49 protein-coding genes are annotated in these 53123 nt (G+C 75.0%); 25 read left to right on the top strand and 24 right to left on the bottom strand.

Annotated features, from left to right (window positions below; translation table 11 throughout):
- Nucleotides 1-776: 2-oxo acid dehydrogenase subunit E2 (locus tag ECOMGDLI_RS16170; protein WP_198954913.1), on the top strand; the 776-nt coding region annotated here is incomplete at its 5' end.
- 100 nt (nucleotides 777-876) lie between these two features.
- Here ECOMGDLI_RS16170 and ECOMGDLI_RS16165 read toward each other — a convergent pair.
- Nucleotides 877-1197 (bottom strand): hypothetical protein, encoded by a 321-nt coding sequence (locus ECOMGDLI_RS16165; protein WP_198954912.1) that lies wholly within the window; start codon nucleotides 1195-1197, stop codon nucleotides 877-879.
- A gap of 79 nt (nucleotides 1198-1276) precedes the next feature.
- On the opposite strand from ECOMGDLI_RS16165, the gene ECOMGDLI_RS16160 reads away from it, so the two are divergent.
- Complete coding sequence (locus ECOMGDLI_RS16160) at nucleotides 1277-2179, top strand: TIGR01777 family oxidoreductase (RefSeq protein WP_088317879.1); 903 nt, start codon at nucleotides 1277-1279, stop codon at nucleotides 2177-2179.
- Nucleotides 2180-2190: 11 nt separating this feature from the next.
- Here ECOMGDLI_RS16160 and ECOMGDLI_RS16155 read toward each other — a convergent pair whose 3' ends face one another.
- Nucleotides 2191-3828, bottom strand: coding sequence for a serine/threonine-protein kinase (locus ECOMGDLI_RS16155; RefSeq protein WP_158221030.1), 1638 nt, complete (start codon nucleotides 3826-3828; stop codon nucleotides 2191-2193).
- A 178-nt stretch (nucleotides 3829-4006) separates the two neighbouring features.
- On the opposite strand from ECOMGDLI_RS16155, the gene ECOMGDLI_RS16150 reads away from it, so the two are divergent.
- The gene (locus tag ECOMGDLI_RS16150) at nucleotides 4007-5425 is read left to right on the top strand and encodes an NAD(P)/FAD-dependent oxidoreductase (protein WP_088317875.1); all 1419 of its coding nucleotides are present in this window, start codon (nucleotides 4007-4009) and stop codon (nucleotides 5423-5425) included.
- A gap of 39 nt (nucleotides 5426-5464) precedes the next feature.
- Here ECOMGDLI_RS16150 and ECOMGDLI_RS16145 read toward each other — a convergent pair whose 3' ends face one another.
- Nucleotides 5465-6490 (bottom strand): Gfo/Idh/MocA family oxidoreductase, encoded by a 1026-nt coding sequence (locus tag ECOMGDLI_RS16145; RefSeq protein ID WP_088317874.1) that lies wholly within the window; start codon nucleotides 6488-6490, stop codon nucleotides 5465-5467.
- 342 nt (nucleotides 6491-6832) lie between these two features.
- Between ECOMGDLI_RS16145 and ECOMGDLI_RS16140 the strand changes: the two genes are divergently transcribed.
- Nucleotides 6833-8377, top strand: a complete 1545-nt coding sequence (locus tag ECOMGDLI_RS16140) for a family 16 glycosylhydrolase (protein WP_158221029.1) — start codon at nucleotides 6833-6835, stop codon at nucleotides 8375-8377.
- Nucleotides 8378-8460: 83 nt separating this feature from the next.
- Here ECOMGDLI_RS16140 and ECOMGDLI_RS16135 read toward each other — a convergent pair whose 3' ends face one another.
- Nucleotides 8461-10719 carry an MMPL family transporter gene (locus tag ECOMGDLI_RS16135; RefSeq protein WP_198954911.1) on the bottom strand — a complete coding sequence of 753 codons (2259 nt, stop codon included), beginning with the start codon at nucleotides 10717-10719 and terminating at the stop codon, nucleotides 8461-8463.
- 156 nt (nucleotides 10720-10875) lie between these two features.
- Between ECOMGDLI_RS16135 and ECOMGDLI_RS16130 the strand changes: the two genes are divergently transcribed.
- Together ECOMGDLI_RS16130 and lipB are read left to right on the top strand one after the other, a co-directional pair.
- Complete coding sequence (locus tag ECOMGDLI_RS16130; RefSeq protein ID WP_198954910.1) at nucleotides 10876-11364, top strand: MarR family winged helix-turn-helix transcriptional regulator; 489 nt, start codon at nucleotides 10876-10878, stop codon at nucleotides 11362-11364.
- 5 nt (nucleotides 11365-11369) lie between these two features.
- On the top strand, nucleotides 11370-12116 hold the full coding sequence (gene lipB, locus ECOMGDLI_RS16125) for a lipoyl(octanoyl) transferase LipB (RefSeq protein ID WP_088317870.1): 747 nt from the start codon (nucleotides 11370-11372) through the stop codon (nucleotides 12114-12116).
- 24 nt (nucleotides 12117-12140) lie between these two features.
- Here lipB and ECOMGDLI_RS16120 read toward each other — a convergent pair whose 3' ends face one another.
- Complete coding sequence (locus ECOMGDLI_RS16120; RefSeq protein WP_088317869.1) at nucleotides 12141-13067, bottom strand: LLM class F420-dependent oxidoreductase; 927 nt, start codon at nucleotides 13065-13067, stop codon at nucleotides 12141-12143.
- Between the two features lie 97 nt (nucleotides 13068-13164).
- Between ECOMGDLI_RS16120 and lipA the strand changes: the two genes are divergently transcribed.
- From lipA to ECOMGDLI_RS16105, 3 genes are all read left to right on the top strand, one after another.
- The gene (gene lipA, locus ECOMGDLI_RS16115; protein WP_088317867.1) at nucleotides 13165-14166 is read left to right on the top strand and encodes a lipoyl synthase; all 1002 of its coding nucleotides are present in this window, start codon (nucleotides 13165-13167) and stop codon (nucleotides 14164-14166) included.
- Between the two features lie 86 nt (nucleotides 14167-14252).
- Nucleotides 14253-15020, top strand: coding sequence for a DUF4191 domain-containing protein (locus ECOMGDLI_RS16110; protein WP_088317896.1), 768 nt, complete (start codon nucleotides 14253-14255; stop codon nucleotides 15018-15020).
- A 310-nt stretch (nucleotides 15021-15330) separates the two neighbouring features.
- Nucleotides 15331-15558, top strand: coding sequence for a hypothetical protein (locus tag ECOMGDLI_RS16105; RefSeq protein WP_158221028.1), 228 nt, complete (start codon nucleotides 15331-15333; stop codon nucleotides 15556-15558).
- Nucleotides 15559-15579: 21 nt separating this feature from the next.
- Here ECOMGDLI_RS16105 and ECOMGDLI_RS16100 read toward each other — a convergent pair whose 3' ends face one another.
- Entirely contained in the window at nucleotides 15580-16044 is a 465-nt protein-coding gene (locus ECOMGDLI_RS16100) for an RDD family protein (protein WP_088317863.1), read from the bottom strand.
- Between the two features lie 234 nt (nucleotides 16045-16278).
- Between ECOMGDLI_RS16100 and glnA the strand changes: the two genes are divergently transcribed.
- Nucleotides 16279-17703 carry a type I glutamate--ammonia ligase gene (gene glnA / locus ECOMGDLI_RS16095; protein WP_088317862.1) on the top strand — a complete coding sequence of 475 codons (1425 nt, stop codon included), beginning with the start codon at nucleotides 16279-16281 and terminating at the stop codon, nucleotides 17701-17703.
- 96 nt (nucleotides 17704-17799) lie between these two features.
- On the opposite strand, the gene ECOMGDLI_RS16090 is transcribed toward glnA, so the two are convergent.
- From ECOMGDLI_RS16090 to ECOMGDLI_RS16075, 4 genes are all read right to left on the bottom strand, one after another.
- Entirely contained in the window at nucleotides 17800-18444 is a 645-nt protein-coding gene (locus ECOMGDLI_RS16090; protein WP_088317860.1) for a dihydrofolate reductase family protein, read from the bottom strand.
- Nucleotides 18445-18567: 123 nt separating this feature from the next.
- Nucleotides 18568-20742, bottom strand: coding sequence for a glutamine synthetase III (locus ECOMGDLI_RS16085; protein WP_088317859.1), 2175 nt, complete (start codon nucleotides 20740-20742; stop codon nucleotides 18568-18570).
- A 131-nt stretch (nucleotides 20743-20873) separates the two neighbouring features.
- The gene (locus tag ECOMGDLI_RS16080) at nucleotides 20874-21920 is read right to left on the bottom strand and encodes a hypothetical protein (protein WP_143447737.1); all 1047 of its coding nucleotides are present in this window, start codon (nucleotides 21918-21920) and stop codon (nucleotides 20874-20876) included.
- 111 nt (nucleotides 21921-22031) lie between these two features.
- Entirely contained in the window at nucleotides 22032-23081 is a 1050-nt protein-coding gene (locus ECOMGDLI_RS16075; protein WP_088317894.1) for a magnesium and cobalt transport protein CorA, read from the bottom strand.
- 471 nt (nucleotides 23082-23552) lie between these two features.
- Between ECOMGDLI_RS16075 and ECOMGDLI_RS16070 the strand changes: the two genes are divergently transcribed.
- Nucleotides 23553-25964: a fibronectin type III domain-containing protein gene (locus ECOMGDLI_RS16070; protein WP_088317855.1), complete on the top strand. Its 2412-nt coding sequence runs from the start codon at nucleotides 23553-23555 to the stop codon at nucleotides 25962-25964.
- Between the two features lie 144 nt (nucleotides 25965-26108).
- Here the strand turns inward: ECOMGDLI_RS16070 and ECOMGDLI_RS16065 are convergent, their stop codons facing one another.
- The 4 genes from ECOMGDLI_RS16065 to ECOMGDLI_RS16050 all read right to left on the bottom strand — a co-directional run bounded on the left by ECOMGDLI_RS16065 (nucleotide 26109) and on the right by ECOMGDLI_RS16050 (nucleotide 32107).
- Entirely contained in the window at nucleotides 26109-26687 is a 579-nt protein-coding gene (locus ECOMGDLI_RS16065) for a DUF1349 domain-containing protein (RefSeq protein ID WP_158221027.1), read from the bottom strand.
- Between the two features lie 52 nt (nucleotides 26688-26739).
- Nucleotides 26740-29883: a bifunctional [glutamine synthetase] adenylyltransferase/[glutamine synthetase]-adenylyl-L-tyrosine phosphorylase gene (locus tag ECOMGDLI_RS16060; RefSeq protein WP_088317892.1), complete on the bottom strand. Its 3144-nt coding sequence runs from the start codon at nucleotides 29881-29883 to the stop codon at nucleotides 26740-26742.
- A 67-nt stretch (nucleotides 29884-29950) separates the two neighbouring features.
- Nucleotides 29951-30739, bottom strand: coding sequence for a type 1 glutamine amidotransferase (locus tag ECOMGDLI_RS16055; protein ID WP_088317852.1), 789 nt, complete (start codon nucleotides 30737-30739; stop codon nucleotides 29951-29953).
- Between the two features lie 30 nt (nucleotides 30740-30769).
- Nucleotides 30770-32107, bottom strand: a complete 1338-nt coding sequence (locus tag ECOMGDLI_RS16050) for a glutamine synthetase family protein (protein ID WP_088317890.1) — start codon at nucleotides 32105-32107, stop codon at nucleotides 30770-30772.
- 178 nt (nucleotides 32108-32285) lie between these two features.
- On the opposite strand from ECOMGDLI_RS16050, the gene ECOMGDLI_RS16045 reads away from it, so the two are divergent.
- Genes ECOMGDLI_RS16045 through ECOMGDLI_RS16030 form a run of 4 tightly spaced genes read left to right on the top strand, consistent with a single transcriptional unit; the run spans nucleotide 32286 to nucleotide 37802 of the window.
- Nucleotides 32286-35423: an FtsX-like permease family protein gene (locus ECOMGDLI_RS16045; protein ID WP_088317851.1), complete on the top strand. Its 3138-nt coding sequence runs from the start codon at nucleotides 32286-32288 to the stop codon at nucleotides 35421-35423.
- Nucleotides 35420-36265: an ABC transporter ATP-binding protein gene (locus ECOMGDLI_RS16040; protein ID WP_088317849.1), complete on the top strand. Its 846-nt coding sequence runs from the start codon at nucleotides 35420-35422 to the stop codon at nucleotides 36263-36265. The genes ECOMGDLI_RS16045 and ECOMGDLI_RS16040 overlap by 4 nt, the downstream gene beginning before the upstream one ends.
- The gene (locus ECOMGDLI_RS16035; protein ID WP_158221026.1) at nucleotides 36262-36972 is read left to right on the top strand and encodes an ABC transporter ATP-binding protein; all 711 of its coding nucleotides are present in this window, start codon (nucleotides 36262-36264) and stop codon (nucleotides 36970-36972) included. The genes ECOMGDLI_RS16040 and ECOMGDLI_RS16035 overlap by 4 nt, the downstream gene beginning before the upstream one ends.
- Nucleotides 36969-37802 carry a thioesterase family protein gene (locus ECOMGDLI_RS16030; RefSeq protein WP_198954907.1) on the top strand — a complete coding sequence of 278 codons (834 nt, stop codon included), beginning with the start codon at nucleotides 36969-36971 and terminating at the stop codon, nucleotides 37800-37802. Before ECOMGDLI_RS16035 ends, ECOMGDLI_RS16030 begins: the two co-directional genes overlap by 4 nt.
- An 11-nt stretch (nucleotides 37803-37813) precedes the next feature.
- Here the strand turns inward: ECOMGDLI_RS16030 and ECOMGDLI_RS16025 are convergent, their stop codons facing one another.
- On the bottom strand, nucleotides 37814-38443 hold the full coding sequence (locus tag ECOMGDLI_RS16025; RefSeq protein WP_088317846.1) for a maleylpyruvate isomerase family mycothiol-dependent enzyme: 630 nt from the start codon (nucleotides 38441-38443) through the stop codon (nucleotides 37814-37816).
- 59 nt (nucleotides 38444-38502) lie between these two features.
- Between ECOMGDLI_RS16025 and ECOMGDLI_RS16020 the strand changes: the two genes are divergently transcribed.
- Nucleotides 38503-39450, top strand: coding sequence for an NADP-dependent oxidoreductase (locus tag ECOMGDLI_RS16020; protein ID WP_088317844.1), 948 nt, complete (start codon nucleotides 38503-38505; stop codon nucleotides 39448-39450).
- A 23-nt stretch (nucleotides 39451-39473) separates the two neighbouring features.
- Here the strand turns inward: ECOMGDLI_RS16020 and ECOMGDLI_RS16015 are convergent, their stop codons facing one another.
- Together ECOMGDLI_RS16015 and ECOMGDLI_RS16010 are read right to left on the bottom strand one after the other, a co-directional pair.
- Entirely contained in the window at nucleotides 39474-40046 is a 573-nt protein-coding gene (locus tag ECOMGDLI_RS16015) for an SRPBCC domain-containing protein (protein ID WP_088317843.1), read from the bottom strand.
- 4 nt (nucleotides 40047-40050) lie between these two features.
- Entirely contained in the window at nucleotides 40051-40356 is a 306-nt protein-coding gene (locus tag ECOMGDLI_RS16010; RefSeq protein WP_198954906.1) for a helix-turn-helix transcriptional regulator, read from the bottom strand.
- 152 nt (nucleotides 40357-40508) lie between these two features.
- Here ECOMGDLI_RS16010 and ECOMGDLI_RS16005 point away from each other — a divergent pair, with 152 nt between their 5' ends.
- Nucleotides 40509-42299 carry an NAD+ synthase gene (locus ECOMGDLI_RS16005; RefSeq protein ID WP_088317842.1) on the top strand — a complete coding sequence of 597 codons (1791 nt, stop codon included), beginning with the start codon at nucleotides 40509-40511 and terminating at the stop codon, nucleotides 42297-42299.
- Between the two features lie 13 nt (nucleotides 42300-42312).
- Nucleotides 42313-43233, top strand: a complete 921-nt coding sequence (gene panB / locus ECOMGDLI_RS16000) for a 3-methyl-2-oxobutanoate hydroxymethyltransferase (protein ID WP_088317840.1) — start codon at nucleotides 42313-42315, stop codon at nucleotides 43231-43233.
- Nucleotides 43234-43351: 118 nt separating this feature from the next.
- Here panB and ECOMGDLI_RS36840 read toward each other — a convergent pair whose 3' ends face one another.
- From ECOMGDLI_RS36840 to ECOMGDLI_RS15985, 3 genes are read right to left on the bottom strand one after another with little or no spacing between them, the layout of a single operon-like run.
- The gene (locus ECOMGDLI_RS36840) at nucleotides 43352-43957 is read right to left on the bottom strand and encodes a DUF402 domain-containing protein (RefSeq protein WP_158221025.1); all 606 of its coding nucleotides are present in this window, start codon (nucleotides 43955-43957) and stop codon (nucleotides 43352-43354) included.
- 47 nt (nucleotides 43958-44004) lie between these two features.
- The gene (locus ECOMGDLI_RS15990; protein ID WP_088317884.1) at nucleotides 44005-44799 is read right to left on the bottom strand and encodes a helical backbone metal receptor; all 795 of its coding nucleotides are present in this window, start codon (nucleotides 44797-44799) and stop codon (nucleotides 44005-44007) included.
- Nucleotides 44796-45797 carry a TIGR03621 family F420-dependent LLM class oxidoreductase gene (locus tag ECOMGDLI_RS15985; RefSeq protein WP_088317837.1) on the bottom strand — a complete coding sequence of 334 codons (1002 nt, stop codon included), beginning with the start codon at nucleotides 45795-45797 and terminating at the stop codon, nucleotides 44796-44798. The genes ECOMGDLI_RS15990 and ECOMGDLI_RS15985 overlap by 4 nt, the downstream gene beginning before the upstream one ends.
- Nucleotides 45798-45969: 172 nt before the next feature.
- Here ECOMGDLI_RS15985 and ECOMGDLI_RS15980 point away from each other — a divergent pair, with 172 nt between their 5' ends.
- The 5 genes from ECOMGDLI_RS15980 (at nucleotide 45970) to ECOMGDLI_RS15960 (ending at nucleotide 50059) form a co-directional block, all read left to right on the top strand.
- Nucleotides 45970-46626: a DUF2306 domain-containing protein gene (locus ECOMGDLI_RS15980; RefSeq protein ID WP_158221024.1), complete on the top strand. Its 657-nt coding sequence runs from the start codon at nucleotides 45970-45972 to the stop codon at nucleotides 46624-46626.
- Nucleotides 46614-47615 (top strand): TIGR03557 family F420-dependent LLM class oxidoreductase, encoded by a 1002-nt coding sequence (locus tag ECOMGDLI_RS15975; RefSeq protein ID WP_088317835.1) that lies wholly within the window; start codon nucleotides 46614-46616, stop codon nucleotides 47613-47615. The genes ECOMGDLI_RS15980 and ECOMGDLI_RS15975 overlap by 13 nt, the downstream gene beginning before the upstream one ends.
- 103 nt (nucleotides 47616-47718) lie before the next feature.
- Nucleotides 47719-49026 (top strand): MFS transporter, encoded by a 1308-nt coding sequence (locus tag ECOMGDLI_RS15970; protein ID WP_088317833.1) that lies wholly within the window; start codon nucleotides 47719-47721, stop codon nucleotides 49024-49026.
- Between the two features lie 44 nt (nucleotides 49027-49070).
- Entirely contained in the window at nucleotides 49071-49613 is a 543-nt protein-coding gene (locus tag ECOMGDLI_RS35950) for a hypothetical protein (RefSeq protein WP_088317831.1), read from the top strand.
- Nucleotides 49610-50059, top strand: coding sequence for a hypothetical protein (locus tag ECOMGDLI_RS15960; RefSeq protein WP_158221023.1), 450 nt, complete (start codon nucleotides 49610-49612; stop codon nucleotides 50057-50059). The genes ECOMGDLI_RS35950 and ECOMGDLI_RS15960 overlap by 4 nt, the downstream gene beginning before the upstream one ends.
- A 31-nt stretch (nucleotides 50060-50090) precedes the next feature.
- Here ECOMGDLI_RS15960 and ECOMGDLI_RS15955 read toward each other — a convergent pair whose 3' ends face one another.
- The 3 genes from ECOMGDLI_RS15955 to ECOMGDLI_RS15945 all read right to left on the bottom strand — a co-directional run bounded on the left by ECOMGDLI_RS15955 (nucleotide 50091) and on the right by ECOMGDLI_RS15945 (nucleotide 51214).
- A complete protein-coding gene (locus ECOMGDLI_RS15955) occupies nucleotides 50091-50291 on the bottom strand; it encodes a methionine aminopeptidase (RefSeq protein WP_088317828.1) in 201 nt (66 codons plus the stop codon).
- A gap of 90 nt (nucleotides 50292-50381) precedes the next feature.
- The gene (locus tag ECOMGDLI_RS15950; RefSeq protein ID WP_088317826.1) at nucleotides 50382-50852 is read right to left on the bottom strand and encodes an NUDIX domain-containing protein; all 471 of its coding nucleotides are present in this window, start codon (nucleotides 50850-50852) and stop codon (nucleotides 50382-50384) included.
- Between the two features lie 11 nt (nucleotides 50853-50863).
- Nucleotides 50864-51214, bottom strand: coding sequence for a glyoxalase superfamily protein (locus ECOMGDLI_RS15945; RefSeq protein WP_088317824.1), 351 nt, complete (start codon nucleotides 51212-51214; stop codon nucleotides 50864-50866).
- 82 nt (nucleotides 51215-51296) lie between these two features.
- On the opposite strand from ECOMGDLI_RS15945, the gene ECOMGDLI_RS15940 reads away from it, so the two are divergent.
- A complete protein-coding gene (locus tag ECOMGDLI_RS15940) occupies nucleotides 51297-51665 on the top strand; it encodes a VOC family protein (RefSeq protein ID WP_088317822.1) in 369 nt (122 codons plus the stop codon).
- A gap of 69 nt (nucleotides 51666-51734) precedes the next feature.
- Entirely contained in the window at nucleotides 51735-52865 is a 1131-nt protein-coding gene (locus ECOMGDLI_RS15935) for a calcium:proton antiporter (RefSeq protein ID WP_088317882.1), read from the top strand.
- A 20-nt stretch (nucleotides 52866-52885) separates the two neighbouring features.
- Here ECOMGDLI_RS15935 and ECOMGDLI_RS34680 read toward each other — a convergent pair.
- The coding region (locus ECOMGDLI_RS34680; protein WP_158221022.1) for a hypothetical protein at nucleotides 52886-53123 on the bottom strand (238 nt) is incomplete at its 5' end.

The raw sequence follows: 53123 nt of genomic DNA, 5'->3' as shown, positions 1-53123 counted from the left end.
TGCTCGCGGCCGCCCCGGCCGCGACCGCGGCGGCCAAGCCCGCTGCGAGCGTGTCCGCCAAGCGCGGGACGACGGAGAAGATGTCCCGCCTGCGCAAGGTCATCGCGCAGCGCATGGTCGAGTCGCTCCAGGTAGCGGCCCAGCTGACCACGGTCGTCGAGGTCGACGTCACCCGGATCGCCCGCCTGCGGGCCCGGGCCAAGAGCGACTTCGAGGCCCGCGAGGGCAGCAAGCTCTCCTTCCTGCCGTTCTTCGCGCTCGCGGCCGTGGAGGCCCTCAAGGCCTACCCGGTCGTCAACGCGAGCATCCAGGGCGACGAGGTCGTCTACCACGGCGAGGAGAACCTCGGCGTGGCCGTCGACACCGAGCGCGGCCTGCTCGTGCCGGTCATCCACGGTGCGGGCGACCTCAACATCGCCGGCCTGGCCCGCAAGATCGCCGACCTCGCGGACCGCACCCGCAACAACAAGGTGACCCCGGACGAGCTCGGCGGCGGCACGTTCACGCTGACGAACACCGGCAGCCGCGGCGCGCTCTTCGACACCCCGATCATCAACCAGCCGCAGGTCGCGATCCTCGGCACCGGCGCCGTCGTCAAGCGCCCGGTCGTCGTCCAGGACGGCGACGGCGGCGAGACGATCGCGGTCCGCTCGATGGTCTACCTCGCCCTGTCGTACGACCACCGGATCGTCGACGGCGCGGACGCCGCGCGCTTCCTCACCACGGTCAAGGCCCGCCTCGAGGAGGGCGCCTTCGAGGCCGACCTCGGCCTCTGACGGCACCCGCACCGCACGTCCGGACGGCGTCGCCCCCTCGGGGGGCGGCGCCGTCCGCGTCGTCGGGGCCGTTGCCCGTGCGGTCGCTGCGGCTGCCGGGTCAGCGCGGACCGCGGTGCGCTGCCCACATCGCCGCCGCCCGCTCGGCCCCGGCGGCGACGAGCCGGGCGAGCTCGGGGCGGTCGGGCACGGGGAACGAGACGTACGCACCGCGGCCGCCGGCGACCGGGCGCCCGTACGCCTTGGCGGCGAGGTGCCCGTCGGGGAGCAGCCGGACGTTGAGCGTCATGAGCAGGAACGTCTCCCCGCGCCGGGTGTCGGTCCAGCGCAGGTGCTCGGGGATCGTCACGTTGACCGCGAGCGCGGTCACCGCGACCCCGTCGTCCGCCCCGGACCCGCCGTCGCCGCTGTCGTCGCTCACACCCGCCATCGTGCCCGATCCCGACCGGGCGGCACGCGGCCCGTGTCTCGGCGGGCGGCGGCGCCGGGGACAGGCCACGATGGGAGGCGTGAAGATCGTGGTCACCGGCGCGTCCGGTCTCATCGGCACCGCCCTCGTCACCCGGCTGCACGCCTCGGGCCACGAGGTCGTCCGGCTGGTCCGTCGTCCGCCCCGGGCGGGTGACGAGGTCCGCTGGGACCCCGAGCGCGGCACCGTCGACCTCGACGGGCTCGCCGGCGTGGACGGCGCGGTGCACCTCGCGGGGGCCGGCGTCGGCGACCACCGGTGGACCGACGACTACAAGCGGCAGATCCGGGACTCCCGGGTGCTCGGCACCCGGACCCTCGTCGAGGCGCTGACGAAGCTCGACCCGCTCCCCCGGGTCCTCGTCTCCGGGTCGGCGGTCGGGTACTACGGCAGCCGCGGCGACGAGGTCCTCACCGAGACGTCCGGGGCCGGCGAGGGCTTCCTCGCCGAGGTCGTGCACGCCTGGGAGGCCGAGGCCGTGCCCGCCGCGCAGGCCGGGATCCGGGTCGCGTACGCCCGCACGGGGCTCGTCATGTCCCCGACCGGCGGCGCCTTCGGCCGGCTGCTCCCGCTGCTCAAGCTCGGCGTCGCCGGGCCGCTCGGCAACGGCAGGCAGTGGTGGCCGTGGATCACGCTCGAGGACGAGACCGCCGCGCTGGAGTTCCTCCTGGACAAGGACGTCGAGGGCCCGGTGAACCTCTCGGCGCCGAACCCGCAGCGCCAGGGCGAGCTGACCAAGACGCTCGGCCGGGCGTTCCGGCGTCCGGCCCTCCTGCCCGCGCCGGCGATCGCGCTGCGGGCCGTGCTCGGCGAGTTCGCCGCGGACGTCCTCGCGAGCCAGCGGATGCTGCCCAAGGCGCTGCTCGACGCCGGGTTCTCGTTCCGGCACCCGGACCTCGACTCCGCCGCGGAGTGGCTGCGCGCGCAGTCCTGACCCCGCCCGGTTCAGGCCGGGGCGACGCTGCGGACCCGCCAGCCGTCCGCGGTCTCGACGAGCACGAGCCGGACCGGGCGCGGCGCGCCCGCCGGGACCCGGGTGACGACGGCGCCGTCCGTGCCGACCTGCCGGTGCGCGGACGTCGCGACCCGGGCCGTCACCGTCAGCGTCGGGCCCTCGGCGCGGACCACCCGCACCCGGGACACCGTGAACCTCAGCCCGGCCAGCCGCAGCCCGCGCGCAGCGAGCCGGTCGACGAGCGCCCGGTCCGCCGCCAGCGCCGGCGAGCCCGTCTCGTCGACCGAGCGCAGCCCCTCGACCGACACCGACCCGAGCGCCTCGGCCCGCGCCGCGGCGAGCCGTTCGACGGCGCGCACGACGGCCGTCGGCGCGGGCCGCGCCGCACCGCCCGGGGACGCCGCACCGGCCCCGGACACCGGCGGCGCAGCCGACGGCCGCTCCCCGGACGGCCCGGTCCCCGAGGGCTGTGACGGCCCCGCCGGCCCGGGGCGGGCGCCGGGCGCGCCGGGCCGGTCGTCGACGAGCCACGCGGCGGCGAGCACCGCCACCAGGCCGCCGACGCCCACGGCTCCGGCGAGCACCGTCCCCGTCCGGACCGCACGCCGCAGCCGGCGCCGGCGACGCTCCCGGCCGGCCTCGGCGGCCGCAGCCTGGCGGTCCGCCGCTGACCGGGCGGCGTCCCGGACGCGGCGCGTGACCTCGACCGCTCCGGGACCGGCGTCGGACCGGCCGAGCAGCGCCGCGGTGACCCGGTCCCGCGCCTCCCGGGCACGGGCCGCACCGGCGTCGTCCGGGGCGGTGTCGCCCGCGCTCCGGACGAGCCGCACCGGCGCCGCCGGCCCGGCCGCCCACGCGAGCCGCGCGACCTCGGCCGCGTCCGGCCGCCGGTCCGGGCGGTCACCGGTGCACAGGTCGGCGAGGGCGAGCAGCGCGTCCACCGTGGCGTCCGACGTCGCCCCAGCCGTCCCGTCTGCTGCCGCGCCGGTCGGGTGACCGCCGGCCGGGCCCGCGTCGGCGTCCGGGGAGCCGGTGAGGCAGAACCGCACGACCGCCCCGAGGGCGTGCACGTCCCGGGCCGGGTCGTCGGCCGGCCCGTCGGCCGGGTCGGCGAAACCCGCCGTCCCCCAGCGTTCGCCGTCCGCCCGTCCGAGCACCCCGGCGACGCCGAGGTCCCCGACGAGCGGTCGCCCGTCGTCCGCGAGCAGCACGTTGCCGGGCGTCAGGTCGCCGTGGACGAGGCCGAGCGCGTGCAGGTCCGCGAGGGTCCGCGCGAGGCCGACCGCGACCGTCACCGTCTCGCCGGCCCCCAGCCGTCCCCGCGCGGCGACGAGCCCCGCGAGGCTGCCGCCGCCTGCGAGCTCGAGGACCAGCGCGCGGGTGCCGTCGGGGCACTCGACGAGGTTGCGCAGCCGCACGACGTGCGGGTGTTCGACCCGGGCGAGCAGGGCGGCCTCCCGGGTGGTCCGGGCGTCGTCGGGGCGCCGCCCGACCTTGACCGCGAGCCGGTCACCGGTGACCGGGTCGCGGGCCTCCCAGACGGTGCCGTGCGCGCCACGCCCGAGGAGGCGGCCCAGGACGAGACCGGGGACGACAGGCGGCACGGACGACGGCACGGACGACGGCACGGATGACGCACCGGACGCAGACGAGTCATGATCCACGCCGCACAGGGTGCCCCAGGTCCGCCGCGGCGTGCGTCCGTCGTCCACAGGCCCCGTCGCCGCCGGCCGGCCGGCGGTTCGTCGTCCACAGCCCAGGGTTTCGCCGCGGCAGGAGCACCCGGTCGGCGCTAGCGTCGACCGGGTGAGCCCGGACCCGTCGAACGCCGTCACCCCCGACCCTGCGGCGGCGCCCGCAGCCGTCCCCGCAGCCACCCCCGCCGGCGGCGCCGCGGGGCCCGAGCGCGCCGACGTCGTCGTCGTCGGCGCGGGGCTCGCCGGCCTCGCGTGCGCCCGCGTCCTGGCCCGGACGGGCCTCGACGTCGCGGTGCTCGAGGCCGCGGACGGCCCGGGCGGCCGGGTCCGGACGGACGTCGTCGACGGCTTCCGCTGCGACCGGGGCTTCCAGCTGCTCAACCCGGCCTACCCCGAGGCGCGGCGGGTGCTCGACCTCCCGGCGCTGCGGCTGCAGTCCTTCCCGGCCGGGGTCGTCGTCGCCGACGCGGCCGGCCGTCGCCTCATGGCCGACCCGCGCCGCGTCCCGCCGTCGAGCCTCCTGCGGGCGGTCTCCGGCGGCCTGCGCGGCCCGGGCTCGGTCGGCGAGAAGGCCGCGTTCGCGCGCTGGGCGCTGCGCTGCGCCCTGCGCGACCCGCAGGACCTGCTGAGCGCCCCCGACGAGCCGTGGGGCGTCTTCCTCGACCGCATCGGCGTCCGCGGTGCGCTGCGCCGCGAGGTGGTCGACACCTTCCTCGCCGGCACCCTCGCGGAGAGCGACGGCAGCACGTCCCGCCGCTTCGTCGAGCTGCTCGTCCGCAGCTTCGTCAAGGGCAGCCCCGCGGTGCCCTGGGCCGGGATGCAGGCCATGCCGGACCAGCTCGCGGCCGGGCTGCCCGCGGGGTCGGTGCGGTACGGCGTCCGGGTCGGGGCCGTCGCGGCGGACGGCGTCGAGACGTCGCACGGCCGGACGACGGCCCGCGCGGTCGTCGTGGCGGCCGACCCTGCGACCGCGGGTGCGCTGCTCGACCTGCCCGTGCCGCGGGTCCGGGCGCTGACCACGTTCTGGCACGTCGCCCCGGAGCGGCCGACGGCGTCGGCGGCCCTGCACGTCGACGGCGACCGGCGCGGGCCGCTGGTCAACACCGTCGTCATGACCAACGCGGCCCCGTCGTACTCGCCGGACCCGTTGTCCCGCAACGGGTCGGGCCGGGCGCTCGTGGCGTCGACGGTTCTCGGCGACGCCGGTGACCCGGCGACCGAGAAGACCCTGCGGGTGCAGCTCGGGGACGTCTACGGCTTCGACACGAGCCGGTGGGAGCTCCTCGTGACGCACGCGATCCCGCAGGCGCTCACGGCGATGGACCCGCCGCTCGACGTCCGCCGTCCGGTCGCCCTCGGCGGCGGCCGGTTCGTCGCCGGCGACCACCGGGACTCCGCCTCGATCCAGGGTGCGCTCGTGTCCGGCCGGCGGGCCGCGAACGCCGTCCTCGAGCACCTCGGGCTCGCCGTCCCGCCGCGGGAGCCGCTGGACGCCGCCGCGAACGCCACGCTCGTCGGGATGGGCTGACCGGCCCGGAAGGCAGCGCTGCCCGGCAGGCAGCGGTCCTCAGCCGAGCTCGACGACCCGCCGCTGCTCGGCGGACACCCGCGCGGCGTCGAGCACCCGGGCAGTCGCGACGGCGTCCCGCGGGTCGACCGGCATCGCCGCCTGCCGTGCCGCGGCGTCCGGGCCGGCGAGCGCCGCGAGGACGGCGGGGTAGAAGTCGCCGTGCCCGCCCGGCGCGGTCGGCACCGGGGTGCGCTCCTCCCCCGCGACGAGCCACCCGGTGCACCCGGGCTCGTCCTCGAAGCCGCCGAAGGCGTGCGCCTCGGCCTCGAACCGGGTGACGACGTAGGCACCCGCGGAGCCGAGCACCCGGGTCCGCGGACCGGGCGCACCGGCCACGGACGACGCCGTGAGATGGCTGCGGACACCGCCCGCGTGCTCGACGGCGAGGAAGGCCTCGTCCTCGGCGCGCGTGGTCCAGGCGGCCGTCTCGGCGTACACGGCGACGGCGGGGCCGAACAGCAGCAGGGCGATGTCGACGAGGTGCGGCCCGAGGTCGAGGAGCATGCCGCCGCCCTCGGCCGCGGGGGCGTTCTCCCGCCAGCGGTCCTTGGGCACCGGTCGCCAGCGCTCCCAGCGCCGCTCGAACCGGTGCACCTCGCCGAGCGCCCCGTCCGCGAGCAGCCGCGCGAGCGTGAGGTTCTCCGGGTCCAGGCGCCGGTTCTGGAACACCGTCATCGGCACCCCGAGCGCGGCGGCCCGGTCGACGACGTCCGCGGCCTGCCGGCCGTCGACGGCGAGCGGCTTGTCGACGACGACGGGCACCCCCGCCTCGATGCACGCGAGCGCGTTGAGGCCGTGGACGCCGCTCGGCGAGGCGACGACGACGAGGTCCGGACGGGTCGCCAGGGCCGCACCGAGGTCGGGGACGACGAGGGCGGCCGGCAGGTCCGCGGCGACCTGGGCCGCGCGCCCGGCGTCCGCGGTGACGACGACCGCCGGCGGGGCTCCCGCGGCCGCCAGCAGCGGGGCGTGGATGCCCCGCCCGGCCGAGCCGTACCCGACGAGGGCGACACGTGGGCTCATGGGTCCACCCTGCCAGGACGACCCGTCCCCGCATCCGGCGCTACCGGATCAAGGGCACGTTATGGAGACCGTTTCGGGATGTTCGTCGTAGTGATCTGAGTCACTACTTCAGTCCCACCAGCCCCATCCGCACCACCGGGCGTTGGCGGCGTTTTCGCAGGTCGCACGGAGGAACCCCGCGACGGGCTTCCTGCTGGGCCCACCAGGACGTCACGTCACCACTACCGTCCGCACATGGGCCGAACGAGGGATCCGCCGCTACATTCCGCAACCGTGATCGTCGACCAGGCCAGGCCAGGGCCCCGGCATCGCGCGGATCAGTCACACCAGGTGACCCCGGCGATGCTCGTGCGCCACAGCAACGACCGCTCCCGGTCCGTCCGCCCCGGACGACGCGCGGTCGCCGTGGTCCTCGCCTCGACCGTCGTCGTCGGCGGCTCCGTGGCCGCGGGCGTCGCCCAGGCGACGACGACCAACCTCGTCGCCAACCGCGACTTCGAGGACGGCCTCGCCGGCTGGTACACCAGCGCCCCCTTCACCCTCGAGCGGGTCAGCCCCGGGCACGACGGCGACTGGGCGGCCCTCGTGACGAACAGCGGCTCGACGACCCGTACGGGCGCGCTCAACGACACCGTGAACACCGTCGCGAAGACGGTCGCCGGGCACCGCTACCGGGCCCGGGCCTACGTCAAGGCCGACGTCGCCGGACGCCGGCTCGCCGTCCGGCTCATGGAGTACCGGGGCGGGACGCTGCTCGGCGAGCGGACGCGGACCGTCGTCGCCGGCGACACCGGCTGGCACCGCGTCGCCGTGGACTACACGGCCGCCTCGGACGGCGCGACGCTCGACCTCAACGTCCTCGGGAGGGCCCTCCCGGCCGGCGCCTCGTTCTTCGTCGACGACGTCAAGCTCGTCGACCGCGGTCCCGCGCCCGACGCCGCCGCGGCACCGGTGCCCGTCCCGGCGTCGCCGTCGGCCTCCGCCACCGCGGAGCCGGACCCGACCGCCTCGCAGTCCCCGACGGCCACCCCCTCGCCGTCGCCCACCGTCGGCGACGGCAGCGCGACCGCTCCGGCGCCGACGAAGACCACCGACCCCGCACCGACACCGACGAAGACCACCGCCGCCCCCGCCCCGGCCGGCTGGCGGCTCGTCTGGTCCGACGAGTTCGACGGCGCCGTCGACCCGGCCGACTGGGCCGTCGAGAACCGGTCGACGTACGGCGACGGCAACGCCGAGCTCGCCTGCCTCATGAACCGGCCGGAGAACATCGCCGCGTCCGCCGGGGTCCTCACCCTGCGCGCCCGCCGCGAGCCCACCCCCGTCACCTGCGGGAGCAGCGACGCACGCTTCCCCGGCGGCCGGTCCTACACGTCGGCGATGCTTAAGACGAAGAACGCCTGGACCTACGGCCGCTTCGAGATCCGCGCGAAGCTGCCGCTCGCGGCCGGCGAGTCGAAGGGCCTCTGGCCGGCGTTCTGGCTGCGGCCGGTCGGCGGCGGCACCGGCGAGCTTGACGTCCTCGAGGCCGTCGGCAGCGGCCCGGGGGCCGACACGTCGAACAAGATCCACCACACGATCTGGTACGACTACAACGGCACCCATCCCAAGCAGGTCAGCGTCGCGACGACCCCGTTCGACGTCTCCGCCGGGTGGCACACCTACGCCACCGAGTGGGAGCGCGGCGAGATCCGCTGGTACATCGACGGGAAGCTGACCTACAGCCGGACGTCGGCGACAACCTCGTGGCTGGACGACGCGTTCGCCAAGCCGTTCTACGTGCGGCTCAACCTCGCGGTCGGCGGCCGCTGGCCGGGCAGCCCGGACGCCTCGACGGCGTTCCCGGCCTCGTACTCGATCGACTACCTGCGGGTCTACCAGCGCTGACCGCAGGCCGGACCGCGGACGGCGGCGTCACCCGTGCGGGGTGGCGCCGCCGTCCGTCGTCCACGGGCCCCGGCCCGCGGGGCTCAGTCCGCGGGCTGCTCCGCCCGGGCCAGCCGGCTCGGCCACCAGACCCGGCGGCCGATGTCGTGCGACAGCGCCGGAACGAGCAGCGACCGGACGACGAGCGTGTCGAGCAGGACGCCGAAGGCGACGATGAACGCGATCTGGGCGAGGAACAGGATCGGCAGCACGCCGAGCGCCGCGAACGTCGCCGCGAGCACGATGCCCGCGCTCGTGATGACGCCGCCGGTGACCGACAGCCCGGTGAGGATGCCGGGCCGGGTGCCCTGCCGGATCGACTCCTCGCGCACCCGGGTCATGAGGAAGATCGAGTAGTCGATGCCGAGCGCCACGAGGAAGACGAACCCGTAGAGCACGACGCTCGGGTCCGACCCGGGGAAGTCGAAGACGTGGTTGAACACGAGCGCCGCCGTCCCGAGCGTCGCCGCGAACGACAGGACGTTCGCGACGATGAGCACCACCGGTGCGACGAGCGAGCGCAGCAGCAGCGCGAGGACGACGAAGATCACCAGCAGGATGAGCGGGATGATCCGGTTGCGGTCCGCCGCCGAGATGTCCCGGACGTCGAGGTTCTGGGCGGTGACCCCGCCGACGAGGGCGTCGGCGCTCACCCCGTCGAGCGTCGTCCGCAGTGCGCGGACGGTGTCGTCGGCCGCGGGCGAGTCGGCCGGGTCGCTGAGGGTCACCTCGAGCTGGACCAGCCCGTCGACGACCTTCGGCGGCGCCGTCGCGGCACCCGGGGCACCGGCGGGCGCGTCCGTCGTCGGGACGACGGAGGCGACCCCCGGGACCCCCTTGACGGCGGCGACGAGCCGGTCGGCGTCCGCGGCCGGACCGACGACGATCGTCGGGCTGCCGGAGCCGCCCGGGAAGTGCTGCGCGAGCTGCTCGTCGCCGGTCACCGACTCGACGGTCACGAGGAAGACGTCGGACTGCTTCGTGCCGTCCGCCTTGAGCGTCGGCAGCCAGGCGGCGAGCCCGACGAGGACGATCGCGGTGACGACCCAGACCCGGCGCGGGTGGGTGCCGACGAGCCGTGCGACCCGGGCCCAGATGCCGCTGGTCTCGGCGCCACGGCTGCCGACGTGCGGGACGCCCGGCCAGAAGATCCAGCGGCCGTGCTCCCCGGACGTCGTCCGGCCCGGGACGACGAGGACCGCCGGCAGGAACGTGAGCGCCGAGAGCATCGCCGCGGCGATCCCGATCGCGCCGACCGGCCCGAGGCCGCGGGTCGGCCCGAGGTCGGAGAGCAGCAGGCACAGCAGGCCGAGGATGACCGTGCCGCCGGAGGCGAGCACCGGCTCCAGGGTGCGCCGCCACGCGAACCGCATCGCCTCGAAGCGGTCGTCGTGCCGGCGCAGCTCCTCCTTGTAGCGCGCGACGAGCAGGAGCGCGTAGTCGGTCGCGGCGCCCACGACGAGGATCGACAGGATGCCCTGGGCCTGGCCGTCGAGCGTGATGACGTCGTTCTTCGCGAGGAAGTAGACGACGACGCTCGCGAGGCTCAGCGCGAAGACCGCCGTGAAGATCACGAGGAACGGCAGCACCGGGCTGCGGTAGACGACGAGGAGGATGACGAGCACCGCGGCGAGCGCGACGAGCAGCAGGACGCCGTCGATGCCGCCGAACGCCTCGACGAGGTCGGCGAGCTGGCCGCCGGGGCCGGCGACGTAGACCTGGGCACCCGCGGTCTCGACCGAGCCCTCGAGCGCCCGGATCTCCTGGACCGACCGCTGGATCGGGCTCTCGCCGTCCGCGAGCGTGATGCCGATGTCCTTGACGTCGAAGTTCACGAGGGCCAGGGCCGCCTTGCCGTCCTGCGACGGGACCACGGGGATCGGCCCGGGGACGAGGAAGTCACCGACCTTCGTCGCGGCGGCACCGGCGACCGGCACCTCGACCGACGGGATCCGCTCGGCGAACGCCTGGAAGGCCGTCAGCTGCTCAGGGGTCAGCGCGGTGTCGGACTCGAGCAGGACGAACGCCGGGAACGACTGCGTCTGGGCGAACTTCGCCTGCAGGTCCGACACCTTCGTCGACTCGGCGTCGGACGGCAGGAAGGACGACGCGTCGTTCTTCTGCACCTCGGCGAGCCGGCCCGAGTACGGCCCGGCGACACCACCGACGGCGAGCCAGGCGATGACGAACGCGAGACCGAGGAGGAACCAGCGGCGGGTGCGCAGCCAGTGCCGCAGCCGGGGCCACAGGCCCTGCGGCCCGGCGGGCGGGGAGTCGGAGGCGGTGTCGAGCTCGGCGGTCACGGGTCAGGCTCCGGGATCGGGGGCGATGGACGCCCGGCGGGCCGGGAGTTCGACCCGCCGAGAATGTTCAGCATGCTGAGCAGCGCCGACAATACTGCTGCCCGGCGCGACCGGCCGCACCTCGAAGGTCCGACGCGCGGGGCGTACCGTTACGCCGTGGACCCGATCGAGACGTGGCCGACAGGGCGGCTCCTGTCGTCCGCGGCACGCCTCGTCGAGCACGAGTGGAACACCCACCTCGCGCGCTGGGACCTCAACCACGCCAGCCTCGCCGTCCTCCACGTGCTCGGCACCCGGCCGATGACCCAGCGCGAGCTCGCGGCCGCCGTCCAGGTCGAGGACCAGACGATGAGCCGCACCGTCGAGCGGCTCGAGCGCTCCGGCTACGTCGAGCGGCACCGGGACGACGCCGACCGCAGGCGGGTCGTCGTGAGCCTCACCGAGTCCGGACGGCGCACGTACCTGCGCGCGAGCGACATCGAGGTCGCCGAGGGCTACTTCGCCGACGCCGTCGAGGACGTCGAGGCGCTGCGCCGCGCGCTCGTCGCCGTCGTCCGGCGCCGGTCGCGGCAGCGCTGGCCGGAGGCCGCGGCACCGGACGCCGTCACCGGCGAGGGCCCCGACCGGGACCGCGACGTAGGCTGACGGGCATGTCCGCCCCGACGTCCGCCGTGCCCACGACCGCCTCTGCCGTCCCCGCCGCAGCCGTCGACCTGCCCGGTCCGGTCCGCGTCGTCCGGGTCGGGTTCGGCGAGCACCGGGTCGACTACCTCGAGGCCTGGCAGCGGCAGCGCGACCTGCACGCCGCCGTCGTCGCCGGCACCGAGCCGGGCACCGTGCTGCTCCTCGAGCACCCGCCGGTCTACACGGCGGGCAGCCAGACCGAGCCGCACGAGCGGCCGTCCGACGGCACCCCGGTGCACGACGTCGACCGCGGCGGGAAGATCACCTGGCACGGTCCGGGCCAGCTCGTCGGTTACCCGGTCGTGCGGCTCGCGGCCCCGATCGACGTCGTCGCGTACGTGCGGCGCGTCGAGCAGGTGCTCATCGACGTCTGCGCCGACCTCGGTCTCGTGACCGGCAAGGTCGAGGGCCGCTCCGGGGTCTGGGTCGCCGCCGACGGCCCGTCGGGACGGGGCCGGCCCGAGCGCAAGGTCGCCGCGATCGGCATCCGGGTCAGCCGGCAGGTGACCATGCACGGCTTCGCGCTGAACTGCGACCCCGACCTCACGGCGTTCGGCGCGATCGTCCCGTGCGGGATCGCGGACGCCGGCGTCACGTCGCTGTCCGCCGAGCTGGGCCGCGACGTCACCGTCGCCGAGGTGCTGCCGGTCGTCGAGCGGCACCTCGCCGCCGCCGACCTCGGCGGGTACCTGGCCCGCCGCGCGAAGGGCTGACCCCGCGCGGCCGGCCCGGCCGCCTCAGGCGACCTGCGGCATGACCTCGCCCGCCACGAGGTCGACGTGGTCGAGGTCCGCGAGGTCGAGGAGCTGGACGTAGGCCCGGTCGACGCCGAGCGCCGCGAGCGCACCGAGCCGGTCGACGACCTCGGCGGGCGTGCCGCACAGCCCGTCCCGGCGCAGCTCCGCGGGGTCCGCGCCGATCGCCGCCACCCGCCGGGCGACCTCGGCGTCGTCCCGGCCGACGACGGTCGTCGCGGCGTACGAGACCGCCAGCGTCGCCGGGTCCCGTCCCGCGGCGGCGCAGGCCGCCCGCACCCTCCCGACCCGGGCGGCGACCTCGTCGAGGTCGCAGAAGCCGATGTTGAACTCGGTCGCGTACTCGGCCGCCAGCTGCGGCGTCCGGCGCTTCCCGCCGCCGCCGATGACGAGCGGCACCTGCGCCTGGACCGGCTTGGGCAGACCGGGGTTGTCGACGACCCGGTGGTGGGCGCCCTCGAAGGTGTACCGCTCCCCCACCGGCATCGACCACAGCGAGGTGATGATCTCGAGCTGCTCCTCGAACCGGTCGAAGCGCTCGGAGGTCTCGGGGAACCCCAGGCCGAACGCCTGGTGCTCCTGCGCGAACCAGCCCGCGCCCAGGCCGAGCTCGACCCGCCCGTCGGACATGTCGTCCACCTGGGCGACCTGGAGGGCGAGCACGGCCGGCTCCCGGAAGGTCGCCGGGCTGACGAGGGTGCCGAGCCGGATCCGGGTGGTCTCCCGGGCCAGGCCGGCGAGCGTCGTCCAGGCGTCGCTCGGGCCGGGCCGGCCGTTGCCGGAGAAGGGCAGGTAGTGGTCGGAGCGGAAGAACGCGTCGTACCCGGCGTCCTCGGCGCGGCGGACGACGGCGAGCAGGTCCGCGTGGCGGGCGCCCTGCTGGGGTTCGGTGAAGACGCGCAGCAGCATGCCCCGAGCCTATGCGTCGCGCGTCACCGTCACCGCGGGCATACCGTCGCCCGGGAGGGCGCTTAGGGTGGGCGTGGACGAGGAGAGGAGCCCGGCCGTGACGGTCGTCCCCGAGGGCCGAAAGCTGCTGCGCGTCGAGGCGCGCAACGCGGAGGTCCCGATCGAGCGCAAGCCCGAGTGGATCCGCACGACCGCGCACATGGGCCCGCAGTACTCCGAGCTCACGAGCCTGGTGAAGGCCGGCGGCCTGCACACGGTCTGCCAGGAGGCGGGCTGCCCCAACATCTTCGAGTGCTGGGAGGACCGCGAGGCGACCTTCCTCATCGGGGGCAGCGAGTGCACGCGCCGCTGCGACTTCTGCCAGATCCACACCGGGCGGCCCGAGCCGCTGGACCGTGACGAGCCGCGCCGGGTCGCCGAGAGCGTCCTGGCGATGGGCCTGCGGTACGCGACCGTCACCGGGGTCGCCCGCGACGACCTCCCCGACGAGGGCGCCTGGCTGTACGCCGAGACCATCCGCGCGATCCACGCCCTGAACCCGGGCACCGGCGTCGAGATCCTCGTCCCCGACTTCTCCGGGAACCCCGAGCTGCTGCAGCAGGTCTTCGATGCCGCCCCCGAGGTCTTCGCGCACAACGTCGAGACCGTGCCGCGGGTCTTCAAGCGGATCCGTCCGGCGTTCCGCTACGAGCGGTCCCTGGACGTCGTCGCGCAGGGCCGCGCCGCGGGCCTGGTGACGAAGTCCAACCTCATCCTCGGCCTCGGCGAGACCCGCGAGGAGGTCTCCCAGGCGCTGCGCGACCTCCACGGCGCCGGCTGCGACCTGCTGACGATCACCCAGTACCTGCGCCCGTCCCCGCTGCACCACCCGGTCGAGCGCTGGGTCAAGCCCGAGGAGTTCGTCGAGCTGCGCGACGAGGCCGAGGAGATCGGCTTCCTCGGGGTCATGTCGGGCCCGCTCGTCCGCTCGTCGTACCGCGCGGGCCGGCTGTGGGCGCAGGCGATGTCCCGGCGCGGGGAGACGATCCGCCCCGAGCTGGCGCACCTCGCCGAGCCCGGCACGGCCCGCCAGGAGGCGTCGGCGCTGCTCGCCCGCTGACCGGGGCCCCGGCGGCCCTGCGCCGTCCGGGGTGACCGCCCGTGGTCGTGCACACCGGCCGCGCGCGGGCCCGTATCCTCTGGGTCATGGCACGTGGATCCTCCGGCAGCTCCCCCACGCCCGACGCCGCACCGGCGCGGCGCGGGTTCCTCCGTCGTCGCGGTGGCGGTGACGGCGCCCCGAAGAAGCAGGGCCGGATCGCCCAGCTGCGGGCCGTCTTCACGATGACCCGCAAGGCCGACCCCGCGCTGCCGTGGTGGATGCTCCTCGGCTTCTTCGGGCCGGTCGCGCTCGGCGTCGCCATCGGGGCCGCGGTCGGCCACCCGTACTACGTGCTCGTGCTGTCGGTGCCGCTGGGCTTCCTGCTCGCGACGTTCATCCTCGCCCGCCGTGCCGAGCGCGCGGCGTACACGCAGATCGCCGGCCAGCCCGGCGCCGTCGGCGCGGCGCTGACGAGCCTGCGCCGCGGCTGGAACGTCGACCAGGAGCCGGTCGCCTTCGACCAGCGCACCCAGGACCTCGTCTTCCGCGCCGTCGGCCGCCCGGGCGTCGTCCTCGTCACCGAGGGGCCGCTCCCCCGGGTCAACCGGCTCGCCGACGCCGAGCGCAAGAAGATGGCCCGGCTGCTGCCGAACGTGCCCGTCACGGTCCTCCACGCGGGCGACGGCGCCGACCAGGTGCCGCTGCAGAAGCTCAACGGGAAGCTGACCCGGATGCGCCCGGCGATCAGCAAGCAGGAGGTCAGCGAGGTGTCCCGGCGGCTGCGGGCGCTCGGCGGCGTCCGGCCCCCGATCCCCAAGGGTGTCGACCCGACCCGGGTGCGCCCCGACCGCAAGGCGATGCGGGGCCGCTGACCTCGCGGTCACGGGGTGCGAACGATCCCCGTCCGGACGTCGTCCGGACGGGCTAAAGCGCGCGCCCCCGGCGCCGATACCTGCTGGGTCATCGCCACCCGACCCCCCGACCGGGCGTCACCCAGCGGCCGGCCAGTCACCGACCGTCGACCCACCGTTGCGCGCACGTCACCCGGGAGAAACACCGTCCCGCTTGACTGGTCGTCGTGACGATGGGCGACGAAACGGGGCGGACCGTGACAGAACGGGTGAGAAGCACTAGATTCTGTCCGGTCGGTCGGCTGTCCCCCGATGCACTCGGAGGTCCGACATGATCCCCACTCCCGCGAACGGCGTCGCCCGCGTCGTCGGCGCGCTCGTCCGCAGGGCCGACGCGACGCTCGCCGTCGGAGCCGCCCGGAACGCCGCGGTGGGCATGGCCGCCGGCCGCGCCCGCCACCTCGACGAGCTCCGGACGCTGCGCGACCTGCGCTCGATCGAGGAGTCCTTCACCTCCGCCGAGCGCCGCCCCGCACCCCGCCGCTCCGCCCGCGCCTGACCTCTCCCCGCCCCTGACCGGTCAGCCGGCGCGGACGACGAGCGTGCCCGCGGCCCGGTCGTGCAGGCCCCGGTTGTCGCGGTCGGTGAACAGCGGCGGGACGACGAGGACGAGCAGCAGCGCCCGCACGAGCGCGCGGGCCGGCCCCGGCGGGCGGCCGTCGAGCGTCTCGACCCTGATCCCGGCGACCCGGTGCCCGATCGTCATGCCGAGGGTCCCGACGAGCAGCACGTGCTCGGTCACGAGGACGACGAGCGCCATGAGGTCGGGGCGACCGACGGACGACAGCAGTCCCTGCGCGATGAGCACGCAGAGCAGCCAGTCGACGAGCAGCCCGACGACCCGCCGCCCGAACGAGGCGACCGACCCGGCACCCTGCGCCGGCCGGCCGAACCGGGCCCCGGGGTGCTCCGTGCCGGCGTCCACCGGCGTCCGCGACCCGCCCGGCCCGTCGAGCCACGAACCCATGTCGCGTCGTCCGGCCATGCCCCGAGGCTAGCCGGGGCGGCGCGGCGGGGCACCCGGGCCCCCGGCCGCGGAGTAACGTCACACCGCCGACACCTGCGGTCGGCTCCCGTTACCTCATGGAAACAGACGGGACACTGGAGGGAAATCCCTGGTCCATAGTGTCCAGGGCGATTCCACGGGACTCCCCGATGACGCGGGCCCCGCGGTGAACCCTGCCCGATGCCCGCTCCGCTCCCCAGCCCTGGAGGTTGGATGTTCAGCAATGGCGACGAGGTCCTCAAGTTCATCAAGGACGAGGACGTCAAGTTCGTGGACGTGCGGTTCTGCGACCTCCCCGGGGTCATGCAGCACTTCAACGTCCCGGCCGCGTCTGTCGACGCAACGTTCTTCGCCGAGGGCCAGATGTTCGACGGTTCGTCGATCCGTGGCTTCCAGGCGATCAACGAGTCGGACATGAAGCTCATCCCGGACGTCGGCACCGCGTACATCGACCCGTTCCGCACGGAGAAGACGCTCAACATCAACATGAGCATCGTCGACCCGTACACGGACGAGGCGTACAGCCGCGACCCGCGCCAGGTGGCCCGCAAGGCCGAGGCGTACCTCAGGTCGACGGGCATCGCGGACACCGCGTTCTTCGCCCCCGAGGCGGAGTTCTACGTCTTCGACGACGTCCGCTTCGAGACGAAGCAGAACGCCGGCTACTACCACATCGACTCCATCGAGGGCGCCTGGAACACCGGGCGCATCGAGGAGGGCGGCAACCGCGGCTACAAGACCCGGTACAAGGGCGGCTACTTCCCCGTCCCGCCGGTCGACCACTACGCGGACCTGCGCGACCAGATGTCGAAGACCCTGGACTCGCTCGGCCTCCAGGTCGAGCGCGCCCACCACGAGGTCGGCACCGCGGGCCAGGCGGAGATCAACTACCGCTTCGACACGCTGCTGCGCTCGGCCGACAAGGTCATGCTCTTCAAGTACGTCATCAAGAACGTGGCCTGGGAGGCCGGCAAGACGGCGACCTTCATGCCGAAGCCGCTCTTCGGTGACAACGGCTCGGGCATGCACTGCCACCAGTCGCTCTGGAAGGACGGCGAGCCGCTCTTCTACGACGAGCGAGGCTACGGCGGCCTCTCCGACATCGCGCGCTGGTACATCGGCGGCCTCCTGCACCACGCCCCGTCGCTGCTCGCCTTCACCAACCCGACGGTGAACAGCTACCGCCGCCTGGTGCCGGGCTACGAGGCGCCGGTCAACCTGGTCTACTCGGCCCGCAACCGCTCCGCCTGCGTGCGGATCCCGGTGACCGGTTCGAACCCGAAGGCCAAGCGCATCGAGTTCCGGGTGCCCGACCCGTCGAGCAACCCGTACCTCGCGTTCGCCGCCCAGCTCATGGCCGGCATCGACGGCATCAAGAACCGGATCGAGCCGCTCGCGCCGGTCGACAAGGACCTCTACGAGCTGCCGCCGGAGGAGCACGCCTCGATCCCGCAGGTCCCCGGCTCGCTCGGCGCCGTCCTCGACGCCCTCGAGGCCGACCACAGCTACCTCTCCGAGGGTGGCGTGTTCACCGAGGACCTCATCGACACGTGGATCGACTTCAAGCGTCAGCAGGAGATCCTCCCGATCTCCCTGCGGCCGCACCCCCACGAGTTCGAGCTGTACTACGACATCTGACAGGTGCGGGTCCCTGACCCGCTGACCGTCGCCGGACGGCGGCCGGCCTGCGCGAGCGTCCACGGACGTCGTGCGGTGCCGGCCGCCGTCCGGCATTCAGCGCCGCCAGAACAGGTGGTGCGTCACGCCGCTCGGGCTCGGCACGACGTCGAGGTGGAAGCGGTCGAGGAGGTCGGACGGCGAGTCCCACAACCGCAGGCCGTGCCCGAGGTCGACCGGTGACACCGTCACGTGGAGGGTGTCGACGAGGTCGGCGTCGAGGAACTGCCGGATCGTCGTGACCCCGCCGCCGAGCCGCACGTCCTTGCCGGCGGCGGCCTCCTTGGCCAGGTCGAGCACGGTGGCCGGGTCGCCGGCGACGAAGTGGAACGTCGTGTCGGCGAGGGTCAGCGACTCCCGCGGGTGGTGGGTCATGACGAAGACCGGGGTGCGGAACGGCGGCCGGTCGCCCCACCACCCGTTCCACTCGTGGTCCTCCCACGGCCCGCGGTAGGGGCCGAACTTGTTGCGGCCCATGATCTCTGCGCCGATGTTGCGGTCGTAGTCGCGCGTGAGGTAGTCGTCCAGGCCGCGGCTCCCGCCCGGCTCGGTGCGCATCGGCCAGCTGGCTGTCGCACCGGCCCACGCGAAGAGCCGCCCGGGGTCGACGTGGCCGAAGGGCCGCTCGAGGGTCTGGTCCTCACCGGCCCCGATGCCGTCCCGTGAGACGTTGAAGTTCTGCACTCTGACGAGCTGGGTCACGCTTCCTCCTGCGGCCGGGGTGTCGGGGACGAGACCGCCATGGTGGCGCAGACTCATCGGCCCGCATGCAGAAGGCGGGTCCCCGGTCGGGGACCCGCCTTCCGTCGACGCCGGACGGGCGGCTCAGAGGATGTAGAGCATCTCCTGGTAGGTCGGCAGCGGCCACAGGTCGTCGGCGACGATGCCCTCGAGCGCGTCGGCGGCGGTCCGGACGGCGGCCATCGCCGGCAGCAGGACGTCCCGGGCGTACGTGGCCTCCTCGAGCGGCTCGTCCCCCGCGTCCGCGGCCAGGGCCGCGCCGAGGGTCGCGAGCGCCGTCCGCAGGTCCCCGAGCGGACCGGTCACCGTCTCCAGCGAGGTGAGGTCGGCGTCCACCCCGGCCGCCTTGAGCGCACCGACGTTGACGGCGAGCTCGGTCTGGTAGCGGACGGCGGCCGGCAGCACGACGGTCGCACCGATCTCGTGCGTGAGGCGCGCCTCGACGCCGATCGTCAGCGTGTAGTGCTCCAGGCCGATCTCGTAGCGGCTGTGCATCTCGCGGTGGTTGAAGACCTTGTACTTCTCGAAGAGCTCCATCGCCTCCGGCGAGACGAGCTCGGGGAGCGCGTCGAGCGTCGTCCGCAGGTTCGGCAGCCCGCGCTCGGCGGCCTCGACCTGCCACTTCTCCGAGTAGCCGTCGCCGTTGAAGACGACCGCGCCGTGGGTGTTGATGATCTCGGTGAGCACGGCCTGGACCGCGGCGTTGAACTCCGTGCCGGCCGCGACCGCCGTCTCGAGCTCCGTCGCGATGTGGTCGAGGGCCTCGGCCATGATCGTGTTCAGGGTGACCATCGGGCCGGCGACCGTCTGCATCGAGCCGGGCGCGCGGAACTCGAACCTGTTGCCGGTGAAGGCGAACGGGCTCGTCCGGTTGCGGTCGCCCGGGTCGGTCGGCAGGACGGGCAGCGTGTCGACGCCGATCGTCAGGCGGCCCTTGCTCTTGGACGACGTCGCGGGCCCGAGGGCGATCTGCTCGAAGACGCCGGCGAGCTGGTCGCCGAGGAAGATCGAGATGATCGCCGGCGGGGCCTCGTTGGCGCCGAGCCGGTGGTCGTTGCTCGCCGACGCGACGGACGCGCGGAGCAGCCCGGCGTACTTGTGGACGGCCCGGATGACGGCCGCGCAGAACACGAGGAACTGCGCGTTGTCGTGCGGGTTGTCGCCCGGCAGGAGCAGGTTGCCCTCGGTGGCGTTGCCGATGGAGAAGTTCACGTGCTTGCCGGAGCCGTTGACGCCGGCGAACGGCTTCTCGTGGAAGAGGCACTCCATGCCGTGCTTGCGCGCGATCGACTTGAAGGTCGTCATGAGCAGCTGCTGGTGGTCGGACGCGACGTTCGCGCGCTCGAACATCGGCGCGATCTCGAACTGACCGGGCGCGACCTCGTTGTGCCGGGTCTTCGCCGGGATGCCGAGCTTGAACAGCGCCCGCTCGGTGTCGAGCATGAAGCCGAGCACCCGCTCCGGGATGGCCCCGAAGTAGTGGTCGTCGAACTCCTGGCCCTTCGGGGGCTTGGAACCGAAGAGGGTGCGGCCGGCGTTGAGCAGGTCCGGGCGGGCGAGCACGAAGTGCCGGTCCACGAGGAAGTACTCCTGCTCCGGGCCGCAGTACGACACGACGCGCGCCGGTGTGTGGCCGAACAGGCGCAGGATCCGCTCGGCGTGGTCGGCCATCGCCTGCTGCGAGCGCAGCAGCGGCGTCTTGTGGTCGAGCGCCTCGCCGGTCATCGAGACGAAGACCGTCGGGATGCACAGGGTGTTGCCGTTCGGGTTCTCGAGCACGTACGCCGGGCTGGTGACGTCCCAGCCGGTGTACCCGCGGGCCTCGAACGTGTTGCGCAGGCCGCCGTTCGGGAAGCTCGAGGCGTCCGGCTCGCCCTGGATGAGGGTCTTGCCGGCGAACTCGGCGATCGCGCCGCCGTCCCCGATGGGCTCGAAGAAGCTGTCGTGCTTCTCCGCGGTGAGGCCGGTCAGCGGGTAGAAGACGTGCGCGTAGTGGGTGGCGCCCTTCTCGAGCGCCCAGTCCTTCATCGCCGAGGCGACGGCGTCGGCGACGAGCGGGTCGAGCGGCGCGGCGTGCTCGATCGTCGCGAGGACGGACTTGAAGACCGACTTCGGAAGCCGCTGCTGCATCACGGCGCGGCTGAACACGTTCTCGCCGAAGATCTCGCCCGGCTTCTCCTCGGCCATGAAGCTCACCGCAGGAGGCACGTAGGCCTCGACGTCCTTGATCGCCTGGATCCGAGCGTCGTTCCCACCCATGTGCTGCCACTCCCTGTCGTCGTCCGTGCGGCAGAGGTCTGCCGAAGATCGACGCTAGGTAGCCCCGCTACCCCGAATGTTTCGGGGAGGTCATCGTTGTGGTTCGCGGCGCCCGGGACGTGTGCCGAGTGTCACGGGTGCTGCGGGGTCGCGATCGTGGGGACCGACACGATCCGCAGCGCGGCCTCGTCCCGGTCGAGCACCCGCACCAGCCGGACCGTCGGCACCATCTGCGCGAACTGCCGGCCCGCCTCCCACGTGCGGGCCTCGGCGAGCGGGTCGAGCAGGACGACGCGCGCGCCGTCGACGACGGGGATGTCCGCGGGGACGCCCTCGTTCCAGATCCAGTGCCCCTCGCCGTCCACGAGGTGGAAGCGCGCCTGCATCCCGCCGTCGGGGCGCAGCGGGCCGTCGGTCGCGGCGGCGACCTCGGCGGCGGGCGGGGGCATGCCGGGCAGCAGCCGGTCGTCGGTCATGCTCAGCAGGGTCGCGGCGAGCAGCGTGTGCAGCTGGAAGTTGTCGCCGATCCCTCCGACGGTGAGCGCCCAGCCGCGTCCGCTCGGCCGGTGCAGGACGAGGATCTCCTCGTCGTCGAGCACCCGGAGCAGGTCCACGAGCCAGTCGAGGTCGTAGCGGACGTCCTGGAGGGCCTCCACGGCGTCCTCGACCTCCTCCCGGCGCGGCAGGCCGGCCCGGACGGCGGCCCGCTGGAGGAAGGTCGTCAGCGCCATCGTCCACTGCCCGAGCATGAACCAGGCCGCGGCGAGGCGGCGCAGCCCTTCGTCAGCCGGCTCCCCGCCCGCGAGCCGGGTGACGACGGCCTCGAACGTCGCGGGGTCGTCCACCGGCTCCGGCGGTGCGAGCCGGACGGCGAGCCGCCAGCGCCGGGCGAACTCCGTCGCCGCCTCCGCCGCCTCCAGCCAGCCGTCGACGACGGCGGCCACCGCGGGCGCCGGGTCGGCGCCGCGCTCCACGAGCGCGCCCGCGAGCACGGCCAGCCGGCTCCCGCGGCCGGGCGGCAGACCGTCGAACAGCGAGCCGATGCGCTCCAGCGCCCGCGTCGCCGCGGCGGCGTCCGCCGCCCCGACCTGCTGCCACACGGCCTGCATCGCCCGGCCGGCTGCTGCCCCGTCGGCGTGCAACGCCGACTCGAGCTCCCCGAGGACCCTGTCGATCACGCGGACCACGCTAGTGCTCGGCGGCACCGGGGCGGGGGACGTCGGGCCGGACGTCATCCGGCCGGACGGACCGTCATCCCGGCCGCCCGCACGACGCGGACCCGCCGAGCGTCAGAGCCAGCCGTTGCGGCGGAACAGCCGGTACAGGGTGACGCAGGCGACGCCGATGACGGTGAGCACACCGAAGTACCCGTAGCGCCAGTGCAGCTCGGGCATGTTGTCGAAGTTCATGCCGTAGATGCCGGCGATCGCCGTCGGCACGAGCGCGATCGCCGCCCAGGCCGAGATCTTGCGCATGTCCTCGTTCTGCCGGACGGCGATCTCGTTCTGCCGCACCGCGATCCGGCTCTGCCGGGCCGCGACCCGGGCCAGCTCGGCCTGGAGCACGTCGGAGAGCAGCCGGTCGTGCACCTCGATCGCGTCGGCGGCGCGCAGCACGTGGTCGTGGACGTCGCGGAAGTACTGGAGCAGCTCGGCGTCGACGCCGGCGACGGCGCCGTCGGCGAGCCGCTGGAGCGGCAGCGCGAGCGGCGCGACCGCCCGCCGGAACTCGGCGATCTCGCGCTTGAGCTTGTAGATGCGCTCGGAGTTCTCGTCGTCGTCGACGTCGTGCTGCTCGGCGCCGAAGACCTGCAGCTCGATCTCGTCGACGTCGACGTCGATCGAACTGATCGCCTCCTCGTAGCCGTCGACGACGAGGTCCGCCGTCCGGTAGAGCACCCCGGTCGGGCCGTGCGCGGCGAGGTCCGACCCCTCGTCGTCGATCTCGGCGCGCACCCGGCGCAGGACGTCGCTGTGCCCGTGCCGGACGGTCACGACGAAGTTGCGCCCGAGGAAGACGGCGATCTCGGTGACGTCGACGACCTCCTCGTGGTCGACGTACCGCACCGGCTTGATGACGACGAACACGACGTCGCCGTAGACCTCGAGCTTGGGCCGCTGGTGCGCCTTGACGGCGTCCTCGACGGCGAGGGCGGGCAGCCCGAACGCCTCGGCGACGACGGCGATCTCCTCGGCGGTGGGCTGCTGGAGGCCGATCCAGACGAACCCCTTGCCGCCCTGCACCGTCCGCGCCGTCCGGCCGGCGTCGGCGAGGTCGATCCGGCCCGGCCGGCGGCGGCCGCCCTCGTAGAGCGCGCAGTCGCCGATGACCTCGTCGATGCCCCGGCCGGGCCGGGCCGGCCCGTCGGACGTCGCGTCGCCGTCCTCGTCCGGGCCGGCCCCGTGCGGCCCGGCCGTGGTCCACGGGGCCGCCCGCAGCGGGAGCGCACCCCGGGCCAGGCGCGCCGCGCGCCGCCACGTCGCGTCGTCCCGGCTCACGGCCACCTCCCGCCTCGGGCGGTGCCTGCCCGGCACCGCTGCCACGACTGTACGAGCCGCACGTGGCCCGCGCCGGGACGTGCCATGCTGGGCGCCGGGCCCGTCGTGGTGCGATCACGGAAAACGACCGCAGATCCACCGAACGACGGAGTGGCTCGTCCGTACGGCCCCCCTCATGCGGGGGGTGGGCACCCCCCAAACTAGGGGGAATTTTAAGACTCCCTTAGCCCTGAAGCCTTTTGACGTGCAGCCTCGGTAGTGACCGGCGGGGCAGCCGGTCCCTTGGGGACTGCGAAGGTATTGGGGCATCACATGAATCGCACCGCTGCGCTGCCGCGCGCCCTTGCGCGCCGGCTCCGATCTCTCGACAAGCCGACCCGGATGGGGCTGGCGGTGGCGCTGGCGGTGTCCGGCGGCGCGATCGGCTCCCTGACGCTGGCCTCCCCGGCATCCGCCGCGGTCCCCGCGTTCCCGAACAACATCGTCGTCTTCCCGGACCGCGACTTCGTCTCCATCGAGGGGTACGAGGAGGACGCGGGCAAGACGATGACGGTGACCGTCACCCGCAACAACGAGGTCATCGGCAAGGGCGAGGGCGAGATCGCCCCCGGTGGTGTCGCGCTCGAGGTGAACCACCCCGGTGGCGTGTGCTGGGGAACGGGCACGGACGCCCCCGACGTCACCCCGGACATCAAGGCCGGCGACGTCGTGAGCATCGCGATCGACGGCGACGCGGTCGCGGACACCCGCACCGGGTCGGGGACCGCCGCCCCCAGCACGTCCGTGCCCGGCGACCTGTTCACCGGCCCGGCCGTCCAGGTCGTCGGATCGACGCTGTACGTGCGCGGCACGGTCGGCGCCGACATCGTCCTCGCGCAGGGCGAGCAGCGGATCATCAACCCCGACATGGTCGACACGGCCATCCAGCGGCGTGACGTGCGTGCGGTCCCCGGACCGCTGACGCCGGCGCCGCGCGGCGGCTACTCGTCGATGCTCGAGTTCGACGCCGCGGGGCCGAACGGTCCGGCCCGGTTCCTCGCGACCTACCAGTTCGACACCCCGCAGCTCGCGGCGCTCGCGGCCGCCGGCGGGACTCGGTACATGTCCTGGGAGCTCGAGGACCTCGACGCCAACCGCCAGGGCCTGACGATCGCCGAGTTCGGCGAGCTCGGCGGCCCCGGCTTCGGCGGCTGCCCGGCCGGCCCGCAGCAGGCCGGCCCGCCGGCCCCCGGCAACGTCAAGGCGATCCGCACCGGCAACTCCGGCCAGGTCGACGTCAGCTGGACGCCCGCGGTGGCGGTTCCCGGCACGCCGGCCGTCACCGGGTACCGCGTCTCGGCGGTCAGCACGACGAGCACCGCCGGCACGCCGACCACCGTGACCGAGCAGGAGGTCCGTGGCGCGGTCGTCACCGGGCAGGCAGGCACGGGGACGACGGTCACCGATCTCGACTCGGGCCAGAACTACACGGTCAACGTGCGGTCCATCAACGCGCTCGGTATCGAGACGCTCCCCGGCGTCACCGTGAGCACCGAGGCGCCCGACACCGTCGCGCCGACCCTGACGCTCACACCGGACGGCGGCACGTTCAACGCGCCGACCCAGTTCTCCCTCGACGCAGACGAGGGCGAGATCTACTACATGCTCACGGACATCGGTGACCCCGAGCCGGCGATCTCGCTGCCGGGCGGGACCGTCGACCCAGCCGCGAGCCTCTACACCGCTCCGTTCACGCTGTCGCAGACCAAGCGGATCAGCGCCGTGGCGATCGACGAGGCCGACAACGCCACGGTCATCCACCGGGAGGCCACGTTCGCCACGGTGGCCGTTCCCGCGGTCCCGCCGACCCTGGTGGACGCGACCGGCGGTGCGTCGTCCATCGGGGTGACGTGGGCGGCAGTGACCACGACGCCCCCGGCCCCGGCGATCACCGGCTACCGGATCACCTACAACGCCGTGAGCTCCGAGGCGGTCAGCGGTTCGGTCGAGGTGCCGGCGACGCCGCTGAGCAAGACGGTCACCGGGGTCGCGCCCGGCACGTACTCGGTCACCGTGGCCGCGCGGAACCTCGGCGGGTACGGGCCCGAGTCGATGCCGGACACCGCGGTCGTCAACGAGCTGCTCGTGGTCAACGCGGGCACCGACTCCACGATCACCCGGGCCGGCGCCGGTGTCCCGCTCAACGCGAGCACGCCGAACACGGACGTGACGTACCTCTGGGAGCGGGTCACCTCGGACTCGGTCACGGCACCGCTGGCCACGGGCCCGAGTTTCCTGTCCGCGACGGACGTCGAGGACCCGACGGTGACGCTGCCGGCGATCGGGCTGCCGACCGGGACACTGGCCGCGGCCACCGCGGCGGACGTCCGGGCCACCAGCCTGTTCTTCCGGCTGACCGTCACCAAGGGTGACCTGCCCCTCGCCCGCGACGTGGTCCGGCTGTCGATCAGCGGCCAGCCCACGGTGACGATCGCCACCGGTCGCTACCGGGCCGGCAGCGAGCTGCGGCTCAACGGCGGAGTGTCGAACGGGAGCACGATCGTGCGGGTGTACAGCAAGACCGTCAACGCGACCAACTACACCTTCGTCGGCACCGCCACGGTGACCGCGGCGCCCGGCGGGGCGACGTGGGAGCTTCGGCTGCGCAACGGAGCCGTCCCGGCGAACGCGCCGTGGTACGCGTTCACCACGTTCGGCGGTGGCGTGGGGCCGTTCACGACCTGACGCACAGCACCGTGCGCGACGGCCCGCCCGCCCCAGGCGGGCCGTCGCTCCCCGGGTCAGCCCCCTGACCTGGTTCGGGCCCGGACGACGTTCCCCGCGTCGTCCGGGCCCGCTGCCGTTCCCGGCGGGCGCGCGCAGGCGGGGTCAGGGCTTGGTGATGACGATGTCGCGGAAGACGACCTCGAAGCCGTCGCCGGCGGGTGAGCCGGCCATCGGGCCGACGAACGCGGGCAGGTCCGGCGGCAGGTAGCAGAGCCGGTGCGCCACCCAGGTCACCCCGGCGTCCAGGGAGAACTCGACCGAGAGCCCGTCGCCCGAGCGCACGACGCGCAGCCCGACCGGGCCGTCGACCCGGCCGACCGGGACGACGCTGCGGTCCGAGACGCCGTGGGTGACGACGGCGACGATCCGGTGCCCGCCGTCGACGCGCTCGACCGCCACGGTGATCCAGCGCTCGGCGTCCATCCGGACCATGAGGCCGGCCTGGTCGCCGCCGGTCCGGTACTGCCCGTCCACCGTGGTGCTCGCGACGAAGTCGCCGAGCATCCGGGCGCCGAGGAAGTGCCCGTTGTCGTGGACGTAGCCGTAGTGCGTGTGGCGCCAGAAGTCGCTCCCCGGGTCGGCGGTGAGCACGATGTCGGGGCCGGAGCGGCGCCAGCGCGCCGGCTCGTGGAACCAGACGGGCTCGTCGCCGAAGACGCCGCGGGCGGGGGTCAGCTGCACCGGGCCATCCTGACCGACGCGGCGGCCCGGCTGCACCCCGGGGCAGCCGCCGTCACCCGTAGAAGACCCGCTCCACCACCGAGCGCGCCCGGCGGGTCACGCGCAGGTAGTCCTCGTCGAGCTGCCCCGCCGACCCCGGCGGGTACCCGACGATCCGGGCGACGCCGTCCAGCTCGCGCACCGTCTTCGGCAACGCGTCCGACGGCCGGCCGCGCCACAGCACGGTCGCGTTGCGGACCCGGGAGGCCAGCGTCCACGCCAGGAGCAGCGCGTGCGCGTCGTGCTCGTCGAGCAGGCCGGCCTCCGCGGCCGCGGCGAGAGCGCCCGTCGTCGACGTCGTCCGCAGCCCCGGCACGGTCGACGCGTGCTGGAGCTGGAGCAGCTGGACGGTCCACTCGACGTCCGAGAGCCCGCCGCGGCCGAGCTTGAGGTGCCGGTGCGGGTCGGCGCCGCGCGGCAGCCGCTCGGACTCGACCCGGGCCTTGATCCGGCGGATCTCCTTGACGGCCGCCTCCGGCAGCCCGCCCTCGGGCCAGCGCAGCGGGTCGACGAGCGCGACGAACCGCAGCGCGAGGTCCTCGTCGCCGGCGATCGGCACGGCCCGGGTGAGCGCCTGCGCCTCCCACGTCGAGGACCAGCGCCCGTAGTACTCCGCGAACGAGTCGAGGGTGCGCACGAGCGGGCCGTTGCGGCCCTCGGGCCGCAGGTCCGCGTCGACGTCGAGCGCCGGCTCCGGGCCGGGCATCCGGAGCATCCGGCGCAGCTCGGAGACGACGGCCATCGCCGCGTCCTGCGCCTGCTTCTCGTCGGCACCGGGCAGCGGCTCGTGGGCGAACATGACGTCCGCGTCGCTGCCGTAGCCGGCCTCGCTGCCGCCGAGCCGGCCCATCCCGACGACGAGCAGCCGCGTCGGCAGCATGCCGCCGGTGCGCTGCGCGACGGCCGCGGACGCCGCCCGCAGCGTCCCGTCGACGGCGGCCACCGCGGCGTCCGAGAGCCCGCGCCCGACCGCCGCGAGGTCGGCGAGCCCGACGAGGTCCGCGATCGCCGTGCGGACGATCTCCCGCCGCCGGACGGCGCGCGCGGCGATGACGGCGCCCTCCGGGTCGCCGCCGTGCCGGTCGGCGGCCCGCCGGACGGCGTCGATCATCGCCGACCGCGGCCGGGGCCTCAGCTCCGCCTCGTCGCCGAGCATCGCGACCGCCTCCGGCCCGAGCTCGAGGAGCTCGGAGACGAGCCGGCTGGAGGCGAGGACGTGCGCCATCCGCTCCGCCGCGGCGCCGGAGTCGCGGAGCATCTTGAGGTACCAGTGCGTCGTCCCGAGCTCGTCGCTGACCCGGCGGAACGACAGCAGCCCGGCGTCCGGGTCCGCTCCCCCGGCGAACCAGCCGAGCATGACCGGCAGCAGCTGCCGCTGGATCGCGGCCCGCCGGCTGACGCCCGACGTGAGCGCCTCGATGTGCCGCATCGCGCCACCGGGGTCGCGGTAGCCGAGCGCCCGCAGCCGGGCCGTCGCGGCCTCGGGCGTGAGCCGGACCTCGTCGGTCGTGAGCCGGGCGGCGGCCGCGAGCAGCGGCCGGTAGAAGAGCTTCTCGTGGAGCCGCCGCACCTCGCGGGCCCGGGCCTGCCAGGTCTCCTCGAGCTCGACGGCCGGCGTCCGGCGGAACCCGAACGACCGGCCCATCCGGCGCAGGTCGGCCTCCGCGTCCGGGACGACGTGCGTGCGACGCAGCCGGAACAGCTGGACGCGGTGCTCGAGGGTGCGCAGGAACCGGTACGCCCGGTCCATCTCCGCGGCGTCGTCGCGGCCGACGTAGCCGTACGTCGAGAGCAGCTCCAGGCCCTGGGTCGTGTTGCCCGTGCGCAGCCGCGGCTCGACCCGGCCGTGGACGAGCTGGAGCAGCTGGACGCTGAACTCGACGTCGCGCAGTCCCCCCGGGCCGAGCTTGATCTGCCGGGCCGCCTCCTTCGGGGGCACGTGCTGCTCGACGCGGCGGCGCATCGCCTGGACGTCCTCGACGAAGTTCTCCCGCTGCGAGGCCTGCCACACCATCGGCTCGAGCGCGTCGAGGTAGGCCTCGCCGAGGGCGAGGTCCCCGGCGACGGGGCGGGCCTTGAGCAGCGCCTGGAACTCCCACGTCGCGGCCCACCGCTGGTAGTAGGACCGGTGGCTCTCGAGGGTCCGCACGAGCGGTCCGGCCTTGCCCTCGGGGCGCAGGTTGGCGTCGACGGGCCAGAGCGTGCCCTCGGCCGTCGCGGCGGAGCAGGCCCGGGCCAGGCCCGCGGCGAGCCGGGTGCCGGTCGCGAGCGCGGCGGTCTCGGCGTCCGGGTCGCCGGCGAGCTCCTCGGGGGGCTCGACGACGTAGACGACGTCGACGTCGCTCACGTAGTTCAGCTCGCGGCCGCCGCACTTGCCCATCCCGATGACCGCGATCCGGCAGGGGGCGGCGTCCGGCGGCAGCTCGCTGCGGGCGATGGCGAGGGCGGTCTCCAGCGCGGCCGCGGCGAGGTCGGCGAGCTCGCGGCCGACCGCGGGCATCGCGACGACCGGGTCGGGTGCGGTGAGGTCGAGCCCGGCGACGGCGAGCAGCCGGCGGCGGTAGGCGACCCGCAGCGCGTCCGTCGCCTCCTCGGGGGTCAGCGTCGCCACCGGCTCCGCGGCGTCCGGGTCGGCGCCGACGGCGTGCAGGAGCTCGGCGCGCATCGCGGGCGCGGTGCGGCTCTCCTCGTCGTCCTCGACGAGCACCGTCCAGTGCTCCGGGTGCCGGGCGAGGTGGTCGCCGAGCGCCGTCGAGGCACCGAGGACGGCGACGAGCCGGTCCCGGGCCGGGCCGCCGGAGCGCAGGACGGCGCGCAGCCGCGCGGGGTGCGCCCCGAGCAGCGCGATCTCGCCGGTCGTCGGTGCGGCGGGCCGCTCACCGGCGTCGCCGTCGAGGTCGAACGCGACGAACGGGTCGTCGGGCTGCAGGCCGATGAGCTGCTCGAGGATCCGCACGAGCGACAGCAGCGCGAGGTCCGGGTCCGGCGCCTCGCCGAGCGCGGAGAGCGCGCCGTCCTCGAAGACGTCCTCGAACGGGTCGACGATCCCGGCGAGCGCCGGGTCCTCGAGGAGCCGCTCGGCCTTCGCGACGTCGACGAAGCCCAGGCGGGCCAGCTGGCCGCCGAGGCTGCCGCGCCTGGCCCTGGACGTGCTCACGTCCGCCACCGTAGCCCGTCGGCCCGGTGCCGTCGGAAGGGTGCCGATCGCGGGGCGGGGCCGCCGGTCAGCGGCGGGCGACGTACGCGGCGACGACGTCCGCGAACGCGACCGCGTGGGTGCGGGCGACGCGCGCGAGCGACTCCTCGCCGGCGGCGAGCGCCGGCCGCAGGTCGTCGGGGTGCAGGCCGGCGCCGACGACGGTGCCGTGGCCGCCGACGAGCCAGCTCTCGTAGTCCGCGGCGGTGACCTCGGGGTGGTACTGGACGCCCCAGGCCCGCTCCCCCAGCCGGAACGCCTGCCGGGCGTACCGTTGCCCGGTCGCGAGCGGGACGGCGCCCGGCGGCAGCTCGGTCACGGTGTCCTGGTGCCAGTGCGCGACGCCGATCCGCGGCCCGGCCTCGGCGTGGACGGCCCCGAGCAGGGCGTCGTCCGCCGCCGCCGGCAGCAGGTCGACCTCGACGTAGCCGATCTCCAGCCCGTGCGTGCCGCGCTCGGCCCGGCCGCCCGTGGCCATCGCCAGCAGCTGGAAGCCCAGGCAGATGCCGAGCGCGGGGACGCCCCGGTCGACCGCCTCGGCGAGCAGCGCCCGGGTGCCGGGCAGCCAGGGGGCGACGTCGTCCTCCCAGGCCGCCATGACCCCGCCGAGCACGACGACCGCGTCGTGCCCGGAGAGGTCGGCGGGCAGCTCGTCGCCCGAGCCGGGGTGCCGGTCGTCGATGCACGCCGGGCCGAGGCGCTCGCGCAGGTACGGGTCGAGCCGGCCGAGGCCGGAGTCGTCCTCGTGGACGACGACGAGCACGCGGGCAGCGGTGGCGGCGTCCGACGGTGACGTCGGGGTGGACAGCGTCGTCATCGTTCGTCCGTCTTCGTCCGGTCGGGCCGGTCAGAGCATCGGGAGGTAGCGGTTGAGCTCGAACGCCGTGATCTGGTGCCGGTACTCCGCCCACTCGGCGCGCTTGTTGCGCAGGAAGTAGTCGAAGACGCCCTCGCCGAGGGTCTCGGCGACGAGCTCGGACTCCTCCATGATCTGGATCGCGTTGTCCAGGCTCGTCGGCAGCGGCTTGATCCCGAGGGCGCGGCGCTCGGAGTCGGTGAGCGACCACACGTCGTCCTCGGCGCCGTCCGGCAGGTCGAGCCCGTCCTCGATGCCCTTGAGCCCGGCCGCGAGCATGAGCGCGAACGCGAGGTAGGGGTTCGCGGCGGAGTCGATCGCGCGGTACTCGATGCGCGTCGAGTTGCCCTTGCCCGGCTTGTACATCGGCACCCGGATGAGCGCGGACCGGTTGTTGTGGCCCCAGCACACGTAGCTCGGGGCCTCGCCGCCGCCCCACAGCCGCTTGTACGAGTTGACCCACTGGTTCGTCACGGCGGTGATCTCGGCGGCGTGCGCGAGCAGGCCGGCGATGAACTGCCGCGCCACCTTGCTCAGCTGGAACTCCGCGCCCGCCTCGTGGAAGGCGTTGCGGTCGCCCTCGAAGAGCGACAGGTGCGTGTGCATGCCGGAGCCGGGGTGGTCCGCGAACGGCTTGGGCATGAACGTCGCGTAGATGCCCTGCTCGAGCGCGACCTCCTTGATGACGCTGCGGAAGGTCATGATGTTGTCGGCCGTGCTCAGCGCGTCGGCGTACCGCAGGTCGATCTCGTTCTGGCCGGGGCCGCCCTCGTGGTGGCTGAACTCGACGGAGATGCCCATCGACTCCAGGACGCCGATCGCGGCCCGCCGGAAGTCGTGGGTCGTGCCCCGCGGGACGTGGTCGAAGTACCCGGCCCGGTCGACGGGCTCCGGGTCGCGGCCCGGCGCCCACTCGTCCTTGAGCAGGTAGAACTCGATCTCGGGGTGCGTGTAGAAGGTCAGCCCGTGGCCGGCGGCCTTGTGCAGCGCGCGGCGCAGGACGTTGCGCGGGTCCGACAGCGACGGCTCGCCGTCCGGGGTGAGGACGTCGCAGAACATCCGCGCGGTGCCGTGGTGGTCCCCCCGCCAGGGCAGGACGGCGAACGTCGCCGGGTCCGGCCGGACGAGCATGTCGGCCTCGTAGACCCGGGCCAGGCCCTCGATCGCGGAGCCGTCGAAGCCGATGCCCTCGGAGAACGCCCCCTCGAGCTCGGCGGGGGCGACGGCCACCGACTTGAGCGAGCCGAGGACGTCGGTGAACCACAGCCGGACGAACCGGATGTCACGCTCCTCGATCGTGCGGAGGACGAACTCCTGCTGCCTGTCCACGGTCACACTCGCTCATCGATCGGGGGCTCCCGCCCGAACCGGTTGTACGGATCCGCCCAGCCTCACAGGGCCGCGTGTCGCCGCGGTAACAGGCTACGGCCTGGACCTCTCGACGGCGGGAGGCGGCCCCGTCCGCGAACACGGCCGTCTGCGGGGGCCCTGGCGCTAGCCTGACCCGGTGCTCGCCCTGCTCTGGCGCGCGGTGCGCTGGCGCCGGGCGACCTCGTTCGCCGTCCTCGCCGCCTCGGTCGTCGCGACCGCCGCGGGCACGCTCGGGCCGCTCTACGCGCGCAGTGCCGAGGAGTCCCTGCTGCGGCAGCGGGTCGCGCAGGCGCCCGCGGTCCAGGTCGGCCTCACGGTCGAGGCCCAGCTCGGCGGCCCCGGCCGGCTCACCGGTGACATGAGCAGCGACCCGACGACCGGCCAGGTCGGGCCGCCGGTCGTCGCGGACGCCGTCCGGGCCGTCGCCGCGGACCGCCGGCTGGACCGGTGGTTCGGGCCGCCCAGCGCGTTCGTCGAGCTCGACAGCACCTCCCTCGTGCTCGACGGCGGCTCCGTCGCGGGGCTGGCCCAGCCGGTGTGGCTCGAGCGGGCCTGCGAAGGGCTGCAGATGGACAGCGGCACGTGCTCGCCCGGCACCGGTCAGGTCCTCGTCTCGCGGCGGACGGCGCAGACCTTCCGGCTGGCGGTCGGCAGCACGGTCCGGCTCTCCCTCGCTCCCCGGCCGCTGCGCGTCGCGGGGATCTACGCGGACGTCGCCGCGGCCGAGGCCGTCTGGGGCGCCCGCTCCCCGATCCAGTGGACCGAGCCGCGCCAGCCGGACGACGTCCTCAAGATCGACGCCGTGCTCGTCGCGCGCGAGGACATCGAGGACAGGACGCTCGGCGGTGCCGCCGGCGCCTACCGGCCGCTGCGGCGGGACACGATCCTGCTCTCGACCATCGGCCCCGTCACCGCCGACGTCGCCGCGGTCGACCGCGACCTGCGCGCGGTCGCCGGCCGGCCGCCCGGCGCGGTCCGCGGCGTCGAGGCCGCGGACCTGCCCCCGATGACCCTGCGGAACCAGCTCACCGACCTGCTCGCCGAGGTCGCGCCGCAGCGGCGGGACCTGCGCGGCGCCGCGCTGGCGATCACGCTGCAGCTCGTGGCGCTGGCCTGGTTCGTCCTCTTCCTCGTCGTCGCGACGACGACCGAGGAGCGCAGCGCCGAGGTCGCCCTCGCGAAGCTGCGCGGCCTGTCCCTGCGCCGGACGGCGGTGCTCGCGCTCGCCGAGGCCTGCGTCCTGCTGCTCGCGGCCGCCCCGGCCGGGCTCGCGCTGTCGTACCTGGTCGTCAGCCGGCTCGTCGACGGCGTGCTCCAGCCCGGGACGTCGGTGACCGTGGACCGCACCGTCTGGCTCGCGCTCGCCGCCGCCGTCGTCGGCGGCCTCGTCGCCGCCGCCCTCGCGACGGCCAGGCTGCTCACCGCACCGGTCCTGGACCAGCTCCGGCGCACGGCCGGCGGCCGGGCGGCCCGGCTGCGGGGTGTCGCCGTCGACGCCGTCGCGCTCGCGCTCGCCGCGGAGGGCGTCTACCTGCTGAGGACCGGCGTCTCCGGCGCGGTGGCCCTCGCGACGCCGGCGCTGCTCGCCCTCGCCGGCGGGCTCGTCGCCGTCCGGGTGCTGCCGTTCGTGGCCCGGCTCGCGGTCACGGGCACCCGCGGCCGCCCCGGCGCCGCGCTCTTCCTCGCCGCCCGCAACCTGGCCCGCCGCCCGGCCGGCAGCCGGGTCAGCGTGCTCCTCGCCGTCGCCGTCGCACTGGCCGTCTTCGGGGTCCAGGAGTGGCGGATCGCCCAGGAGGCCCGGTACGACCTCGCCCGCACCCAGGTGCCGGCCGCGCAGGTCGTCCACGTCGCGGCGGTGCCCCCGTGGGCGCTCGCCCAGGTCGTCGGCAACGTAGACGCCGAGGGGTCCTGGGCGATGGCCGCCGTCAGCGTCGACGGGACCCTCGCGGTGGACTCGCCGCGGTTCGCCGCCGTGTCGGCGTGGGACCCGGCGTGGGTCGGGACCACCCCGGCCGGGCTGGCGCGCGTCCTGCGCCCGCCGGTCGACGCCGCACCCGTCACGGTGCGCGACACGCTCACCGTGACCGTGGACGACGCGCTGCCCGCGCGCTCGTCGCAGACGTCCCTCGGCGCCCGGCTCATCGCCCCCGACGGCACCGACCGGGTCGTCACCTTCGGCGCGCTCGCCCGGGGCACCCACGACTACCGGGTCCGGGTGCCGGCGTGCGGCGACGGCTGCCGGCTGCTGCGCCTCACCCTCGACGTCGACCCGTTCGGAGACGTCCAGCCGTCCGGCACCGTGACGGTGACCCGGATGTCGGACGCCGGCGGCCCGGTCGACGCCGGGCTGTCGTCCCCGGGCGGGTGGCGCCTCGCCCGGACGGCGTCGCTGACCCTCGACCCCTCCCGGGTCCGCCCGCAGGACGTGGAGACGAGCGACGCCGGGCTGGTCCTCACCGTCACGGACGGGACGGGCCCGGCCGCCGAGCCCGCCGACCACCCCGCGGACCCGCCTGCGGTCCTCGGGGACCGGGCGTCGTACTCGCCGTACGACAGCGGGTCCGACGCGCCGACCGTCCGCGTCGCGGGCCTCGACTCCTCCCAGCTCGTCGTCACGGCGACCGGCGACCGCGGCCCGCTGCCCGTCGTCGGACGTGCCGGCGCCCTCGTCGACCTGCGCAACGCCGTCGACTCCGCCACCGAGCGGCGCTGGGCCGAGGCGGACGCCCAGGTCTGGCTGTCGCCCGCCGCACCGCCGGACGCCGTCCGCCGGCTCGGGGCCGCCGGTCTGTCGGTCCGCGGCGTCGAGAACCTGGCGGACCGGCAGGCGGTCCTCGACCGGGACGGCACCTCGCTGGCCCTGGTGCTCTACCTCGTCGCCGCGGTCGCGGCACTGCTCGCGGGCGGCGGCGCGCTCCTCGCCTCGACGTACCTCGGCGGCCGCCGGCGCGCCTACGAGCTCGCGGCGGCCCGCCTGCTCGGGGCCCGGCGCTCCTCGCTCGTCGCGGCCGGGCGGGTCGAGCAGCTCGTGCTCGTCCTCCTGGGGGTCCTCGTCGGGGCGGCCACCGGCGCGGCCGCGACCTGGCTCGTGCTCGACGCCCTGCCCGCGGTCACCGGCGGGCCGGAGGCCGTCCGGGCGTACGGCGTCCGCTGGCCGCTGCTGCTCGCGGTGACCGGTGCGGCGGCCCTCGTCGCCGCGGCGTTCAGCGAGCTCGGTGCCCGGCGCGTCGTCGCCGCGGCCGACACCGGGCTGCTCCGGCAGGTGCAGGCATGAGCGCCCCCGCCCCCGCCGCCGCGGGTCTGCCGGTCCGGGTCGAGGGGCTGGTCCACATCTACCGGCTCTTCGACACCGAGGTCGTCGCGCTGCGCGGGGTCGACCTGACCATCGCGGCCGGCGAGACCGTGACGCTCTTCGGGCCGTCCGGCTCGGGCAAGTCGACCCTCCTCGCGGCGCTGTCGGGGCTCGTGCGGCCCTCGGCCGGCACGGTCCGGATCGGGGACGCGGAGATCGGCCGGATGTCCGAGCGCGAGCTGCTGCGCCTGCGCCGCGGCCGGGTCGCGACGCTCCTGCAGGGCGCCGGCCGCAACCTCCTGCCGTACGCGAGCCCGGCGCAGAACGTCGCCTTCGCCCAGCGCGGGACGGGCCGCCGGCACCGCGCCGACGCGGCCGCCGACCTGCTCGCCGGGCTCGACCTCGGCCACCTCGCCGACGCACCGCTCGCCGCCCTGTCCGGCGGCGAGCTGCAGCGGGTCGCCATCGCCGCCGCGGTCGCGGGCGGCCCCGGCCTGCTCCTCGCCGACGAGCCGACGAGCCAGCTCGACGCCGCGGGCCGGGACGCCGTCATCGCGACGCTGCAGCGGGTCAACGAGCGGTTCGGGACGACCGTCGTCGCCGTGACCCACGACCGCGAGGTCGGCGCCCGGCTCGGCCGCCAGGTCGTCATGCGGGCGGGCCGGGTCGGCGAGGAGGGCCGCGGCGACGAGCGCTTCGTCGTCGTCGGCGCCGACGGGGCGCTGCACCTGCCGCACAGCGAGCGTGACGCCTGGCCGGCCGGCACCCTCGTCGAGGTCCGCCGGGACGGCGACGACCTGCGCCTGGTGCGGAGGCAGCCGTGAGCGCGGCGGCCACCACCTCGGCGGGCACCACCCCCGCGGGGCCGCCGACCGGGCTCGTGGCCCGTGGCGTGACGGTGCGGTACCGCGGGCGCGCCGTCCTGGACGGCGTGGACCTCGACGTCCCGGCGGGCAGCGTGCTCGCCGTGACCGGCCCGTCCGGGTCGGGCAAGAGCACCCTGCTCGGGGTGCTCGGCGGGCTCGTCGTCCCGGACGCCGGCACCGTCGCCTGGGACGGCGCCTCGGTCGCGCTCGACGACCACCGCCCCGGCCGCCGGGCGGCCATGGTGCTGCAGGGCTACGGGCTGCTGCCCGTCCTCACGGCGCACGAGAACGTCGAGCTCGCGCTGCAGCTGGAGGGCGGACGGCGGGGAGACGGGTCGTCGGTGCGCGACCGTGCGTCCGCCGCCCTCGCCGACGCGGGCCTGGGCCCCGACGAGCTGACCGCCGACCGGCTCGCCGAGGAGCTGTCCGGCGGGCAGCAGCAGCGCGTCGCGGTGGCCCGGGCGCTCGTCGTCCGGCCCCGGCTGCTGCTCGCCGACGAGCCGACGAGCGAGCTCGACACCGCCGCGCGGGACGTCGTCCTCGCGGCCCTGCGCCGGCTCGCCGACGACGGCGTCGTCGTGGTCCTCGCCACCCACGACGCCGAGGTCGCGCAGTGGTGCGACGCCCGCCTCGACCTCGTCGACGGGAAGGCGTCCACCCGGTGAGCACCTCCTACTTCGAACCCGTCGAACCCGTCGAACCCGTCGGCGCGGGAGGGACGCCCGCGACGCAGCGGTTCGACGCTCACGAGCACTGCACCGGCCCGTGGTCGGCGGACGCGATGCACGGCGGCCCGCCGTCGGCGCTGCTCGTGCGGGCCTGCGAGCAGGTCGTGGCCGCGGCGGGCGGCACCGGGCTCCTCGCCGTCCGCACGGCGGTGGACTTCCTCGCCCCCGTCCCGGTCGGGCAGGTCGAGGTGACGGCCCGGGTCGTCCGGCCCGGCCGCCGGGTGGCGCTCGCGGAGGCGACGCTGTCGGCGGGCGGCCGGGACGTGCTCGTCGCGCGGACCTGGCTGCTCGCGGTCGCCGACCCGCCGGTGGCGCTGCCGGACGACGTCACCGAGGCCGGGGTGACGCTGCCCGAGCCGGAGCTCTGCCCGCCCGTCGGCGGCGACCGCTGGGACTTCCCGTACGGCCGCTCCATCGACTGGCGCGTCGTCGGCGGCACGCACGGCCGGGGTGACGCGACGGTCTGGGGGCGCGCCCGGCTCCCCCTCGTCGCCGGCGAGGAGCCGTCCGGGCTGCAGCGTGCCGTCCTCGTCGCGGACTCCTCGTCCGGGGTCTCGGCCGGGCTCGACTGGGACGAGTGGCAGTTCGTCAACGTCGACCTCACCGTGCACCTGACCCGGCCGCTCGCCGGCGACTGGGTCTGCCTCGACGCGCACTCCCGCTACGCGTCCGCGGGCACCGGCCTGGCCCGGTCGACGCTCCACGACACGCTCGGCGTCGTCGGGTCGAGCGCGCAGTCGCTCGTCGTCGCGCCGATGCGACGCTGACCTGGCGGGTCTCAGCCGACCCGCTGCCGCAACAACGGGACGCCCTCCCCGGTGAGGTCGTCGAGCGCCACCGCGCGGCCGGCGACGGCGAGCGCGACGGCCTCGGCCGGACCGCTCACCTCCGGGCCGTCCCCGTGGCTCCAGCCGAGACCGGGGACGGCGAGCCGCAGCCCGCGCAGCCGGCCGCGCGGGACGAACCCGAGCCGGGCGCGCCCCGAGACGAGGAACGCGAGCGCTCCCCGCCACGCGTCGTCCGACGCCGAGACCGGGAGCCCGAGCGGCCGGGCGATGTCCCGGACGTGGACGACGAGGTCGGTCAGCGGTGCCCACGGCCCGGTGCCGGGCGGCTGGAAACGCGTCCGGGCGTGCCGGCGCAGGGTGGCCGCGAGCTCCTGCGCGCCTCGGCCGCCGAGCTCGCGGGACACCTTCTCCGAGAAACGGTCCAGCCCGCCGGAGCGCACGGCACCGACCAGCAGGGCCGGAACGCCCACCGAGAACGGCATCGTCAGGTGACCGGCGACGTCCCGCACCCGCCAGGCGCCGCACAGGCTCTGCACCGCGAGCTGGTCGTCGTCGAGCGAGCCCACGAGGTCGGCGGCGCGGAGCCGTTCGACGGCGATGAGGTCCCAGACGTCGGCCACGGCGCAGACCCTACGCCGGGCCGGGGAATCACCGCGGCCGCCGGCGCCTTGCCTCGGGCATGACGCGTGCTGTGGTCGCCACCGCCTTCGGCGGTCCCGAGGTCCTGTCCGTCGTCGACGTCGAGGTCGGGCCGCCCGGTCCCGGCGAGGTGGCGGTCGACGTCCGGGCGGCCGGCGTCAACCCGATCGACCACAAGGTCTACAGCGGCTTCATGGGCTCGGACCCCGCGAGCCTGCCGATGCGCCTGGGCTTCGAGGCCGCCGGTGTGGTGACCGCGGTGGGTCCGGACGCCGTGGGCCCGGCGGGGCCGGTCGGCGTCGGTGACGAGGTCGTCGTGTTCCGCACGACCGGCGCGTACGCCGACCGCCTCGTCGTGCCCGCCGCGTCGGTCGTGCCGAAGCCGGCCGCGCTCGACTGGCCGGCCGCGGCCGGGCTCATGCTCACCGGTGCCACGGCGGTGCACACCCTCACGGCGACCGCGGTCGGGGCGGGCGACACCGTCCTCGTCCACGGCGCCGCCGGCGGCGTCGGTCTCGTGGCCGTCCAGCTCGCCGTGCTCCGCGGGGCCCGCGTCGTCGCGACGGCGAGCCCGGGGCGGCACGACGCGCTGCGGGCCCTCGGCGCCGAGCCGGTCGCCTACGGGGCCGGGCTCGAGGAGCGGGTCCGCGCGCTCGCACCGGACGGCGTGGACGCCTCGCTCGACCTCGTGGGCACCGACGAGGCCGTCGACGTCTCGCTCGCCCTGACGAAGGACCGGGGCCGGATCGCCACGATCGCCGCCTTCGGCCGCGCCGGCTCGGCCGGGATCAAGGCGCTCGGCGGCGGCCCCGGCGCCGACCCCGGCACCGCCGTCCGGGACGCCGCCCGCCTCGAGCTCGTCGACCTCGTGAACGCGGGCCGCCTCGTCGTCACGGTCGCCGCGACGTACCCGCTCGCCGAGGCAGCCGCCGCGCACGCGGCGCTGCGCGAGGGCCACGCGGCGGGGAAGATCGCGCTCGTCCCCTGACTCTCACGTGAGAGCAGCACCCCTCACGTGAGGTGCAGCCCGGCCGGCGGACCGATCGCCGAGGCCTCCGGGCCGAGCCGGACGACGTAGCACGCGTGCACGTCGGCCCAGCCGGGGCCGTCCGCCGCGGCGCCCGCGAGGGCGGCATCGAGCGCGTCGAGGCAGACGTGCCAGCCGGCCGCGGTCCGGGCCTCGGTGCCGCGCTCGGCGACCGTGTCGAGCAGCGTGAGCACGCAGCCGGCGCCGTCGTCGGACAGCTCGAACCGCAGGACGTCCGTGCCCCACGTGTACTCGAGCACCGCCGGCGGCTCGACGACGCGCATCCGGCCGGCGAACGGCTCGGCCTCGCCGCCGCGGAACTCGAACGAGAGCACCGCCCCGGCGGCCCGCTCTCCGACGATCCGCTGCGGGAACCACGCGGCGAGGTGCTCGTCCTCGGTGAGCGCGCGCCACACCTTCTCCCGCGGGTGCGCGAGCCGACGGACGAAGCGCAGCCGGCGGCCGCCGTCCGTCTCCTCGACGGTGCCGAACCGGGCCTCGTCGTCCTGGGTCGTGCCGTGCGTGCGGCGGTCGTGCGTGCTGTCGTCGTGCGTCATCGGGTCACTCCATCGTGTCGAGGTGCGCCTCGAGGGCGTCGAGGCGGTCGGCCCACAGGGCCCGGTACGGCGCGAGCCACGCGTCGATCTCGCGCAGCGGCTCCGCCCGCACCCGGTAGAGCCGCTGCCGGTGGACCGGCCGGACGGCGACCAGCCCCGCCTCGCGCAGCACCCGCAGGTGCTTGCTCACCGCGGGCTGGGACAGGGCGAGCGCCTCGACGAGCGACCCGACCGGCTGCTCCCCCGCACGCAGCACATCGAGGATGCGGCGGCGGTGCGGCTCGGCGAGCACGGCGAGGGCGTCGGGCACCCCGGCAGCCTCTCTCCCTCGTCATATGCCTGTCAAGGCATGTTTCCGGCCGTGGTCGGCGGCGCGCAGGCCCAAAGGCCGTGACCGAAGTCTCCGACTCACAGTCGGAAACCATCTCGGCAGGAGCGGGCGGCCGGTCCTACGCTGGTGCCATGCCGCAGCTGCGCCTCGCCCTGGCCCAGGTCGACCCCACCCTCGGCGACCTCGCCGGGAACGCCGCCCTCGTCCGGGAGTGGGCCGCGAAGGCCCGCGACGCGGGCGCGCACCTCGTGGCCTTCCCCGAGATGGTCCTCACCGGCTACCCCGTCGAGGACCTCGCGCTGCGCACGAGCTTCGTCGACGCGAGCCGGGTCGCGCTCGAGCGGCTCGCCGCGGACCTCGCGGCCGACGGGCTCGGCGACCTGCCGGTCGTCGTCGGGTACCTCGACCGGGCCGACGCGGACGGCGACAACGTCGCGGACGTCGACCGGCTCGGCGTGCCCAAGGGGTCGCCGCAGAACGCGGCCGCGGTGCTCGTCGGCGGGCGGGTCGTGGCCCGCTACGCCAAGCACCACCTGCCGAACTACGGCGTCTTCGACGAGTTCCGGATCTTCGTCCCCGGCCGGGACCTCACCGTCGTCCGGGTCCGGGACGTCGACGTCGCGATCGCGATCTGCGAGGACCTCTGGCAGGAGGGCGGCCCGGTCGCGCAGACCCGCGCCGCCGGCGCGGAGCTGCTCCTCGTGCTCAACGGCTCGCCGTACGAGACGGACAAGGACGACGTCCGGCGCGACCTCGTCACCCGGCGGGCCGCGGAGGCCGGCTGCGCGCTCGCGTACGTCAACATGGTCGGCGGCCAGGACGACCTCGTCTTCGACGGCGACTCGATCGTCGTGAGCGCCGGCGGTGATGTCCTCGGCCGGGCCCGGCAGTTCTCCCAGGCGCTGCTCGTCGTCGACCTCGACCTGCCGCACGACCCGGCCCATGCGACCGCGAGCGACGCGACCCGACCGGTGGACGGCGTCCGGCGGGTCACCGTCTCCGCCGAGCCGGTCGCGCCGTACTCCCCCGACCCCGCGTACCTCACCCCGGCGAGCGTGGCCGAGCCGCTCGACGGCGAGGCCGAGGTCTACGAGGCGCTCGTCGTCGGCCTGCGGGACTACGTGCGCAAGAACGGCATGCGGTCGTGCGTCGTGGCGCTGTCCGGCGGCATCGACTCCGCGCTCGTCGCGGCGATCGCCGTCGACGCCGTCGGGCCGGAGAACGTCGTCGGCATCTCGATGCCGAGCAAGTACTCCAGCGAGCACTCCAAGGACGACGCCGCCGACCTCGCCAAGCGCACCGGGCTCGACTACCGGGTCGTGCCGATCGCGCCGATGGTCCAGGCGTTCCTCGACAGCGTGCACCTCACCGGGGTCGCCGAGGAGAACCTCCAGGCCCGGGTGCGGGGCGTCGTCCTCATGGGGGTGTCGAACCAGGAGGGCCACCTCTGCCTGACGACCGGCAACAAGTCGGAGCTGTCGGTCGGGTACTCGACGATCTACGGCGACTCGGTCGGCGGGTTCAACCCGCTCAAGGACGTGCCGAAGACGCTCGTGTGGGCGCTGTCCCGGTGGCGCAACGCGGACGCCGTCCGGCGCGGCGAGACGCCGCCGATCCCGGACGCGAGCATCACCAAGGCGCCGTCCGCGGAGCTGCGCCCCGGCCAGACCGACCAGGACTCGCTGCCGCCGTACGACCTGCTCGATCAGCTCCTCGAGCGCTACGTCGAGGGCGCGCACGGCCGCTCCGAGCTGCTCGCCGACGGTTTCGACGCCGCGACGATCGACTCGGTCGTCACGATGGTCGACCGCGCGGAGTGGAAGCGCCGCCAGTCCGCACCGGGCCCGAAGATCTCCCCCGTCGCCTTCGGCCGGGACCGGCGCCTGCCGATCACGAGCCGCTGGCGCGAGGACGAGTCCTGAGAGAGGGATCGACATGACCGAGCAGACCCCGGCCCCGGACGCCGCAGGCACCTCCGGCGCGGAGCAGCCCAACCCGTACGGCGGGCGCGTCATCGTCCCGGACGCCGCGGCGCCGGGCGCCGTCCCTCCCCCGCGCCGGGTGCGGATCCACCACCTGCGCGAGCTCAAGCAGCGCGGCGAGAAGTTCGCGATGCTCACGGCCTACGACCAGTACGCGGCGGCGATCTTCGAGGAGGCCGGCATCCCGGTGCTGCTCGTCGGCGACTCGGCCGCGAACAACGTCCTCGGCTACGAGACGACCGTGCCGGTGACCGTCGACGAGCTCGTCCCCCTCGTGCGCGCCGTGACCCGCAGCGCCCGCCGCAGCCTCGTCGTCGCCGACCTGCCGTTCGGCTCGTACCAGGCCGGGCCGGACCAGGCGCTCGCGACGAGCATGCGGATGATGAAGGAGGGCCTCGCCCACGCGGTGAAGCTCGAGGGCGGCGCCCGGGTCGCACCGAGCGTCGAGAACGTCGTCGGCGCCGGCATCCCCGTCATGGCGCACATCGGGTTCACGCCGCAGAGCGAGCACGCCCTCGGCGGCTACCGGGTGCAGGGCCGCGGGTCGAGCGGCGTCGAGAAGCTCGTCGAGGACGCCGTGGCGCTCGAGGCCGCGGGCGCGTTCGCGATCGTCCTCGAGATGGTCCCCGCGCCGGCGGCCGCCGAGGTGACGAAGGCGCTGTCGATCCCCACGATCGGCATCGGCGCCGGCCCGGACTGCGACGGCCAGGTGCTCGTCTGGCAGGACATGATGGGCCTGCGGACCGGCAAGGCCCCGCGGTTCGTCAAGCGCTACGCGGACCTGCACGGCGTCATGCTCGACGCGGCGAAGGCATATGCGGACGACGTCCGCGGCGGCACGTTCCCGGCGGCGGAGCACTCGTTCGAGGCGTAGCCCCGCGCAGCAGACCACAACGCAACCAGAACCTGCTCCTCAGGCCTGTTGGTGCGGCCGGGGGCCGGTTGTGGTTGCGCTGTGGCTCCACGCCGGCTCCGGACAGCCTCGACACCGCTCAGGTGTGAACGTCCTGCCACCCGTCGACGAGTGTCGGCACGCCCCAGTCGGAGGGCGGGCGCCAGGCCAACCACTCCTGTGCCCGGATCGGGCTGCCGTCGCGCTCGACGACGTTCAGCAGTCGCGCCGCCTCCGCGCGAAGCAGCTCGGCCGTCCGGGCGTCGATGTGACCGGCAGAGACGGCATCGGCGAAGTCGCCCTCGTCCTTCATCCGGCCGGACCCGTCGGGGTCGACCACGAGGTCCAGGACGAGGTCGACCGTGTCGTACCCCTGCGCCGTGAGGCGGATCGCCTCCTGGAAGTTGACGTAGTAGCCGACGAAGATGCGGTCGGCGTCGTACTCGAGGTCGACGGCGTACCAGCGGTCGCGCGGGACGATCCTGACCAGGCTGCCGCCCGTCCAGGTCTGCCGCACCGAGACCCAGTCAGCCAGGTCGCGGACGGGGCCGCCGTCCGGTGCCCGTGCGGCCCGGAAGTCGGTCTCCGGGGCGAGGTAGAGCACGACGGCGTCCCTGGTGTCGGCGACCACGCGCATCGGCCACGCGGTCATCACCTCGCCGGCCCAGAGCTCGCGGTAGGTCACGACCTGTCCCGCGCGGAACATCGTCCTCCTTCGGAACATCGTCCTCCTTCGGAGTCGCGACTGCGGCGCTACCGCCCGGCAGCCCCGAGCAGCCCCGGCAGCTCCCGTGCCGCCTCGACGAGCGACGGCCCGTACCAGGTGAGCAGCCGGCCCGGCACGAGCACGGACTCCACGCCCGGGAAGGCCTCCGGGCCGTCGTCGGCGGTGAACAGGTACGGCTCGTCGGGCAGGACGACGAGGTCGAACCCGCCGGCCCGCCCGGCGAGCCCGTCGAGGTCGACCTTCGGGTAGCGCTCGGGGTCGTCGGCGAGGGCGTTGTCGACGCCGAGCCGGGCGAGGACGTCGCCCGTGAACGTGTCCCGGCCGACGGCCATCCACGGCCGCCGCCAGATCGGGACGAGGGCCCGCCGTCGCGGCGTGGCCGGGCGCGCGGCCGCCCACGCGGCGTCCGCCTCGTCGAGCCAGCCCGGCCGGACGAGGCCGCACGCGTCGAGCATCCGCGCGAGCGACCCGGCGGGGCCGAGCGCCGGGTGCGCGCCGGACACCGTCCGGATGTCGGTGACCCACACCGCGACCCCCGCGGCCCGCAGCAGGTCGAGGTCGGGATCCCGGTTCTCCTCGGCGTTCGCGAGCACGAGGTCCGGTGTGAGGTCGACGATCCGCGCGACGTCCGGGTTCTTCGTGCCGCGCACCCGGACGACGTCGAGGTCCGCCGGGTGCGTGCACCAGTCGGTGGCCGCGACGAGCAGGCCGGCCGCGGTCGCCGCGACCGACTCGGTGAGCGACGGGACGATCGAGACGACCCGGGTGACGTCGTCCGGGACGACGACCTCGCGCCCGGTGTCGTCGACGAGCGACCTCACGCGGGCGCCCCCGCCGCGGCCCGTGCCCGGTAGGCCGCCGCGACCTGGGCGAGCGGCACCCCGGACGGCGTGTGGGTGCACCACGACGAGACGCCCCACCGCGCGGTGCGCCGCTCCAGCTCTGCGGCGGCGTCCTCGGCCGTGCGGGCGAAGAGCAGGAACGGCGTGTCGAGCAGCTCGGCGGCCGTGATGTCGTCGCCCTCGGCGGCCCACTCGGCGGCGAGCGCCTCGGCGCGTTCGGTCGGGTCCTGCCCGATCGACACCATCTGGAGCAGGACGTCGAAGGTCGCGGGCTGCTGCCCGCGCGCCGCCCGCGCGGCCCGGACCTCGGCGACCCGCTCGTCGGTCTGCGCGGACGACGCGAGCCCGAAGGTGCCCGCGGGCCGGCCGGCGAGCTGGACCGCGCCGGCGAGGCCGACGACGCTGCCGTGCCGTGCCGCGACGTCCAGCCCGCGGGGCGACATCGCCGCGATGAACAGCGGGACCGGCTGCTGCACCGGCTTCGGCGCCTGGTCGTCGGCGGCGAGGGCGTCGCGGACGGCGGCCGCGAACGCGTCGAGCTCGGCGAGCCGGTCGGCGTACCGCGGGAACGGCAGCCCGGCCCTCTCGTGCTCCTTCGGCATGTGCCCGGCGCCGAGCCCGAGGTCGACCCGGCCGCCGGAGACGACGTCGAGCGTGGCGACGTCCCGCGCGAGCAGGACCGGGTTCCAGAAGCCGTAGTCGAGGACGTAGGTGCGCAGCCGCACCCGTGAGGTCACGGCGGCGGCCGCCGCGAGCTGGAGGAACGGTGACGGTGCGCCGACGTGGTCGGCCGCCGTGACGACGTCGAGCCCGTTCTCCTCGGCCCAGCGGGCCGCCGCGACCGGACCCGCCGGCACCCCGGCGGGGTCGTCGCCGGGCGGGCCGGCCGGCGCGGGCCCGGACGCGGGGTCCGCGAGCCGGCCGAGGTTGACGCCGAAGAGCGGGAGCGGGGTCGCCGAGGTGGCCGGGTCCGTCATGCGCCCATCCTGCGCAGACCGCAGGGCCCGGCGTCGACACCCGTTCGCTCATCGCGTAGCCGGCCGGCTGCCTGCCGGGGGCGGGCCGCAGCGCCGTGCGGGGGCTGTCCCCCGGCCCGGCCCGGGGGCGGGCCCGGTGGGACGGCGCCGCGCGGACCGAGATCGTCGAGGCATGACCGGACGCCGCCTCCTCTGGACCCTCGCGACGCTGCTGTCGACGCTCGTCGTCCTCGTCTCGTCGGCCTACCTGCGCTTCGACCCCGCGCTGTACTTCGACGAGCAGCGCGCCGTGTACCTCGCCCACCAGGTGCCGCTGTACCTGCACGTGACGGGTGCGATGCTCGCGCTGGCGACCGCACCCTGGCAGCTCTCCCGGACGCTGCGCCGCCGGGCGCCGCGGGTGCACCGGGTGCTCGGGCGGCTGTTCGGCGCCGGCGTCCTCGTCGGGGGCATCGGCGGGCTCGGGCTCGCGCCGACGGCGTTCGGCGGGCCGGTCGCCCGGGTCGGGTTCGCCGCCCTGGCCGTCGCGTGGCTCTCGACGACGGCGCTCGGGATCTCGGCCGCGCGCCGCCGGGACCTCGCGACGCACCGGCGCTGGATGGTCCGCGCCGTCGCCCTGACCTTCGCCGCCGTCACCCTGCGGCTCTACCTCGTCGCCTGGGGCTCGCTGGACGCCGCCGGGCTCGCGCCGGGCACGTTCGCCCAGGCCTACGCCGCGGTCGCCTGGCTGGCGTGGGTGCCGAACCTCGCCGTGGCGTGGGCGCTCACCCGTGACCGGTCGGGCGGGCGGGACGACGTCCGGCTAACCTCTGCCGCATGGCAGACCTGACGATCGGCTACGCCGCGATGCTCGAGCAGTTCGCGCCCCAGGAGGTCGTGGGCTACCAGGTGCTCGCCGAGGAGCACGGCTTCTCGGGATGCATGGCCGCCGACCACTTCCAGCCCTGGGTGCCGGCGCAGGGCGAGGCGTCGTTCGTGTGGAGCGTGCTGGCCGCCGTCGGCGAGCGCACCCGCGGTGACCTCGGCCCCGGCGTGACGTGCCCGTCGTTCCGGTTCCACCCGGCGATCGTCGCGCAGGCCGCGGCGACCACCGAGGCGATGTACCCGGGCCGTTCGTGGCTCGGCCTGGGCTCGGGCGAGGCGCTCAACGAGCACGTCGTGCCGGGGTACTGGCCCGAGGCGGGCGAGCGGTCCCTGCGGATGTGGGAGGCCATCGAGGTCATCCGCAAGCTCTTCGACGCCTCGCTGGCGAACAAGGACGTCAAGCACGACGGCCGGTTCTTCAAGATGGAGTCGACCCGGCTCTGGACGATGCCGGAGCAGGCCCCGCCGATCCTCGTGGCGACCGCGGGCCCGATCAACGCGAAGAAGACCGGCAAGTTCGCCGACGGGATCATCACCGTCGGCGCCCCGCTGGAGAAGATCGGCGGCCTCTTCGACAAGTTCGCCGAGGGTGCCCGGGAGGCCGGCAAGGACCCGGACACGATGCCGAAGGTGCTCCAGCTGCACCTGTCGTGGGCGCCGACCGACGAGGAGGCGCTGGCGAACGCGATGGACCAGTGGCCCAACGGCGGGATGAAGTTCCCCAAGGCCGACATCCGCTCCCCGTTCGACTTCGAGCAGATGGCCAAGCTCGTGCGCCCCGAGGACTTCGAGGGCCGGATGGTCATCAGCAGCGACCCCGACGTGCACCGGGCCGCGATCCAGAAGTTCTGCGACCTCGGCTTCGACCGCGTCTACCTGCACAACGTCGGCCGTAACCAGGCCGAGTGGATCGAGGTCTTCGGCCGCGAGGTGCTCCCCAAGCTCCACCGCTGACGACGGGGCAGCACCTGACGTCCGGGCGAGCGGAAACCCGGATGCGATCATCACCACCGGCTTGAGAGGCTGACCGCTCGTGCCCCGCCTCCCCCGTCTGCCGATGGTCGACCTCACGCCGCTGCGGACGTCGCGCGACTTCCGGCTGCTCCTCGTCGCCGGCACCGTGACCTACCTCGGCGCGATGGTCACCTACGTCGCGCTGCCCTGGCAGCTCTACGCCCTGACCGGGTCGAACCTCGCGGTCGGCATGCTCGGCGCGGTCGAGCTCGTGCCGCTCGTCGTGTTCGGGCTCTGGGGCGGGGCGATCGCCGACCACTACGACCGGCGCACGGTGCTCGTCACGACGACGGTCGCCCAGGTCGCGCTCACGGCCCTGCTCCTCGTCAACGCGCACCTGCCGACCCCGCAGGTCTGGGCGCTGTACGTCGTCGGCGCACTGCTGTCCGCCGTGACCGCGGCGCACCGGCCGAGCCGGGAGGCGCTGCTGCCGCGCGTCGTCCGGCACGACGAGCTGCCCGGGGCGCTGGCGCTCTCGTCGATCGGGATGCAGACCGGGCTGCTCGCCGGGCCGGCGATCGGCGGCCTGATCCTCGCCTCGGGCGGCGCGACGTGGGCGTACGCGGTGGACGTCGTCGGGCTCTCGGTGGCGGCCCTGCTGTACGTCGGCCTGCGGCCGGCCCCCGTGACGGACGGCGGGACGCCGCCGAGCGTCGCCGGCATCGTCGAGGGGATCCGTTACGCGGCCGGCCGGCGCGACCTGCTCGGCACCTACGTCATCGACATGGTCGCGATGTTCCTCGCGATGCCCACGGTGCTGTTCCCGGCGTTCGCCACGGACGTGCTCCGGCAGCCCGAGCTGCTCGGCCTGCTCTACAGCGCGGGAACGGCGGGAAGCCTCGTCGCGACGGCGACGAGCGGCTGGACGGCGCGCGTGCACCACCACGGGCGGGTCGTCGTCGTCGCGGCGGCCTGCTGGGGGCTGGCCACCGCGGCGGCCGGCCTCGCGTCGTCCGCCTGGCTCGTGCTCGTGTTCTTCGCGCTCGCGGGCGCGGCCGACATGGTGAGCGCCCTGTTCCGGCAGATCATCTGGAACCAGACCATCCCCGACGAGCGCCGCGGCCGGCTGGCGGGCATCGAGATGCTCTCGTACTCGGTCGGCCCGCTCGGGGGCCAGGTGCGGGCCGGGGTCGTCGCGGACGGGTTCGGCGTGCGGACCTCGATCGTCAGCGGCGGCGTGCTGTGCGCGGTCGGCGTCGTCGCGACCGCGGCCTGGCTGCGCGAGTTCTGGGGCTACGACGCCCGGACCGACGAGCACGCCGTCCGCGAGCGCGACCTGCGCGAGGAGCGGGCCCGCCTGGCGGACGAGCCGCTCCCCGGGGCGGACGTCGTCCGCCCCGACGCGACGTAGCCGATCGCCTGCGCGTGGTCGGTGTCGGAGGCGATCCTGGGGGCGTGCCGCAGGACCCGCCGTCGTCGCTCCCCCGGGTCGAGCTCGTCATGGCGCGCCGCAACCGGGTCGCCACCCTCGCGCTCGCGGTCGTCCTCACCCTGGGGTGCGGCGGGGTCGTGGCCGCCGGTGCGGACGACCGCGCGGGGTCGCCGTGGTGGGCGGCCGGCGCGGTCGCCGTCCTCGCCGCGCTCGCCTGGTTCGTCGCGTCGTCCGTGGTCGACCTCGTGCGCCCGGCCCGGCTCGTCGTCGACGAGGACGGCGTCACCGAGGTCGGCGCGTTCCGGGTGCGGCAGAGCGAGACCTGGGAGGACTGCGTGCGGTTCAGCCCGGCCGGCGCCGGCGTCGGCTTCCAGAACCGGGCCTACCGGCACGCCCCCGACGACCGGACGCGGCGCCGGCTGCGCGGCCGCTTCGGCTACCCGACGACGCTGCCCGCCGGCTACGGCGGCCTCGACCAGGCCGAGCTGCTGTCCCTGCTCAACCGCTACCGGGAGACGTTCACCGACCTGCACCGCCGCCGGGACCGGCAGCCCCACGACGGGTGAGCGCGACGGATCAAGAAGTCCGGGCGGCACGTCGATACCTGCTGGAGCGCAGCGGTGTTCCCACCGCCCAGGAGGAGGTCGTCATGGCGTGCAGCTGGCGTGAGGAGAACGGGCTGCGCTACCTGTACGCGGACTACCGCGACCAGACGCACGAGCAGCACATGGCGACGCTCGCGGAGTCGGTGACGCTCATCGAGGCTGCCGGGCCCGGCGTCCGTGTGCTCGTGCACGTCGACGGCCGCAACAGGCCGACGAGCGAGTTCCTCGCCGCGACCAAGAGCGCGGTGCGCGGCACGTTCGTGGCCCACCAGGTGCGCACCGCCTTCGTCGGCATCGACGGGTTCGGCCGGGTCGTGCTGCGGGGGCTGCAGCTCGTCGGCGGCGGGATCGGGGCGCCGGCGTTCCCGACCGAGGAGAAGGCGCTCGCCTACCTGGCCCGATCCTGACCCTGGCCCCGACCCGCGGCAGGACGCAGGCTCAGGCCTCGTCGTCCCCGTCGCGCCAGCGGCGGTCCTCCTCGTCCCACGACTCGGTGCGCTCGGCGGCCTTCTTCAGCGACTGCGCGGCCTCCGCCTCGCTGGCGTACGGCCCCATGAGGTCCTTGCCCTGGTTCTTGTCGTACTCCGTCTCGACCTTGCCGGTGCGGATGTTGAACCAGAACTGCGGCTGCTCGGTCATGGACGGCAGGCTAGGCGACCACCGAGCGCCCCGCCAGGACGTGCGGTCCGACTCCGGCTCGTCCGCGTGCCGGGCCGCTCGGACCGGCGCTCAGCGCAGGAGGCTGACGACCGGCGGCAGGTCGCCCGAGCGCAGCCCGTCGAGCACGAGCCGCTCGTGCGGGACGACCTCCGGCGGCAGCGCGTCGAGGCCGAACCACTGCATCGCAGCGCATTTCGTCGGCTCGAGCACGGTCGGCTCCCCGGCCCAGCGGGTCACCTCGAAGAAGAAGTCGCAGCGCTGCTCGACCGGAGGGCCGCCGACCTCGACCCGGTGCAGCGTCGTCAGCGCACGCAGGTCGCCGGCGTCGATCGTGACGCCGGCCTCCTCGCGCGCCTCCCGGACCGCTGCCTGCTGCGCCGACTCGTACGGGTCGACGTGCCCGGCGAGACTGGCCCAGAACCCGTCCATGTAGCCGGTGTCCTGCCGCAGCTGGAGGAGCACCTCGTCGTCGCGGCGCAGGACGACGTACGACGCGGCGACGAGCAGGCTACGACCGGTCAGCGCAGCGGGCGTGGTCATGGACGGCGACCCTACCGACGCGACTGCGGCACCGTCCCCACCCGGATCCGGTTGCCGTCGGGGTCCTTGACCTCGAACTCCCGCGCCCACGGGTTGTCGTGGATGTGCGTGACGCCGCAGGCCGCGGCGACGGTGTCCACGTCGGGCACGTAGAGGTAGACGAGGGTGTCCGGGCGGGCGTCCCCGCGGTGCTCGGACAGGTGCAGCCGGGCGGCGTCCGCGCGCCGGATCCCGATGTACCAGGGCATCCCCGGCTCGAACTGATGGCGGAACTCCTCGGTGAAGCCGAGGCGCCGGTACCACTCGGCGGAGGCCTCGGCGTCCGTCGCGCGGAGAACGGCTACGGCGTGGGCGTCGTCCATGGCGCCATTGTGCTCAAGGCCGCCGGGAAAGGCCGATGGGACCAGAGTATCTTGACATCAAGAGACCCACGAGGAGGCCGTCATGACCCGGGACGCCGTCGTCCACCACGTCCAGCTCGCCTGCCCCGCCGGCACCGAGGACGCCCTGCGCGCCTTCTACGTCGGCGCCCTCGGCTTCGAGGAGGTGCCGAAGCCGCCTGCCCTCGCCGCCCGCGGCGGCTGCTGGTTCCGGCGGGACGGCGTGGAGCTCCACCTCGGCGTCGAGGCCGACTTCCGGCCCGCCCGCAAGGCGCACCCGGGGCTGCTCGTCGCCGACCTCGACGGCTGGGCGGCCCGGCTCAGGGCCGCCGGGGCCCCGGTCACCTTCGACGACGACTTCCCCGGGATGCGACGGTTCTACACCGAGGACCCCAACGGCAACCGGATCGAGGTCCTCACGCCGGCGGGGTGAGGATGCACCACCGGCGGGCGACGGCATCTCGATCTGCGCACGGGTATGTGCACTGAAATGGTGGTGGCGATGACCACCGACACCCGCGCGACCCGTTCCCGGCTGCCCGCCCTGTCCTGGACGACCGTGGTCCCGCCGCTCGCGGTCGTGGTCCTCGCCCTGACCTGGGGCCGGAAGTTCGAGGGCACCACGGGCGCGGTCGTCGTGACGCTCGTGGCGGTCGTCCTCGGTGCGGCCGTGCTGGCCGCCGTCCACCATGCCGAGGTCGTCGCGCACCGGGTCGGCGAGCCGTTCGGGTCGCTCGTGCTCGCCGTCGCCGTGACGGTCATCGAGGTCGCGCTCATCCTCACGCTCATGATCTCCGGCGGGCCGGAGACCCAGTCCCTCGCCCGGGACACCGTCTTCGCCGCCGTGATGATCACGGTCAACGGCATCGTCGGCATCTCCCTGCTCGTCGGGGCGCTGCGCCACGGCATCCCGGCGTTCAACGCCGAGGGCACCGGCGGCGCGCTCGCGACCGTGGTGACGCTCGCGACGCTCTGCCTCGTCGTCCCGACGTTCACGACGAGCCGCCCCGGTCCGGAGCTGTCGTCCGGCCAGCTCGTGTTCGCCGCGATCGCCTCGCTGACGCTCTACATCGCGTTCGTCCTCACCCAGACGGTGCGCCACCGGGACTTCTTCCTCCCCGTCGCGACCGACGGCTCGGGCACGCTCGACGCCGACGTCCACGCGGACCCGCCGACGAACCGGACGGCGTTCGTCAGCCTCGGGCTGCTCCTTGCCTCGCTCGTCGCGGTCGTCGGGCTCGCGAAGGTCGAGTCGCCGGCGATCGAGAAGGCCGTCGCGGGCGTCGGGTTCCCGCCGTCCTTCGTCGGGGTCGTCATCGCCCTGCTCGTGCTCCTGCCGGAGACCCTGGCCGCGGTCCGGGCGGCACAGCGCGAGCGGATCCAGATCAGCCTCAACCTCGCGCTCGGCTCGGCGATGGCGAGCATCGGCCTGACGATCCCGGCGATCGCCGTGGCGTCGATCTGGCTCGACGGCCCGCTCCTGCTCGGCCTCGACCCGACCCAGATCACGCTGCTCGCGGTGACGATCGTGGCCGCGGTGCTCACCGTCGTCCCCGGCCGGGCGACGCGGCTGCAGGCCGCCGTCCACCTCGTGCTCCTCGCCGCGTTCCTGTTCCTCGCCGTCAGCCCCTGATCGCGGCACCCGGGACGGCGTCAGAACCAGGTCTGTCGCGGGTCCGGCGGCGAGTACTCGCGCCCGCAGCGCCGGCACTGGTGGAACACGGCCGAGGCCCCGCCGACGTCCGGGTTCCGCCGGTAGGCCCAGTCGTGCAGCCCGAACCGGCAGCGCAGGCGCCCCGACGCCCGGCGCAGCCCGTTCCGCAGCCGGTCGGCCGCCGTGATCCGGTCGGCGCGGGGCAGCGGGGGGCGGCCCGCGCCGACCGGATCACGG

The organism is Kineosporia sp. R_H_3, assembly GCF_002198675.1.
In the GTDB taxonomy this organism is placed as follows: Bacteria; Actinomycetota; Actinomycetes; order Actinomycetales; family Kineosporiaceae; genus R-H-3.
Note: the sequence above shows the minus strand (reverse complement) of the source record. Positions and strands in the feature narration are given on the sequence as shown.

Bases quoted from the DNA above. Each gene is read 5' to 3' on its own strand.
- ECOMGDLI_RS16160 (WP_088317879.1), top strand. From the start codon at position 1,277: ATGGGAGGCGTGAAGATCGTGGTCACCGGCGCGTCCGGTCTCATCGGC.
- ECOMGDLI_RS16145 (WP_088317874.1), bottom strand. From the start codon at position 6,490: ATGAGCCCACGTGTCGCCCTCGTCGGGTACGGCTCGGCCGGGCGGGGC.
- ECOMGDLI_RS16140 (WP_158221029.1), top strand. From the start codon at position 6,833: ATGCTCGTGCGCCACAGCAACGACCGCTCCCGGTCCGTCCGCCCCGGA.
- lipB (WP_088317870.1), top strand. From the start codon at position 11,370: ATGTCCGCCCCGACGTCCGCCGTGCCCACGACCGCCTCTGCCGTCCCC.
- ECOMGDLI_RS16120 (WP_088317869.1), bottom strand. From the start codon at position 13,067: ATGCTGCTGCGCGTCTTCACCGAACCCCAGCAGGGCGCCCGCCACGCG.
- ECOMGDLI_RS16110 (WP_088317896.1), top strand. From the start codon at position 14,253: ATGGCACGTGGATCCTCCGGCAGCTCCCCCACGCCCGACGCCGCACCG.
- ECOMGDLI_RS16105 (WP_158221028.1), top strand. From the start codon at position 15,331: ATGATCCCCACTCCCGCGAACGGCGTCGCCCGCGTCGTCGGCGCGCTC.
- ECOMGDLI_RS16100 (WP_088317863.1), bottom strand. From the start codon at position 16,044: ATGGCCGGACGACGCGACATGGGTTCGTGGCTCGACGGGCCGGGCGGG.
- glnA (WP_088317862.1), top strand. From the start codon at position 16,279: ATGTTCAGCAATGGCGACGAGGTCCTCAAGTTCATCAAGGACGAGGAC.
- ECOMGDLI_RS16085 (WP_088317859.1), bottom strand. From the start codon at position 20,742: ATGGGTGGGAACGACGCTCGGATCCAGGCGATCAAGGACGTCGAGGCC.
- ECOMGDLI_RS16070 (WP_088317855.1), top strand. From the start codon at position 23,553: ATGAATCGCACCGCTGCGCTGCCGCGCGCCCTTGCGCGCCGGCTCCGA.
- ECOMGDLI_RS16055 (WP_088317852.1), bottom strand. From the start codon at position 30,739: ATGACGACGCTGTCCACCCCGACGTCACCGTCGGACGCCGCCACCGCT.
- ECOMGDLI_RS16040 (WP_088317849.1), top strand. From the start codon at position 35,420: ATGAGCGCCCCCGCCCCCGCCGCCGCGGGTCTGCCGGTCCGGGTCGAG.
- ECOMGDLI_RS16020 (WP_088317844.1), top strand. From the start codon at position 38,503: ATGACGCGTGCTGTGGTCGCCACCGCCTTCGGCGGTCCCGAGGTCCTG.
- ECOMGDLI_RS16015 (WP_088317843.1), bottom strand. From the start codon at position 40,046: ATGACGCACGACGACAGCACGCACGACCGCCGCACGCACGGCACGACC.
- ECOMGDLI_RS16005 (WP_088317842.1), top strand. From the start codon at position 40,509: ATGCCGCAGCTGCGCCTCGCCCTGGCCCAGGTCGACCCCACCCTCGGC.
- panB (WP_088317840.1), top strand. From the start codon at position 42,313: ATGACCGAGCAGACCCCGGCCCCGGACGCCGCAGGCACCTCCGGCGCG.
- ECOMGDLI_RS36840 (WP_158221025.1), bottom strand. From the start codon at position 43,957: ATGTTCCGCGCGGGACAGGTCGTGACCTACCGCGAGCTCTGGGCCGGC.
- ECOMGDLI_RS15985 (WP_088317837.1), bottom strand. From the start codon at position 45,797: ATGACGGACCCGGCCACCTCGGCGACCCCGCTCCCGCTCTTCGGCGTC.
- ECOMGDLI_RS15980 (WP_158221024.1), top strand. From the start codon at position 45,970: ATGACCGGACGCCGCCTCCTCTGGACCCTCGCGACGCTGCTGTCGACG.
- ECOMGDLI_RS15975 (WP_088317835.1), top strand. From the start codon at position 46,614: ATGGCAGACCTGACGATCGGCTACGCCGCGATGCTCGAGCAGTTCGCG.
- ECOMGDLI_RS15970 (WP_088317833.1), top strand. From the start codon at position 47,719: ATGGTCGACCTCACGCCGCTGCGGACGTCGCGCGACTTCCGGCTGCTC.
- ECOMGDLI_RS15955 (WP_088317828.1), bottom strand. From the start codon at position 50,291: ATGACCGAGCAGCCGCAGTTCTGGTTCAACATCCGCACCGGCAAGGTC.
- ECOMGDLI_RS15950 (WP_088317826.1), bottom strand. From the start codon at position 50,852: ATGACCACGCCCGCTGCGCTGACCGGTCGTAGCCTGCTCGTCGCCGCG.
- ECOMGDLI_RS15945 (WP_088317824.1), bottom strand. From the start codon at position 51,214: ATGGACGACGCCCACGCCGTAGCCGTTCTCCGCGCGACGGACGCCGAG.
- ECOMGDLI_RS15940 (WP_088317822.1), top strand. From the start codon at position 51,297: ATGACCCGGGACGCCGTCGTCCACCACGTCCAGCTCGCCTGCCCCGCC.
- ECOMGDLI_RS15935 (WP_088317882.1), top strand. From the start codon at position 51,735: ATGACCACCGACACCCGCGCGACCCGTTCCCGGCTGCCCGCCCTGTCC.